Source organism: Kiloniella laminariae (assembly GCF_027214005.1).
In the GTDB taxonomy this organism is placed as follows: Bacteria; Pseudomonadota; Alphaproteobacteria; order Kiloniellales; family Kiloniellaceae; genus Kiloniella; species Kiloniella laminariae_A.
Genome location: NZ_JAPWGY010000012.1, coordinates 1 through 56,615, shown reverse-complemented (window position 1 = coordinate 56,615; position 56,615 = coordinate 1). Strand labels below are relative to the sequence as shown.

Below are 56,615 nucleotides of genomic sequence, written 5' to 3'. Positions count from 1 at the left end.
TCGTCAACCTGGTCAACCTTGTTCATGAAAACAACAAGCGCAGGAACACCAACCTGACGCGCAAGCAGAATGTGCTCGCGGGTCTGTGGCATCGGGCCATCTGCTGCGTTAACAACAAGAATAGCACCATCCATCTGCGCAGCACCAGTGATCATGTTCTTCACATAATCAGCGTGGCCCGGGCAATCAACGTGTGCATAGTGGCGACCGTCTGTCTCATACTCAACGTGAGCAGTAGAAATCGTGATACCACGCGCACGCTCTTCTGGAGCCTTGTCAATGTCTTCAAACTTGACACCGGTCTTGCCTGCTGCTTCAGCAAGTACTTTCGTAATTGCTGCTGTCAGCGTCGTCTTGCCGTGGTCAACGTGACCAATCGTGCCTACGTTACAATGCGGTTTCGTCCGCTCAAACTTTTCCTTAGCCATCTCGTCTAATTCCAGTTCTGGTGGACGACAGCGCGTCCTCAGGTCCAACATACATAAAAAGCCCGCACTCTGAGCATGCGAGCTTCGTGAAAAATTTGGAGCGGGTGGAGGGAATCGAACCCTCATAACTAGCTTGGAAGGCTAGGGCTTTACCACTAAGCTACACCCGCACATTACGCCTCACATGAACCGTTTTGTGCTGAAGGCGGATGGTGGTGGGGGTTGGATTCGAACCAACGTAGGCTTAGCCAGCGGATTTACAGTCCGCCCCCTTTAGCCACTCGGGCACCCCACCAATTTTATCCGCGCCGCTCTCCGATAACCTTTTGGAGACCTCAGCAACCGAGCAGTTCGGTGCGCGACGATGATGCGAAATATGTTCATTTCCAGAGCCATGTCAACTCCAAGTTCGATAAAAATATCATCATAGCTATTTTTTTATTCCCCGCTTGCTGTCATATAGTCCTTCAAAGAGAAACCCAGGAGCACTCGACTGTCATGGCAAAGCCCAAAAAACTGCGAAAAAAGTCCCCTACCAACCGTTCAGGCAAACGCGATAATGCCGGAGCAGGAAATTTATGGCTCTATGGCATTCATGCTGTTCTTGCGGCCCTCGGGAATCCGCAACGGCAGATAAAACGATTCGTTATCACCCATGAGACTCTGGCACGACTGGAATCGGAACTCTCTGATATAGAACGCCAAACTGAACGCAAAGTCACACCGGACGTGGCCGGAAATGCCGATCTTATCGAACTACTGCCACCCGGCGCCGTCCATCAGGGTGTCGCCTGCCTCGCCTCTGCACTGGAAGAGGTCTTCATTGAAGACGTTCTTTCTGAAATCGCCCAGGAAGAGATCGCTGATGGCAAACAGGGGAAGGAAGATTGGGAGTATATACATAAAGGGCGCACCGTCCTGCTGGTCCTTGACCAGGTGACCGACCCCCAAAATGTCGGCGCTATCTTGCGTTCAGCCGCAGCCTTTGGCGCGCGTGCCGTGATTACAACAGATCGCAACTCTGCCCAGCCCACAGGGGCACTGGCCAAAACCGCCTCGGGAGCACTCGAGGTAGTTCCTTATGTTGCCGTATCAAATCTGGTGCGCGCTCTGGAACAAATCAAAGAGGCAGGTTTCTGGTGTTATGGTCTGGCGGGGGAAGGTGAAAAGACTCTGGCCGAAGCCCTGCCTGAGAATGGCAAAATTGCCCTGATCATGGGGGCTGAAGGCACAGGCATGCGCCGCCTCACTCGCGAACATTGCGATATGCTGGTTAGCCTGCCCACCCAGGATGCCTTTGGCGTACTAAACGTATCGAGCGCAGCGGCAGTTGCACTCTATGAAACCGCGCGCGGAAAATAAATTCCGCCTCCCCTCCTCTGCTGCCTTGTCTCGCTTTACCGACAAGGCAGCAGACCAAAGCCGCGAGGACAGTAAACCCAAGCCTGGGTACAAGCCTGGAAATTCAGGACAGGGGAACCCCGTCACTTAAGGGGTTTGCCTTTCCACGCCTAATTGAGTTAGGATAAATAAAAGCCGGAATGGCTGCAAGAACAGGTGCAGCTCAAAAAAAACATACCGTCCCCAATAAGAATAACACCTAACAAAAAGTCCCAAAATGCCACCACCAAAACGCAATAAATATCTCTCAAGTTCACTCAGCACCCGTGACCTTATTGTGAAGGTTGCAGAGCAGCTTATCGCAACCCATGGGGTCGAAGGCCTCAAGTTAAAGGATGTCACCAAGGAAATTGGAATCCAGTTGCCGTCGCTCTACGCTCATTTTGCCGGACGAAGTGCTGTCCTGATCGAAATTGGCAAACGCATCTGCGAAGGGATTGTCGCTGACTTTGACAAGATAGAAAACTTGCCGCCGCGGGAGGCCCTGATAGAGCATACCCGCCTCATGGTCAGGCGCTATACCACCAACCGGGCGCATGTTCTGGTTTTGCTTGCAGACTTCGCCGCCCCGCAGGGGATTGATGCCCTCAATGCCAATGAAGCAATTCTCTATCCCTATTACGAACGATTGAGTGCGATGCTTGAACGGGGAAGACAGGACGGGCTTTTCAAAACCATTGCGCGTGAAGAATTCATCGCCAACCGCCTGGGCATCATCCTGGTCAACATTGCCTTTGCTTCTTTGAAAACCGGTGTCTTCACCAAAAAACAGGCTGTCAGGCTCGAAGAAAACGTCCTGGCCCAGATTGACTTCATGCTGACCGAAAGCTGAAATCCGGGCTGTGACAGACATCTGAACCGACAATAAAACAGGTCATTATCAGCAATAGTGGCCTGTTTTTTTTGCGGAGAAAACAGTCCTCGGCCTCAGCCGCTGCTCTCCGGAACAACCTGGCCAGAACTACCTTGCGGGAGCAATCTAGAAGGTAGGAGGAGTACAGGCCGAAACTATTTCCGCCTCAACTGTTCCAGGGTTACGCCAGCGGTGGGGAATTCTGCTGTCAAAATAGAACCCGTCCCCCACACGCAGGATCTTGCGTTGATCCCCGACTGTCAGCTCGATTTCCCCCCGAACCACGATTCCGGCTTCTTCTGATTCGTGGCGCAGAAGCGTTTCTCCGGTATCGGCCCCGGGCTTGAGCTTTTCGTACAGGATCTGCAATGCCTTATTGCTCAGATCACGTCCGATCTGGCGATAGGAGATATTCCCGCTGCCGATCTCGACCATTTCCTCTGCCCGGTAGAACACCTTTTCCCTTGGCGTCAGTTCCTCGGAAAAAAAGGCCGAAACCGAAATTGGAATTCCAGCGAGAACTTTTTTCAGCACACCAATCGAAGGGCTGCTCTTGTTCTGCTCGATTAAAGAGATCACCGCGTTCGAGACTCCAGCCCGTTTTGCCAGCTCCCGCTGTGACAGACCGTTCATCTGTCGCAAGGCCCGAAGGCGTAAACCGAGATCAAAATCGTCATCTTCAAGCATCGCACACCTGTTTGCTTATTATTATTAACATTATTAACACATAAACTGTATTTCAGGCATAAAAAAGGGGCTATTGCCTATTTTCTTAATCATGTATGATCTTTTCAAAGGCAAACAACAAAGTCTGCCATGAACAGAACTTGCGGCGCGACACGGAACAACAGGAGGCAGGCATGAATTGTCTACCTTTAAACAGCGGCTTTGATCGCTCACCAGACACTCTTGTGCGACGGATTGCAGTGGTCGAACTGGAGTCCCGTCCTGGTGCCGTTTGCAAACGAACCAAATCGACCAGATTTTTGATACAATCCAGAAAGTCCTTAAAGACCTGGATTAAGCTGCCGGAAATTATTCGTAAAACTTCCGTGTAGAAAAGCGGTGTGGTGAACCGGCAAAAGCGGCACCACATCATTGATGAAAAGAATGCCGCTCACCTCCCCATGCAGGGATCATGTGAACAAGAGTGGCCAAAGGCGACAGATAAGGAATAAAGACAATGTTGATTGGCGTACCCAAGGAGATCAAGAACCACGAGTACCGCGTCGGGCTTGTCCCGGGCTCCGTACGTGAACTGGTTCATAACGGTCATCAGGTTGTGGTTGAAACCAATGCTGGCAATGGTATCGGTTTTTATGACGCGGATTACGAAGCAGCTGGCGCGACAATCGCCGCGACTGCTGCTGAAATTTTTGCTTCTGCGGACATGATCGTCAAGGTCAAGGAACCACAGGAAAGTGAATACACCCAGTTGCGCCAGGGCCAGCTTCTCTTCACCTATCTGCACCTTGCACCGGATGCACCACAAACCCATGGTCTGGTCAAATCCGGCTGTGTTGCTGTGGCCTATGAAACCGTAACCGATGCCCGTGGCGGCCTGCCGCTGCTGCGCCCCATGTCCGAAGTTGCTGGTCGCATGTCTGTTCACGTCGGTGCCAGCTGCCTGCACAAAGCCCAAAACGGCTCTGGTGTCCTGCTGGGCGGCGTTCCCGGTGTTGCTCCGGGCAAGGTCGTGATCATCGGTGGTGGAGTTTCCGGAACCCACGCTGCTCGCATGGCTATGGGTCTCGAAGCAGATGTGACCGTTCTTGATCGCTCCCTCCCCCGGATTGATGAGCTCAACACCCTGTATGGCAACCGTCTCAACGCGATTTATTCAACGGTTGAATCGATTGAAAAATACGTCTCCGATGCGGATCTTGTGATCGGTGCCGTGCTTGTTCCCGGTGCTTCTGCACCAAAACTGGTTACCCGTGAACTGATCGGGAAAATGCGCCCCGGTTCTGTTCTTGTGGATATTGCGATTGATCAGGGCGGCTGCTTTGAAACCTCCCATGCCACAACCCATCAGGACCCGACTTACGAAGTTGACGGCATTATCCACTATTGTGTGGCCAACATGCCAGGTGCCGTTGCCCGTACCTCGACCATTGCCCTGAACAACGCCACCCTGCCTTTCACCCTGGCCCTGGCCAACAAGGGCTACAAAAAGGCTCTGGGCGACAACCCACACCTGCTCGAGGGCCTGAACGTTGCTTTCGGCAAGATTACCTGTGCACCCGTCGCCGAAGCACACGGTTTGGAATATGTTCCGGCCCGTCAGGCCCTCGGCCTTTAGGCTTCGCTGAAAGCCCATAGTAATCTGGCGTGTGAAGGATGCCGATTGGCAGCCTCACACGCCAGATTATATTTCTTCTGAGAGACGGTTATTCCAGATGCAGAAAAGGCAGCTCAATGAGCTGCCTTTATCCATTACAGTATCAATTACAGAAAGCTTATCCCGGCAACCAGACAGCGCGGCAAAAACAGATTTTCAGGCAAGACTGAACGAGAGATCACCACTCAGGAGATCGCCCAGTTCACCCGCATCCAGCAGGGGAATGGAATCTCCGTCATGATCAAGCAAATCCCCGGCTGTCAGGCGCAGTCTTTCCGGCTCGCCTGACTGGGACCTGCGCGCGGCGGTACTAAGGTCGATTCCCCCAACAGAGAAGAGCGGCTTGCCATCCAGATACGCAGAAGAAAATCCCATAACCTGCTTCCTTAATAATTGTCTTGTGATTACTGAAACATCATAACGGCAGGAAAAGATTTCGGGTTGTAGCATAGGGGGGACAAAGCTGAGGCATTCCTGTGGTGATTTTCTTTACTTTTTATTAACCGCATTTTCAGAGTGATGCCTGGCCTGGTCATTCAAGCCTTCGGTTATAAGGGCTGGGAAGTTTTCTGCTACCCACCTCCTCACCAAAAAAATACCCGTGATTATTATCCTGGGTTATTATGGGATTGTTACCGGGGATTGTTACCGGGGATTATTACCGGGGATTATTACCGGGGATTATTACCGGGGATTATTACCGGGGATTATTACCGGGGATCATAAATTGCCATGCCAACGCTGGTCCGACGACAGATTCTGATACAGCTTCGTCACAATCCACCAGTTTATTAATAGGAGAGAATGCCTGAAAGCTTTGAATATCTTCATTTTCTTTCAGACCCTTAGCCAAAAATCAAAAAAAATTCGATTTTTTCATTTTTCCTCTTGAGTAATTTCATCGAATCCCCTAAGTTCCGCCTCGTCGCCACGATGGCCGTCACGACGGACCAGAAAGACAGAAAAAAGTGGTCGATCTTATGTGCCTCTATAGCTCAACTGGTAGAGCACCTGATTTGTAATCAGGGGGTTCCGGGTTCAAGTCCTGGTGGAGGCACCACTTTTCTTCCTTATATTTCAATCCAATGCTGCTGCTCTGAAACAGATCATTGTCTTTGATTTCTGTAAGGCACCTCGAAACCGCTGTTCTTAGGTATCAGACGACTTGGGCTCGCACCGATCCGTCACAAAATCCGGCGTTACGCTCCTGATTATTGACGGTGATTTTCTTTAAACTCCTGTCCTGGAAATTTTCTAGATACAACGCCGCTGATATATCCTCCTTGAATTGATCAGGTCATTGCGATAGCCCTTATCTTGAAAATCAATCCTGGAGAACGACATGCCAGCCAAGAAGAATTCCCTGAAGCTCAACAATCTGCAGCTGCGCACCCTGGTGCTGGCCCAGGTGATTGCCCGGGACGAACGCCTTTCCACTGCTCACCCCTCTGGCGAGGTCACGCTTGAGCACCTGCCCCACGCCCATGGCGACCATGTCCATGTTGGCCCCTATGTGGTTTCTGCCAAGGAAGCCAGCGGCTTTGCCAACCCTGCTGTCTGGGTCGCTCTGGCCCGCAAGGGGCTGGTCAAGGATTCTGGCTATCCGGTCACCTTGACTCCAGAAGGTCTCGCCTATGACACTGGACTTGATGACAAGTTTGAGGCCTCTGACCACTAACCCCGGCTGTTTTTCTACAGCAATCATAGATAAAGGGCAGCGCTGGAATTCGTCGCTGCCCTTTATTGTTTCTGCAGGATCTGTTCGGCTTAACCCAGCCAGCCGTGGGGGTAACGGCTATTCCGGATTGGCAGCCGTGCCGCGGACATGGCTGCAGCTCAAACAAACGTGGAGTGTCAGATCAACAGGAACGCCATTGTTTTCGACTTCCTTGATATCCTCGGGATGATATTTCGACGCATCATTATCCAGATGCCAGCTTCCAGTACTGCCCAGATCTTCACGCGACAGCTCATAACGGACAACCCGTTCTGAAAAGCACTTGTTACACTTTTTCATAACATCCCTCCCTGTTGTGCTGACAAAATTATACGTCAGCAAATTCAGATTGGATAGTCAGGAAAAAATCGACAGATCGAGTTCCAGCATTTCTCCCATCCAGATCGCATGATCCCGATGGTCCTGCAGCGCCCTGCCGCTATCTGGATGAATAAACAGAGTTAACCCTTTGCGATTAAGGGAAAACCAGGTGACCACAGCTCCAAATTTTTCCGGTGGAACAGAGAGCTGACAGCTCCAGCGAGGATGCGGTCCGACCGGCTTTTCATGCATAAATCCCATACGCAGGCCAAAACGTGTCGCCGCAGCCAGACATAACTGCTTAGCCTGTTCTATTGTCGTCGCATCGTAATAAACATGCAGATGAAAATCAGCCAATTCAAGCCCGACAGCCTTGTCGAACTCAGAAATTTTTTGAGCCTGCACCGGTCTATGGTCTATCATTTCATTACACCCCTCTGACATCCACGATATCCTTGAACTGAAGATGGTGAAGCGGCTAATGCTTGTCCATATCAGATCCGTCACCAGACTGTTGCCCTCATAAAAACAATGACGCTTTTGCAACGGCCCCACGACAACAGGAAACTGTATTCCTGCGCGGCTTTAGGATATAACAATCGGCATCACTTTGTTTTTCGCGCTTTTTCTCAACGGTTTTGTCCGCTCCTGACTGCCCCTGATCTGGATTTCCATCATGACACCTGCTCTGTTCGATATTGCTCTGACAGCTTTTGTTACCCTTTTCGTGATTATTGATCCGCTAGGGCTGTTACCGATCTTTATCGGCCTTACCCAGGGCAGCAGTGCCGCCCACAAACGGCGCATGGCACTCAAGGGAACCTTGATAGGCGGCTGTATTCTGGTGTTCTTCGCGCTTTTCGGTGACCGTTTTCTTGACCTTCTCGGCGTCAGCCTCTCGGCCTTCAGGATCTCTGGCGGGATTATGCTGTTTATTATTGCCCTTGAAATGGTCTTCGACAAGCGTACCCAGCGGCGCGAACACAATGCCGGAGAACTCAAGGGAGCAAAAAAAACCCACGAGGATATTTCTGTTTTCCCTCTGGCTATTCCCCTGATTTCCGGCCCCGGGGCAATTGCATCGGTTATGCTTTTGATGAGTGCCAACAAAAATGACGTCCTGGCCCAGGGCGTTGTATTCGCTGTCCTCGCAGGGGTTCTCAGTCTCTGCCTGATCCTGTTCTTTCTTGCTGGCCGTCTGGAACAGTTTATCGGGGATACCATCACCCATGTTATTTCCCGGGTTCTGGGAATTGTCCTGGCAGCTCTTGCTGTCCAGTATATCCTCGACGGACTGAAAATCGGACTGCTCGGCTAATTCCAGAAGATCGCCCTGCCACCTGACCAGCCCAGAGTCACCAGAGGAAGATGGCATTTGTCCTATATTGCTGATAGTTCTTCGTAAATTAGAAACTTTTCTTTGCTACAAACAGCTCGGTAATCATCAAGATCGGGCTTCCTGCTTCCTGGCATAAACACCCCTCAATCAGGACAGTGTTCTTGCTGAAGAGCCCCTCAGCTAGACATTGAGAAAAGAGAAGAGGTTGTTCAAACCAACCTCATGAGGATTGATTTTGAAACAGAATGAAGCGTTTTTGCTGGAACAACAGGCTTTACTAGATGCCTTTCCTCTTCCGGTTTTCATTTCCGACAGCCAGCAGGTTTTTATCGCCGGCAACAAGGCATTTTATGCTTTTATTGATCCGCAGGTAGAGTGGAACCCGGACCCGGAGGAACTCCACAGCGAAAACTTTCACATCGACGAACTGCATGTACCTGACAAACACTATCATCCACTGGAAATTGAAACCCTGTTACAGTCAACCATCAGCCATTCCGGTTTTCCGGCACTTGATACACAGGTTCTGGAAACAGGTACGGCCAGAACGATTGAGTTATCGCTGCGCCGGGCAGATGGAGTTGACTGTCAGGTTCTGCTGTCCAAAACCCGGTTTCACAATCCGCTGGGTTTCGCCCGTCCTTGCATCCTTAACACAATCCAGGATATTTCTGAGCAATATCAGGCTCAGAATACGCTGCTGGATGCGATAGATTCGATTGCCGAAGCCTTTGTCATCTATGACAACGACGGCAAGCTGGTTATCTGCAATCAAAATTTCCGCGAAATGTATGGTTACAGCGAAGAGCAGGCACGGCCAGGCGTACACTTTCAGGAGCTTGGGCGGATTGATATCAGCAATGGCAATGTCGCCATTGGCGATGAGGCCGGTGAAGATTTTCTGGAACGAAAAGCTGCTTATCGACGGGAGCTAAAAGGATCCTTTACCGTCAAGCTCAGGGATGGGCGATGGATCCAGACCACAGACCGACGTGTCCCTGGCCTCGGCTTCGTTTCTGTCCAGAGTGATATCACAACCAGCAAGGAATCTGAATACGAGCTTCTCCGGGCCAAAGAAACTGCCGAGCTCGCCAGCCGGGCAAAATCCGAGTTCCTGGCCAATATGAGCCATGAACTCCGTACACCGCTCAATTCCATGATCGGTTTTTCCCATATTCTTATGGCCGAAATGTTTGGCAAACACACCAGTCCTAAATATACCGAATATGCCGAGGCCATTCATAGATCGAGTAACCTTTTGCTCGAGCTGCTCTCGGACATACTGGACCAGTCAAAAATCGAGCTGGGCAATGCCATTCTGGAACCTGAAGCCGTGCAGATCTCTCCCCTGCTCAATGACTGCCTGTCACTTCTGCGCGAAAGAAGTGACAGAGCCGGTATAGAACTCATTCTACAAAGCAATCCGGATCTACCGGAAATCTCGCTTGACCGCCTTAAAACCAAACAGACCATTCTCAATCTGCTCACCAATGCGATCAAATTTACGGATGCAGGGGGCGAAGTCATTGTATCAGCTGGCCTGGGTAATCAGGGCGGCTTGCAAATCAGGGTACAAGACAGTGGAATCGGCATCGCAGCCGAAAACCTTTCCCGCGTTCTTGAACCCTTTGCCCAGGTGGCCGAGAGCAAAACACGCAACCATGAAGGAAGCGGCCTTGGTCTTTCCATCGCCCGCTCTTTTGTCGAGCTACACGGGGGAGTCCTCTCGATAGAAAGTACTCTTGGTCAAGGCACCGTAGTGGTATTGGATTTCCCCAGCAGCCTGACCCTGGCTCACCCCGGTATAATGTCGCAGGCAGGTTAACAGCCGTCATCCTTGTTTCCGCCTTTCACGCTTTCCCCGGGAAGGTGATCAAGACTGCCCTGAAGGGTGTTTTGTCTGATCGTTAAAAACGGCTTCGACCAAACTATCTTTGCAGAACGGATGACGTCGTCATAAGTCAAGTATGACGACGTTCAGTGCAAATGGTTTTCTCGGACTGATGGCAGTATGCGCCATCTTACAAGGATTTGTTGGACAAGCCGGGATCTCTGTCGACACATGATATTTCAGGCTTCATGTGGCCTGAAAAACCCTGCGCCTACCGGGCAGGGTGTCTTGAACTTTCACGTTCCGGACCGACACATGCCTCTTATGACTGGGGGCCAGTTTCTGAACTGGCCCCTGTTTTTTATGCATATAAACCAAATAGAATAATCCTTATTCTATCGTATATAATTCGACACCATCTCTTGTTCTTTTTTGGTCGGGTAGTATCTTTTTTTAATTTTAAGCTGATAAAAAAGTGTTCCATGAATACCATGAACATTTTTCTTGTTTACAGGTCGCTTCCAAACAGGAGTTAAAAGCTCCAACAGCTTTTCTTCACCGACGCGGGCATGAAGATCCTCTATAAATTCAACATCTTGTTCATTTGGAAAAATAATTTGGAAAGCATCATCTTCAATCGAGAATATGCTGTAAGTACAATTATCTGCACCATCAATAATCTGAATATTTTTCATACCAATCACCGCAAGTTTCTATCAAAATTGTTAAGCGTCGCTGATAAAAAATAATCCCCGCAAAAGAGATTACATACCGGAAATAATGAAATTAAATATTATATTCCTATCCGCTTCAACCCCAAGGCAGCTTCTTGCATAAAGCGATCAATGATCGTGACAACAGGCTCAATTTCGTTGGCGAAACAGGCGCTTTGACCGTAATCCAGCATCCCCTGAGACGTATCCCCGGTGGCATAGGCTTCCCGTGCCCTTTTACCGGAAATCAGATCAGCGTAATCGGCATAGTCCTGTGAACCTGATTTTTCCAGGGCAGCAACAGCCTCAGCTGCTTCGTTGTGCAAAACCCGGTGATGGTTTTTAAAACTTGTCATGACCACCAGAGAGTCCAGTCCATCCCCTGAGACAATGCGCTGTTTATACGCCCGGTGGGCTCCGATTTCCTCAGAAACCAGCATCCGCGTTCCCATCAGAATACCTTCGCAGCCCATTGCCAAGGCCGCTGTCAACTGGCTGCCATGGCCAATACCGCCCCCGAGTATCACAGGGATCGAAAGTCTTTCCGGGCCAATGGCCCCCTGCACCATGGTCCCAACCATCATATAGCCGGGATGACCGCCGCCTTCCGCGCCAACCAGAATAACCGCATCGACCCCTGCTTTTTCTGCAGAAAGGGCAAAACGGATCGCGGGAGCTTTGTGGATCACTTTGATGCCAGCTTCTTTCATCAAGGGAACAATCGCCGCAGGGGAACCCCCTGCAGTTTCCACCACCGCGACCTTTTCTTCCCGGACCACGGAAACCAGAGGAATCAACCGATCATTCGCATCCGGTCGGGCAGAGATATACAGATTGACGCCAAAAGGTTTCCCACTGGTCAATTCACGGCATTTGCGGATTTCATCACGCAGCTGTTCGGGATCGGGAAAGGTCAGGGCCGAGATAAAGCCCATCGCCCCGGCATTGACCACTGCAGCGACATAGTTGGCATCCGCCAGATGCAGCAGACCACCGCACAGCACAGGGTATCTAATGCCAAGAAGATCGGTAAGCCGGGTTTTGAAAACAGTCTCACTCATCGATCATCAACCAGAGCCAAGATTTCATGTTTGATGACGCCCCTTAACGTCCTTTCCAGACCGGCGTACGTTTTTCCGCAAAAGCACTGATCCCCTCAATTGCGTCTTCAGAAGAAACCATGCGATGGTAGATCGGGCAATCGCAGTCCCCGCCCCCCTTAACCCGGTCCATGGCTTCACGCGCTGACATCCCATCGACATAGGCCAGGACTTCTTTCAAGGCCTCAAGGGCGAGCGGCGCCCCCTGTGCTATTTCCTGGGCCAGCTCCAGTGCGGTATTTTCCAGTTCGGCAACGGGGACAGCTTTGCTGACCAGTCCCCAGCGCAGGGCTTCCTCCGCTTCCATCAACCGTCCTGTGAACAAGAGATCCTTTGCCACATTGGGCGGAATCATCTTGGGCAGCTTTTGTACCGCCCCGCCATCCGCCAGAATACCGCGCTGCATTTCCGGCAGGGAGAAAAAGGCGTGATCGGCCATAACAACCATATCGCAGGCCAGAACAATTTCGAAGCCGCCCCCCACTGCGGCACCATTCACCGCGGCAATAACCGGCTTGGTCAGATCGTGAAATTCAGTGATACCGGCAAACCCGCCTGGCCCATGCCCCTGCTCAGGATCATTTTCCAGCTCGAGATTGATCCCGCCTTCTCCGGCCGTTTCCTTCAGATCCCAGCCGGCACAGAAAATACGTTCTCCCTGCCCGCGGATAACCCCGACAGAATAGGCAGGATTATCCTGTAACTCGCGCAAGGCTGTATAGATCGCCCGGCTCATGGCCCGATTGATCGCATTGGCAGGAGGACGATTGAGAATAATCTCCAGAACCCGGCCATGGGCCCTGGTTAAAACCAGCTCTTCACTCATTGCTCTTCCCCTGTCAGGCTACAGTTTCTTGATCTTGTATCATCAATTCACGATAGCGCCGCAAATGAAAGCGCGGATCGCCAAAGGTGCTGTTGATTGCAGTAATACGTTTATAATAGTGACCAATCGGCAGTTCGGTCATCATCCCCATTGCCCCATGAAACTGGATGCCTTCCTGTCCCACAGATCTTGCATCCAGCCCCACCTGATATTTCGCGGCACAGACCTTGCGCAGGAGTTCTGGGCCAAAAGGCTCACCGGCTTGTTGCCCCAGAGCACACACCACATCATAGACCAGCGACTGGCCAAGCTGGCATTTCATATAAACATCGACGAGACGATGTTGCAGAGCCTGGAATGACCCGAGCTTTTGACCGAACTGTTCTCTGGTGCGCAAGAAATCACCCGACTGTTCAGAGATCGCCCACATTACCCCGACAGCCTCGGCACAGAGCGCAACAGCCGCCTTGGCAATAACCCGCTGGAGAGGCAAAAAGCCCTGCCCTTCCCGCCCCAGGAGAGCTTCTTCCGGGACCTGCACCGCTTTAAAGTCCAGATCACTGGCAGAACCTCCATCCTGAGTACGATAATCACGGGATTGCAGTCCTGCGGCATCACGATCAATCAGAAACAGGCTTACACCTTCTCGCTCTCCCGCTTGTCCCGCAGTTCTTGCCGCGACAATGATCTTGTCTGCCACAACACTGTAGAACACAGTCGTTTTGGTGCCATCAAGCAGATAGCCTGAATCATTTTTTATGGCCCGCAGCCGGATTTGCGTCAGATCATACCCTCCCCCCTGTTCGGCAAAGGCCAATGCCAGTTTCAGCTCTCCAGATCCGACCTGGGGCAGAAGAGCTGATTTCTGTTGCTCACTCCCTGCCTCAGCAACAATCCCGCCGCCCAGCACGACTGTCGCCAGATAGGGGCTGGTCAGCAAATTGCGCCCCATTTCCTCCATCAGAATCATGGTCTCGACAGGGCTTCCCCCCAACCCGTCGTACTCCTCGGCGAAAGGCATGGCCAGCCATCCCAGCTCGGCAAAGTTTTGCCAATGACTTTCCAGGAAACCATGCGCTTGTTCAAGAACGCCGGCCCGTTTTTCAAAGGCGTACTGCTCCTCAAGAAAGCGCCGGGTGGAATTGCGGAACAGCTGCTGTTCTTCAGTAAAGGTAAAATCCATGACTAGAGCCCCAATACGGCTTTGGCGATGATGGTCTTCTGGATCTCGTTGGACCCGGCATAGATCGAGGTCTTGCGGAAGTTGTAATGAGCCATGGCGGCTTTCTCCGGGGTTATTCCTGCAATCTGCAGGACAGATCCGCTATCCTGCCCTCTCTGTCCGGCATAGCCCAATGCCTGGTGGGTCAATTCAAGAATATCCTGCTGGATCTCGGTACCGCGAATTTTCAGCATGGAAGCTTCCGCCCCCATCGCATCTGATCCGCCCGGCCCAAAGAGGAAGCGTTGCTCGGTCACCTCCAGTGCGCGCAGGGCAATCTCAACTCTGGCGACCTCGTTCATAAAATCCGGATCGTCTCTTAAACATCCTTCGCCAACAGAAAGAGCAGCAGCCAGTTTTTTCAATCGTCCCAGGCTTGCGAGTGAACGTCCAACCTCAGCTGTGCCGAACCGTTCCAGCCCAAGCAGATATTTGGCAATGGCCCACCCCTGGTTTTCCTCGCCGATCCGGTTTGCAAACGGCACCCGCACGTTATCAAAAAACACCTGGTTGACCTCATGCGTTCCTTCAAAGGTCATCAGGGGGGTAACGGAAATTCCAGGTGTTTTCATATCGATCATCAAAAAGGTGATCCCCTGCTGTTTCCGGCCAGAACTGTCCGTACGAAACAGGCCAAACATCCCATCAGCAATATGGGCTTCGCTGGTCCAGGTTTTCGAACCGTTGATGATATAGCTGTCCCCTTCTGCTACCGCCCGGCATTGCAGCGAAGCCAGATCTGATCCTGCATTTGGTTCGGAAAAGCCCTGACACCAGAGTTCGTCTCCCGAAAGTATACCTGGCAAGAATTTTTCCTGCTGCGCCTGCGTCCCGAATTCCAGTAAACAGGGAGCCAACATCACAACACCATAAGGGATGGGTCGTGGGGCATCAGAGAGTGCAATCTCCCGCTCAAACAGGTAATGCTGTTCATCGCTCCAGCCGGCACCGCCCTGATCTTTCGGCCAGGATGGGCAGCTCCACCCCTTTTTCCCCAGAATTTTATGCCAACGCACCATCATCTCACGGGGCAGGATCATCTCTTCCTGAGCAACTTTATGACGAATGTCATCTGGCAGGTTATCATTAATAAAATCGCATACTTCGGCGCGAAAAGCCTCAGCCTCAACGCTAAATTTCATATCCATTGATTACTCCCGTCGCTCCAGACGATGAAGACGATGCCTTGTCATACACCCCGGAATCATCTGGCGAAATCATCCGGCATGCTCAATCTGCAAGGAAACCACGAGGGAGATTAAATAATAATACCTTATTCGACAAAAATCATACAAATTACTAAACAGTCGTTCAACAGCGTTATGCTGCCATGATTGCCCTTCATTTAAGAAAACCGTTATTGCCCTTTCCCGGTTTCCCTCTCAACCTGAGAGACCGTTTTTCTTGTTTCGGAAAGACTTCATCCCCAGATGGCCGGGTTGCTCCACCATTTCCATGCTTTGTGCGGTTTTCGCCAGACCGTCCAGAAATAAAACGGAACATTCCACGAAGGCCACGATAGACTTTTGGGAGCAACCAGATCGCCAACAACAGGAACAGAGCAAGGAAAGCAGCGAAAATTGACGGTGACATAAAGGCCATAACCAGACCGCCAATCACCACGATATCTTCAACAACAGAAGCCACAATGTTGGTAACAGGCTCAGGGGATGTATTCAGAACTGCCCGACTGCCACTTTTGACCAGGTGGCTGACACTGGCAAGTCCTCCTCCCAAAAGGAAGGCAAGCGTCTGGGCTTCCCCACCTGCATCAGAGAACAACCCCGCTGCCAGCAAAGCCCCTGCAGGAATGCGAATGAAGGTATGCACCGCATCCCAGATGGAATCGACAGCCGGTATTTTATCGACAATGAATTCAATGAAATACAGAAAAACAGCAATCATGATCACGGCAGGATGCTGCACAAAAGCAAGATTTCCGGGTAAATCCATCTGCCCGCTGGCGCCGAGAATTCCCAAAAAAGCTAAAGTAGCATAGAGATTTATACCACTGGCCCAGGCAAGGGCTGAAGACAGAACCAGGATCTCGAACAGCGACAATATCATCTCCCCGATAAAAAGGAACCGCGTCTTTCAAAAGAAATTAACGAACTGTATTCATATTGGGGCTTATGATCTAAAAACAACATTCGTAAAAATACCAAGCTTGTAAACACAGCTAATCCTGTCCAGATTATAAGGCAGGTTTCGACAGCCGGATGATAAGTTCACCAGACAACTATGGAGGGATTATCGAGCGGAATATCCAGAAAATCTGGATCACATTCACAGAATAACCTTAAAATAGCTCTTTTCCATTCATACATTGGTTTTAAGAGCCGGTTATGGAAAATTCCGCAGCAATGAGTTGAAGCAGACATCCCGGTAAGATTTGGTGTAGAGTGAATTTAGACCACGCTGAGGGAGTTGAATGCGTTGGCAATAGAAGACCAAGATAACCTGAGTGCCACAGAACAGGCCGAATTATTGTCTCTGGTAGCCCGATCCAGAGACCGCGATGCTTTTGCCAGACTCTTCAGGCATTTTGCTCCCCGTCTGATATCCTATATGCGTAAACTCGGTACAGACGAAGAAAATACCGAAGGCCTGGTTCAGGATGTCATGTTTAGCCTCTGGCAGCAGGCCGGAAGCTATAACCCCGAAAAAAGTTATGTCTCAAGCTGGGTTTTCGCCATCGCGCGAAACCGCCGCATTGACCGCTTTCGTCGACAGAAACTTGCCTCATTTGATCAGAGCCAGGCAGAAAACCAGATTGACCTCGCTCCAGCTCAGGATCAGGAGATTGAACATCAGGAAGTCGAGGCCCTGTTACGTGAGTCCATCGAGAGTTTGCCCGAAGATCAGTCCCGACTGCTCCAGCTCGCTTTTTATGATGACCTCACCCATAAGGAAATTGCCTTGCTGGAAAACCTGCCTCTTGGAACGGTGAAGTCACGCCTGAGGCTTGCCATCAACAAACTGCGTCGCACGTTGGGTCGCAGTCTGTTCTAGTTTAGCAGAATCAGGGATTTTTCCCGAATAGATGTCAGAGCCCGTCAGAAAACCTTACTCAGCCCAGATTTTCCTGACAAATATCTTCCTGCCCCAATAGAACAAGACAATAGGCCAGAGCAGTCGAACTTCCTGCATAGAATTCTTCACCCATATCAGCCAGCGTACGGATGTCACCAGGGCAAAGCTGTTCCTGTTCACTCTCAAGCGCACCACTCAGAACAAGAACCAGCCCCGTCTGCCGCGTCATCTTTCCGGAAAAAGCCACTTTTCCGGAATCAACTTTCAACAGGAAAATACGGGCTGGCTGCAAAGGCAAAGCAACAGTAGAGCGCCCTTCTGTTTCATGGTCCTTCCACTCGAGGTCTTCAAGATTGTCAGACAGTATCTGGGATACCGGAGCAGGAAGCTGTTCTTTTCCTCCGGACCGTCCTCTTGGAAAAGGTGTAATCTCGGCAGAATCCTGTTCTGAGTCCAGCAGATCCATCATCCGCTCTTCCATCCCTTCAGGAAGATCGCCTAGAGGCAATCTTTCCAGCAGAGCGCCCCCAAGAGCCTGAAGGCGAACAATCTCTTCCCTACAATCAGAACAGAGAGACAAATGACTTGTGATAAAGAATTCCAGCCCGGGCTCGATACTCCCTGAGACATAGTCAATCAGGTTCTCACCGGAAGGATGAAACCGAGGAACTTCAACCGCCACCACATCTTCTTGTGTGGCAGATCCGGAGATGATGCCTGTCATGAGTTTATTCCCTTGTTATCCCGGTTCTTGTTACGGCTTGCTTTCGAGCCATTTTCTACCGGTAAAAGCTGGTTTTAATCTTAACTTTTTATACGTTACAAACCGGCTTTTGGATCACAAAAACGTGTCTGGGATTGAAAGACACGGCAAAATCGTTCAACAAATTCCCAGTTGACCAATATAACAGAGAAATTGATCTTGCACCATCCTGGACCAATATAGAACATGATACCACCCCGGCAGATGCCCCAGGCCGGTTTATCCTAACCGGCGAGACCTTTTAGTTCCCATGATCTTTTCCCCTTCTTCCTGCAGGATCTGCCTATTCCTTTTGTTTCCTCTGGCTCTTTCTGCCTGTGGGGGGAGCTATACTTGGGGTTGGCATGTTGTTGACCCCAGCACACCTCAGGGCTGGGATAACATCTCTTTCCTCGTCGGCGGGTTATTTGGGACTGTAAAAATCTCGGTCATTGCCATATTCCTGTCCATGTTGATCGGTCTGGCCATCAGCCTTCCCGGCCTGTCCAGCAACAAAGCCCTTCTGGCATTCAATCTGGGATATGTATCGATCTTCCGCTCCATCCCCGTGCTGGTCATGGTGCTCTGGATTTATTATGGATTGCCGGTAATCCTGGGGCTGGAAATGTCGGTTTTCATGGCCGGGATAGTTGCCCTTGCCCTTTGCGACAGCGCTTTCCAGGCTGAAATCTTTCGCGGAGGAATACAGTCGATCGAGATCGGGCAACACGAAGCTGCAGACAGTATGGGGCTGAGTTATTTTCAAAAGATGCGTCTGATTATTCTGCCCCAGGCCATCAGACGAATCATTCCTCCCCTTGGTAACCAGTTCGTCTATATGTTGAAGATGTCATCCCTGGTTTCCGTCATCGGTTACAGTGACCTCACCCGTCGGGCCAACGAACTTACCGTGAATGAATACCGTCCCCTTGAGATTTACAGCTTTCTTATTCTTGAATACCTGCTGCTGATCCTTCTCGTTGCCTATGCCATCCGCAAGGTGGAAAAACGTCTGCAAGCCAGCGAGGAAAAACAAAACCATCCGCCTCGAGAGGTGACATCATCAAAAGGGATGCCGGGCGCTGGCCTCGAAAAATGAAAACAGGAATTTGAAACAGGACAAAGCTTATCGGGTGCCTTCCGGACTATCTTGTGGACGGTTTTCCCTGAGTTTCTCCTGCTCTTCTTGCACCATATCGGTAATCACGGTCGAACTGGCTGGGGAAAAGAGCACCAAAGGTACACGGAGAGCCCGGACAATTGTTTGGCGGACAAACGTGCGATAGAGCGCAAAAAGAATCAGAATGACCTGGACTGCTGCCGTGGTGAGAAACAACCCGGAAGATCCGACCCTTCCCATCATGAATGACGCGATAACCGGGCCTGACATGGCCCCAATCCCGTAGACAATCATCAACCCGCCTGCAGCATTAACCCTCTGATCTTTTTCAAGGAAATCATTGGCATGAGCAACAGTGATCGGATTCAGGGCAAAAGCGGCACCGCCATAGATCGCAACAGAGACAAAAACCAGAATTCCGCCTAGTCCAGAACCGAAAATCACCCCGATACAGCCAAGGAAAATTCCGCTTGCGACCCCCATAATCATATAGCGTCGGTCAAAATGATCAGACATCCGCCCAAAGGGCCACTGCAGGACCAGTCCTCCAATGATCGCCACCCCCATAAACAGGGCAATATCATCTGTTCCCAGCCCGATCTCTGCTGCAAAAATCGGTCCCATGGAATAAAACGAGGCGTTGGTCATCCCCGCCGCGGCCGCACCGACAGTCCCTAAAGGAGAAAGGCGATAGAGGTCCTTCAGACCAAAGCTCAGCTTTTTGGGTAAGGGGGCAGGCTGTTCGGATCGGGTAAGGGCAACAGGCACAATCGCCAGTGAAAAGAGCGCAGAAATCAGGACAAAAAGCGAGACTTCGGTCGGTGCAGCCAGATTGAGAAGAAACTGTCCAGCAGCCAGACCCCCATAGTAGGTGATCATATAGAAAGCGAGGATCTGCCCCCTTATGGCGTTATCCGCTCGTTCGTTGATCCAGCTTTCCGTAACCATAAACAACCCTGAAATTGCGATTCCAGCCAGACACCTGAACAATGCCCAGGCAAAAGGATCAACAAAATAGGCATGCAGCAGCGGCAAGATCGACATTAACGCCGCAAGCGCGGCATAGGTCCGAATGTGTCCAACACTTGCAACCATCTTCCTGCAAAGGAAAACACCGCTCATAATACCAAAAAAATAGGCTGCCATGACCCAACCTGTGGTTTCGTTGGCAAAACCTTCCGCAGATGCCCGCACCCCGATCAAGGTTGAAAACAAACCGTTCCCCATAACAAGGATGGCCGTCGCCAGAAAAAGACTAACCAGCGAAGAAAGGGTGCTGAACATGAAACCTCCGGAAGATGCCCAGGGCAGGCAAAAGCATAGCAATAGACAAAGGGCCTTATACTGTCAGCCTGACAGCATCCCCTTGCAAATGTATGAAGATATAGCGCCGAATGCCAGACAATTCAGGGATAAATGAATGGCCCGGAAATATCTGAGCGGGAAATAAGCTTGAGAAAGTTCGGGTTAAGATAACCGGGGGGGGTGAAAAAATTATGAAAGGCCTTTGGGGGTACTATAACGGACCAGCAGTCGCGCAACACCTGGATTAAGCTCCAGCCCGACCTCATGACGGGAATTCCATTTGACTGTCCCGTAAAGAGAGCCGCACTGATCATGGCTCAGTTCGATAACACTTCCTACAGGGATCTTTGTGTCCAGTTTCAGGCGCGCCCCGCAGGATGAAAGATCAAGAACCTCACAATCATAACAGGTATCCAGAACTGTCAGAGATACTCTGGTATCTGGCAGTACCGCATGGCGGGGTCCCTGCCGACGATTAGTCAAACGTTTCAGAGAAACCTGAGAGAACTCTTGATACAAAACCTTACCCTCATTACCACAAACTCAACAGCAGTCTCGGAACAATATAGACTACATAAGCTTTCTATATTCTTTATCCTGAAACACGCCAACCGCTATTCGTTGTGAACAGGCCGATATAATATAGTCACGGACCAGAGAAGCCGTTACAGGCTTGGGCATATAACCAGAAATAGACTGCTTCTCCAGTTCCTCGGCGCCACCGGCATTGTCATACCCGCTCATCATCAAAAATGGTAGTTCCCGGGTCAGGGCATCGTTCGAATCGCGCAGGCGCTGCAAAAGATCAAGTCCGGTTTCTGGCACCATAAAATAGTCAGAAATAACCAGATCAGGGGGCTGGACACTAATGGATTCCATTGCTTCAGCAACTGTCTCATAGAGCAGAACTTCCCCGACACCAAGTGATCTAAGCATCAGCTTCATCATCGAGCGGACTGCCTTGCTATCGTCAACAACAACGATCCGTAGATTGGCCCAGTCATCCTTTGTCCAAGGCACCATTTTACCCCTAATTCTCTGGCTATATCCAAAGAGAAAACCTGATAGGATTCTCTTGACCCAACGGTTTCTCTTTGTATCTGTACACAGCCTTCACTTATGACTCCGGAGTGTTAAAAATCTCCTACTGACTGGGTTGTATTCGAGTAAAAATATCGGTTTCTTTGAGAGAAATCTCAATCAGAAAAACTCTAACCATCTGTTATAAAATAAAAATTAAAAAATTCACTCCAGCAAAATCACCCCTATTACGGGAAATAAATATAAAAATATTTTTACCAAAAAATCCGGTAGATAAAATTTAAATTAATTTTGAAATGAAAATCAGCGCCATATGCATATTTTGTTTAGGAATTTGTCGTAACCTCACCCCGTTTCCGATAGTCTCTTGGAAACAAGAATTTCAGGGAGTGGTAAATGAGCCTCAGGACTTACAAATATCAGATTCAGCCCGCACCCATGGCGCGCGTTGAATCCGGGGAAATAGAAGCCAAAAATCTTGACGATGCAAGGCGACAGCTTCGGGTGCAGTACATGCTGTCCCAACTGCCGAATGACACGTTACTGGAAGACCAGTCCGAAATTCAGGAAAATATGGCCCGCGAAAAATCTGCCAAAGCCCGGGAGATGTTAAGAGTCCTGTCCGAACATCATGTCTGGATGAAAGATTCCTCGAAAGGTGCACGGGCGAATCTGAATAACCTCAATCTGACAGACATGGTTATTCCAAAATCCCAATTGGAAAATGCTGATATGGCCGGTGCTGATTTCAGTGGCGCTGATCTGAGCGGTTCCAATCTGGTTAATGCCAATCTGGTCCGGGCCAGCCTTTACGGGACGAACCTTAAGGGCGCTGACCTGTCTGGAGCCGATCTCAGTGATGCCGACCTGCGTGGTGCCAACCTCACCAATGCCAATCTTGAAGGCGCTGATCTCTGGCGGGCAAACCTTATGGGGTGCGTCATTTCGCCTACTGCCCTGCACAAGGCTCTCTCCTGTAAGAAAGAATAAAACACGAGGCTGCAGCCGCAGCACTCGATAAACTGTGCTGTGGGAAATATGAGCGAAAACAAAAAAAACTCTGGGGAATTCGCCACCTCTGCACCGGAAGAAAGATCTGCATTTCAGGCCCTTAAACGGGGCCTGCGCAGAAAATGCCCTTGTTGTGGAACAGGAAATGTCTTTCGGAAGTATGTGACGGTTGAAGATGAATGTGCTGTTTGTGGAGAAGAACTCGGCCACATCAGGGCTGATGATATTCCCCCTTATTTCACCATCATGCTTGTCGGACATATTGTCGTTCCGGGCGTAATGTGGAGTGAACAGTCCTGGGCCCCCTCTCTCTGGGCTCATGTGGCAATCTGGCCTGCCCTGACCCTTGCCCTGACCCTTGCCTTTCTTCCCTTTATCAAGGGCGGTGTTCTTGGCGTGCTCTGGGCGCTGAAAATGTTCGAAGACGAAAAACGCTATCCAGTAACAAAGTGAAACCTGCCTCCCGGGACTCATTGTCATCGATCTTGTGAGCCTCTTTCCGGCTTTAAGCTGTATATTTAGCAATCCTTCCTGCCTGTCTTGATCAAATAACGGACCGGGAGACAGATGCTGCATTGATATTTTCTTTTCCCATCCCCTCAAGTTGTATATACAATGAAAGCAGACACGAGACTTCTTGGAGCAGGATATGTGGGATAGCCTTTGGATCAATTGTCACCTCTGTACCTTACAGGATGATGGTCTTGGTATTATCAAGGATGGTGCCATTGCCTGTCAGGGTGAAAAAATCATCTGGGTTGGCCCCTTCTCTGAGCTCAAAGCTTCCCCGGAAAAGCTGGCAAAAGAAATTTATGACCTCAACGGCAGTTGGATAACTCCCGGTCTGATCGATTGTCATACCCACATTGTTCACGGGGGTGACAGGATCGAAGAATTCAACCTGCGCCTTGAAGGAGCAAGCTACGAAGAAATCGCCCGTGCCGGTGGGGGAATTCGCTCAACGGTGAAAGCCACCCGCGAAGCCAGTGAAGCAGAGCTTCTTGCTGCCGCACTCAAACGAGCAACAGCCCTGCAGTCCGAAGGGGTAACGGTTATCGAGGTAAAATCCGGTTATGGCCTGAACTGGGAAAATGAATGCAAGCAGCTCAAAGTAGCCCGCGAGATTGAAAACCACCTGCCGATCAAGGTGCAAACCTCCTATCTCGCAGCCCATACCATTCCAGAAGAATTTCACGGCAATGGCGACGGGTATATCGATTCAGTAATCGAAAAACTGTCCGAGCTGAAAGAACTGGGTCTGGCAGATGCCATTGATGGCTTTTGTGAAGGCATTGCCTTTAATCCCGAACAGATTGAAAAACTATTCAAATCGGCACAAAAACTGGGCTTTAATCTGAAACTCCACGCGGATCAACTCAGTGATCTGGGGGGGGCTGGCCTTGCAGCCCGTTATGGTGCGCTTTCTGCCGATCACCTGGAATACAGTTCGGAACAATCGGTCAAGGCAATGGCCCAAGCCGGATCAGTCGCTGTTATTCTTCCCGGTGCTTTCTATTTCCTCAAGGAAACCCAGGTCCCTCCCATTGCTGCCTTCCGTGAGCATGGCGTGCCCATGGCCGTAGCAACAGATATGAACCCAGGCTCGTCACCCTGTTGTTCCCTGCTTATGTCCATGAACATGGCCTGTACCCTGTTTCGCATGACACCGACCGAGGCCTTGCGCGGGGTAACCCTCAACGCCGCAAAAGCCCTCGGGATCTCAGACACCCACGGCTCTCTTGAGGTTGGCAAATCTGCTGACCTCGCCATCTGGGATATTTCTTCTCCCGCCGCTCTTTCTTATTACATTGGCTACAATCCCCTGCAGCAACTGGTTCAGGCCGGGAAAACGATTGTTCAGTAAAAACGTTATCCAATATCTCAAGATTCGAAATAGTTCGTTCCTGATAGTCTTCTGAACAACTCACAAAACAAAGGCCCATCTGATCCGGACGGGCCTTTGTTCTTTCAGTACTACTATTTACAACGGCGCATAGCTTATCGCCAGAGCAAGGCCGGATGAAACAGCCAGAACTTTGGGAATACTCCAGTGTAATCTCAAAAGAAGGCCGCCTGAGACAACTGCCAGAGCAACAGCGTAAATATCCAGTGTCCCCAAATCTGGAATCCAGAGTTGAACAGGCCCCATCTTCTCAAGTGTTACCTCGGCAAAAAACACATGCAGGGCAAACCAGAGCGAAAGATTCAGGATAACTCCGACTACCGCGGCAATAATCGCCGAAAGAGCGCCTTTCAGGCGGGGCTGGCTGCCGATCCATTCGATGTAGGGTGCCCCGGCAAAGATCCAGAGGAAACAGGGCGCAAACGTTGCCCAGAGCGCAACCATCGCACCACTAAGACCAGCGAGCCATGACAGGGTTTCAGCCTGCTGGTACGCAGCCAGAAAACCGACAAACTCGGTTACCAGAATAAGTGGTCCCGGAGTGGTCTCCGCAAGGCCAAGTCCATCCATCATCTGACCCGCCGTAAGCCAGCCGTGGTTTTGCACCACGTCCTGCCCCATATAGGCCAGGACGGCATAAGCACCACCAAAGGTAACCACCGCCAGTTTCGAGAAAAACCAGCCTATCTGCCCCAGGATGTCGCCCTCGCCAAGATAGGAAGACAGCAAAACCAGAGGCAACAGCCAGATTGTCAGCCAAAGCACAACTGTCCGCAGTGTTGCCACAGGTTTTACATCAATCTGAACCAGGTCTTCCGGAAACCCCTGATCTTTCCGGCTGCGCCAGAAACCGTACAATCCTGCAAGAAAGACAATGAGGGGAAAAGGAAGTGCCAGGAAAAAAATTGCCACCAGAGACACCGCGGCAATAATCCAGTGCTGCGTTTTTTTCAGGGCCTTGCGAGATATCCTTAACAGGGCCTCAAGAACAATAATCAATACTGCCGCCTTGATACCGAAGAACAGGGCTTCGACAAAAGGTACACTGCCAAAAGCAGCATAGATTGCGGCCAGAGCCAGGACAACAAACGCCCCGGGCAAGACAAACAGCAACCCGGCAGCCAGCCCGCCAGCAACCCCATGCAACCGCCAGCCTGCGTAGGTCGCCAGTTGCATCGCTTCCGGCCCCGGCAGCAGCATGCAAAAACTCAGAGCGTTGAGGAACTGGGTTTCTGTCAGCCACTTTCTCTCGTCAACAATAACACGATGCATCAAGGCGATCTGTGCCGTAGGTCCGCCGAAAGAAAGGATTCCGATCTGGAACCAGATCCTGATCGCTGCCCATAGCGTAATCGGGTCATGAATGGTCTTATCGGCAGTAACAGTGCCGGAACTGCCGCGTCCCTTGTCAAGAGCATGATCAGTCATTCTCTTGCCTCCGCGTCACCGCTGCAGGCCAATCGTGCCCTTCGCCCGTAGCATCCCGGGCCCAGCGATAGAAGGCATCATAAAGTAACATTCCTGCCTCAAGCTGAGCGAGATCATCCCGATACATTCTGGAAAGTCCCAGAGAAGCGGCAAGTAATCCGGCAGCCTCGGGAGCAAGATCATGTCGATTGGTATCTGCTCCCCTTACGATCGTTGCCAGTTTTTTCAAAGCATCAATCTCAAGGCCAAACTCGGTAACCATCGTATCAAAGGTACAAAGCTCTCCCCGATGGCTCCAGAAGACATCTTCAACATCAAAGGGTGTAGCATCGAATTTCTCCGCCACACTTTCCACTTCGGATGGCATAACAAAAAGAAACTGGGCAGAGGGATCAACAAAGCGGCGGATCAGCCAGGGACAGGCAATCCGGTCGATCTTTGGCCGTAACCGGGTAACCCAGAGCGTATTTCCCCTGGCTGTGCGTGCCGGTATAGATTTCGCCGGAACAGTCGGCAATCCTGCAGCACTCCAGCCCAGGGTGCCTGTTTCCAGACTCTCCGCGTTCACCCCATGGTGACGCAGGAGCGCCGCAGCTCCCTGGCTCAACTTCAGGCCCTTCTGACAGATAACAACAACGGACTTCCCCATCAATCGGGGAAGCAGAGTTTCAATGTCCCGGAAACCATAACGGAAAGCCCCGGGAATAAAACGGGGATCATCTTCGAAATTCTCATCAATGCGGACATCAATGAGCAGCGGAGCATTTGCTGTACCAATAAGTCGGGAAAGTTGGGCAACTGTAATTTCGGTTGGTGACGACATCAGGCGTCCTCCCTTGTTTGTAAGAGATTGTTACGGACGCGAATCTTGGGCTGTCGCCTCACGGGGCGTTCGCAAGCCCCATGACTTTATAAAAGCCTGAAACTTCTATTCTGTCAATGCAAGGGGCTAATCACCTGCCAGGCGAACTTGAAACTCAGGCCCACTACCTGGGAATACTCAGCTTGTGAAGAACAAGTCAGTTCCCGCGCCGCGGTCTGGTGAAATGCGCCCCGACTGGTTTCTGCTTTTCCGTATTGTCTCGGGGCTTATTGTCCAAGGTCTGTTTGTGCCGGGCCTGCTTGCGATATCACCCGGAAACAATTCTCGTATCAAGTGCCCAGCGTGGTGCTGGTGGAACCTCAGCCCCATACCCAATTCGGGCAAGCATCTGCAAGGTTTCCCCCTTTTCAGCAAACAAGGCGTGTATTTTCTGATGGAGTTCCTTCATCTCGTCATATTCCTGCAAAGCCTGACTATGAGGCTGCATGCTTATCCCGTGAGTCGTTGCCGTCAGATTTGCCCGTACATAGTCCCTGCCCGCCGCGATCTGGCTCTTTCTGTTGTTATCTTCTGTAGCCAGGATAACAAAGGCGCCAGCAGTTTCATTCAGAGGCCTCATATAATCGAGGCTTTCGGCAAAAGCTCCACTTGCAGGATCAGCCAGGCTGTCGCGGGTTACATAACCTGCGCGGTTCGCGGCTTCCAAAAAGGCACCTCCAAGAGAGATCCCGTCGGGAGTTTCTTCAATCTCCGCTTTCCCGATGCGCATCAACGCAACACTCTCACCGTGTTTCTCCGGGGTTTTCACCTCCACCAGCGAAGCCTGCCAACCAATCTCCTTGAGGGTGCTGATACTCCTGGCATCACTCAGTACAGAAACACGGATACTTCCGTATCCAGAGCGAGCAATCGCATCTAGGCCGGATTGGGCAATTTCCCGGGTTTCATCAAAAACGGTGCGATTGGTCCTCCGGTTGAGTATGGCATGAAAAAGTGGATCCTTCTTTTGCGTCGCATCTGCCACAAGCCTGATGTGGGCAACGGCACGAGCATCAAGCTTCTGGTCATTGCTGCCTTCTGGAAAGACATCAATCTCCGCCCGATATCCGCTCTGGGCAGCAGCAATTTGTAAAATCTCCAGAAAACAACCCAGGCCAATCGTTATCTGCCGATTATAGGGGTCTGTTTCAGGCAAGAGGCGATCCAGTTGACAAAACAGTGTCGCTTCACTTTCTGATTTTAATTCCACCTGCCAGGGCTGACGGTTATGGGGATTAGGGGCCAGGATTGCATAGGATAATGCATTGCGGATCGGATCCGCATAGATACGCCCCGCATCTGTCCAGGGCAACCGCGCCCTTTTCGGGTCGCGTGTTGCAGACCACCCCCCGGCTCCGGCAGCCAGAATAACGCCCGTACCACCTATGATCTTCAGAAACTTGCGTCGACCTTGTTGCATGACCAGTTCATTTCTCTGAATATGTTGTTTGCCATTAAATCACAGAGCTCAAGTGCAAACACCCCGGAGTTCCCAATTAAGAACAGGCAGTTGAGTTATGTTGGAACGGCAGCAAATCGCCACGTCACGCCAGCTTCGCGCAACATTTCTTCCTGGGTTTTAATCATGCCCCAGCGTTCGGCAAAGTCCGGATCACTTTTGCTCTTTTCATCAACGATAATCTCGCGGATCCCGCTTTGAATAATCGCCCGGGAACAGTCCGGGCAGGGAAAGTGCGTGACATAGATACTTGCACCACTCAAGCGGACGCCGACACGGGCCGCATGAAAGATCGCGTTGCGTTCAGCATGCTCAGTCCAGTCATACTTCAGCGGACGCGCATGGCGTTCATCGGCATTGTCATCCACCAGGCGGGGAAAACCATTAAAACCATAGGGGCCAGGTGTATTATCCTCAAGTATGATCACCGCCCCGACCTGGGTCGAGCGATCCTTGGACCAGCTGGCGATTTCCCGAGCCAGTTTCAGATAACGGGCATCCCATTTTTCCGACATTTTCTACTTCCCCTTGCCCCCTGACAAAATAGCTCTTGTCGATTTGAATCATTGCCTGAATCATTACCTGATCCTTAATCACAGTGATGAAGCATAGCCAATCCCCCTTCCCAGTCCACCATAAAACCCGTTATTCCCCGAACGCGCACCACCAACACAGAAAAATTCATCATGACAAGCTGATCTTTGCCCTGTCATTTTCCCGTGACGGATGTTTTAGTATCTGAAGACAATCGCAGAGGACATGTTGATGACAACCGGGATGACAACAGACCAGATCTTTCTTTTTGCCCTGTTTGGCTGTGTATTTATCATGTTGATCTGGGGGAAGATCCGCTATGACCTTGTGGCATTCTCTGCCCTGGTTGTTGCCGTTGTCGCCGGATTTGTCACAGCCGACGAGGCCTTTTCCGGTTTTGGTCATCCCGCTGTGGTTATCATTGCCCTGGTGCTGATCGTCTCGCGCGGCCTGATGAATTCAGGGGCTGTAGAGCTGATCGCGGGTTTTGTCCTTTCTTCAAGTCGCCCCCTGCCCCTACATATCGGCATCATGTCTATTGTCGGCGCAACCCTCTCGGCAATAATTAACAATGTCGCAGCTCTCGCCCTGTTGATGACACTGGATATCCAGGCAGCAGAAAAGGCCAAACGCGCTGCCGCACTCAGCCTCATGCCCCTTTCCTTTGCCACCATTCTGGGCGGGATGATTACCCTGATTGGCACACCACCCAATATCGTCATTGCCCAGTACCGCGAGCGGGTGCTCGGGGAAAGCTATGGCATGTTTGATTTCACTCCGGTGGGACTCTCTGTTGCCATCGGCGGTATACTCTTTGTTGCCCTGATCGGCTGGCGCCTGATCCCACAGCGGGATCGCCCAGCGATTATTCACAGTGGTGATGATACGGGGCTCTATGTCGCAGAAGCAGAAATTCCAGAGAGCTCAGACACCGTCGGCAAACGTGTAACCGAACTTTATCCGCTGGCACGTGAGCATGACCTGACCATTCTCGGTCTTGTCAGAGCCAATCGTCGTTTGCCCGGTTTTGCCAGATATGAAGAGATCCAGAAGGATGACCACCTCGTTCTTGAAGGAGACCCCAAATCCATCGAAGCCTTTCTTGGCGCCGCGAAACTCAACTATGCCGGCAAAGACAAGCACGAAGTCGGCCTGACCAGTTCTTCCCTGACCCTGCTTGAAGCCATTGTACCAGACGGTGCCCGGGTTGCTGGACAGTCAAGTAATGAAATGCGTCTGCTCTCCCGCCACGGGGTGACCTTGCTCGGGGTTTCCCGACAAGGAAAACGCTTTCGTGACCGCGTCAGGAAACTGAAAATCAGAACCGGAGACGTGGTTCTTTTGCTCGGGCCAGAAGAACAGTTGGCCGAGGTCACAGCCTGGATGGGTGTCCTGCCTCTGGCCGACAAACAACATGCAGTCATCCAGCGCAGAAAAGCATCTATGGCCATTGGCCTTTTTATGGCCGCCATCGCCCTGTCCGTGGCAGGTCTGGTTTATCTGCCGATATCACTAGCCGGCTGTGTTATTGCCTTTGTCGGGCTGGGAATTATTTCCGGGCGAGAGGTCTATGAATCCGTTGAATGGAAAGTCATTGTCCTGCTGGCATCCCTGATTCCGCTTGGGATTGCCCTGGAAAATTCAGGCGGCACCCAGCTGATAGCAGAGCTGATTGTTGCCCAGACACAGGGCTGGCCTGCCTGGGCAATTCTGACAGTGCTGGTGGTCGTCACCATGACGCTGTCTGATCTGCTGAACAATGTCGCCACCGCCCTGATTGCCGCCCCTATCGGGGTGGATGTGGCCAACGCCATTGGCGCTGCCCCCGACCCGTTTCTCATGGGCGTCGCCGTTGCCGCCTCCTGCGCCTTCCTGACCCCGATTGGACACAAGAACAACACCATCATCATGGGGCCGGGTGGCTATCGTTTTGGGGACTACTGGCGCATGGGACTGCCATTAGAGTTACTGGTGATTGCTATTGCGATTCCAGCAATACTGTTCTTCTGGCCTTTGTAAGCAGATAATTATCCTCAGACTTCCGCTGGCCAGTAGCTTGCCAGCGGCGGGAAGCGTTTGACCAGCCCCTCACGACCAAGCTCTCGTAGCAACTGCATATTGCGCTGGGGGATTTCTTCCGGCTTGCTGTAACTTGCCAGTGCCCGGCTCATCTGACCTTCCCGGATCAGATGTAACATCGGGAAAGGCGAACGGTTGGTCCAGTTACTCAGGTCTTCTTGACCGACACCTTCAAAGCAATAGCGGGGGTGAAAACTCGCCAACTGGAAAACATCACTTAGCCCGCTCTGTTCTATCGCTTCTTCTGCAAGAGAGAGAAAATCAAGAAAATCATCGAAATCAGCTAGGCTCTGACTGAAAACCATCAGAGACGTTGAATATTCTTCTTCGCCTGCTTCGGCAATATTCGACAGCTCTTCAAGGAACCCCAGATATCCCTGCTCTTCGGTATCTGCCTTAACCACAACGTAATGAAGCCGCTCGGTCCGGACTTCGGGAGCAGCAAAAGGGCAGAGGTTCAGGCCAATGACCATCTGCTCCACCCACAAGCGGGTCAGTTCACCTGCGTTTTCAGCCTTATATTCAGGGTATGCCTGTGTCATGCATGGCGCTCCAAGGTATGAACCCATTCAGCGCAAAGCTGGTGCCGCGGAAAATAAATCCAAAGGAAAAAATAATGAACCAGATATCAGGTTCCAACGTCAAAGAGTAAACCTGTATCAAGATGATAAGTAACACCACTTAAAGAAACTAGAAACAAGAAACCCCGGAAACAAAAACCGATGCCCAAAACCGAAACTCTCCTGGCTCTTGTACCACTTGGATTACACATTCTGACATTTGGCTTGTCTGCCTTGTCCGGCTGGTCACTGGTGATCATCGTTTGGTTGCTTCGCCTTGAGACTCTTGTCGCAATCTCGTTATCTGTACACACCCTGATTGAAGACTGGCAGAAAGGGTACGATGTGGAGATCTTTCCCCTCACCTTCCTGATTATGGGTACCGTATCGTTCATCTGCAGCTGGTACCCCGTACCCGGCGCAGTAATCTGGATTATCTTTGTCTTGCACAGCCTGATTGTCGGTGCTCTTGCCTTCTTTGCCCTGACCTTCGAGATGCGGATGTTTTAAAAATTCAATAAAAAAGGCGACCCCGAAGGATCGCCTTTCCCAATTCAATCTGAAAACAGAACCTAGAACAGACCTTCGATCTGGCCCTGTTCGTTCAGATAGATGTTGTTCGCAGAAGGAACGCGCGGCAGACCAGGCATGGTCATGATCGCGCCTGTTACAACCACGATGAAACCGGCACCGGCAGACAGACGAACTTCACGCACAGGAACCGCATGACCTGTTGGTGCACCAAGCAAGGTCGGGTCAGTCGAGAAGCTGTACTGGGTTTTCGCCATACAGATCGGGAAGTGCCCAAAATCTTTCTGCAGTTCAGCAATCTGGTTGCGAACAGCAGCGTCAGCAATAATTTCACTGGCGCCATAGATTTCCTTGGCAATGGTTTCGATCTTGTTCCACAGCGGCATTTCATCCGGATAGAGTGGAGCAAAGTCAGCGACACCGGAATCAGCAAGCTCAACAACATGGTTGGCCAGAGCTTCTGTTCCAGCGGAACCGTTCGCCCAATGGCTTGCAACAATTGCTTTTGCCCCAAGAGCTTCACACGCTGCTGAAATCGCGGCGATTTCAGCATCTGTATCGGTGATGAACTGGTTGATAGCAACAACAGCAGGAACCCGGAATTTTTTCACGTTGGCAATGTGACGCGCCAGGTTTGCACAGCCTTTGGTCACAGCATCAACGTTTTCACCACCGAGATCGGCTTTGGCAACACCACCATGCATTTTCAACGCACGAACCGTTGCGACGATAACCACAGCAGAAGGCTTCAGGCCAGCTTTACGGCATTTGATGTCGAAGAACTTCTCGGCACCAAGATCCGCACCGAAGCCAGCTTCTGTGACAACATAGTCGGCCAGTTTCAGAGCCGTCTTTGTTGCGATGACAGAGTTACAACCATGCGCGATGTTCGCGAAAGGACCACCGTGGATAAACGCAGGATTGTTTTCCAGCGTCTGCACCAGGTTTGGAGAAATCGCGTCTTTCAGCAGAACAGCCATTGCGCCTGGACCTTTGAGGTCACGGGCATAAATCGGCTGTTTGTCACGTGTGTAGGCAACAATGATTTTGCCCAGACGTTCGGACAGGTCATTCAGGTCTGTGGACAGACAGAAGATCGCCATGATTTCAGAAGCAACAACAATGTCGAAACCGTCTTCACGTGGATAACCGTTGCTGACGCCACCCAGAGAGTTGGTGATAGCGCGCAGGGCACGATCGTTCATGTCAACAACACGTTTCCACTGTACACGTCGGGAATCGATACCCAGCTCGTTACCCCAGTAGATGTGGTTGTCGATCAGCGCTGACAGCAGGTTGTGCGCCACGCCGATAGCGTGGAAGTCACCGGTAAAGTGCAGGTTGATGTCTTCCATTGGAACAACCTGGGCATAACCGCCACCAGCTGCCCCGCCTTTAACGCCGAAACAAGGGCCGAGGGAAGGTTCACGCAGCGCGATAATGGCTTTTTTACCGATGCGGTTCAGACCATCACCAAGCCCGACAGTTGTCGTTGTTTTTCCTTCACCAGCAGGGGTCGGGTTAATCGCCGTCACCAGGATAAGCTTGCCATCCTTGTTGCCTTGGATCGAATTGATGAAATCGAAAGACAACTTTGCTTTGTTTGGACCATACTGAAGCAACTGGTCAGCTGGAATTCCGATTTTTGCTGCAACTTCGGTAATCGGTTGCATTTTTGCCTCGCGGGCAATTTCGATGTCGCTCTTGGGCATTAGCCTACGGCCTCCTGACGGTAATAGATTTCACGACGAAATCTAGATGACGTTTGACTGTTGAGATATCCTACAAGCGTCATTTCGTCATCCAGAAACACCTGATCCCCCCGTAAAGCACGTTCGTAATTAACTATCGCGAAATAGGCGTTTCAAATCAAAATCTTATTTTTTCATTATTGTTCATACACTTACCACATTTCATCAGACATCCCGAGTCGGATATCGTCGATTGATAGAGTTCGCAAGCAGCACCTTGAATCATTTCCATATTCTGGAACGACCGACCAGAAACAGAAAACAAAACAGGACTGCCTGTTTATTTTGCACGACAGCTATTCCACTTTGTTCTGAAATAGAAATTGACAGCCGAGCAGGCAGGGCGCAGCTTTTCCCACCGCATAAAAATTTGATGAAGAACCATCATGTTAGAGATCCGGCCGATTATGGCCACTGTCGGCATCCTGCTTTGTGGACTTGCAAGCTTGATGATTCTGCCAGCAACAATTGATTTTGTGAATAGTAATCCAGACTGGCAGGCATTCTTCGTATCTGCAGCTATCACCCTCTTCATCGGTGGCGTCCTCGCCCTCAGCAACCACGGCGAAGCTTTCTTTTCAATCAATCTTCGTCAGGCATTTCTTCTGACCCTGTCCAGCTGGTTAGTGATCCCGCTTTTTGCAGCGCTCCCTCTGGTCTGGCTCCATATCAGTTATACAGACGCATTCTTCGAAGCGATGTCTGCCATGACCACAACGGGCTCAACCGTTCTTACCGGGCTGGATGGCCTCCCTCCTGGCATTCTTTTCTGGCGCTCCATTCTTCAGTGGATCGGCGGCATTGGCATTCTGGTGATGGCCGTCTTTATCCTGCCCTTTATCCGCAGCGGAGGAATGCAGCTCTTTGCCCTCGAAAGTTCTGACAATTCCGGCAAGGTCGTCTCAAAGGCACACCAACTGACTGTATGGATCCTCTGCATTTACCTCTTTATGACTTTGGTCTGTGTAATACTGTTCCGCTGGTCAGGCATGAACCTTTTTGATGCCATAAACCACGCGATGACAACGGTATCTACAGGGGGATTTTCTACCCATGATGCCTCCTTCGGCTATTTCAAAAATCCGTCCTCACACTGGATCGCCAGTCTTTTCATGACCTTGGGGGCCTTGCCCTTCAGCCTCTACATCCGGTCCCTGACCAAAAACCACGCTGCACTTTATTACGACAGTCAGGTCAGAAGCTTTATTCTTTTGTTACTGGGCGTTTCACTTGTTTTGGCGCTCTGGCTGGAACAGGAACAGGGGATAAGCTTTATCACCGCCCTGCAGATGGTAACGTTCAATGTCGTATCCGTTGTCACCACAACCGGTTTTGCCAGTGATAACTATCTGGCCTGGGGCGCGCCAGCTGCGGGTATTTTCCTTGTGTTGACCTTTGTCGGTGGCTGTACAGGATCGACCAGTGGCGCGATCAAGATTTATCGTTTTCAGGTTCTCTGGTTGATCGTGCGCTCACATGTTTTCAGCATGATGTCTCCGCACCGGGTGCAGACAATTACCTACAACGACCGCGTCATCACAGAAGAAATCCAGCGATCTGTTCTGGCGTTTCTGGCGGTTTTCTTCACCACGATTTTCCTCGCCACCATTGTGCTGGGGGCAATGGGGCTTGATCCCCTGACCGCCTTTACCGCCAGCGTCACGGCAATCACCAACGTTGGTCCCGGTCTTGGGCCAATCATCGGCCCGGACGGAAATTTTGCCAGTCTGCCAGATGTCGCCAAGTGGACTCTATCTCTTGTCATGCTGATTGGGCGGCTGGAAGTCTTCACCGTTCTGGTGGTGATCATGCCCTCATTCTGGTGGTAAGGCCCAAAACAACGCTTTCAGCCGAGCCAATGGGCGAGAAAATCTTTTGCCCAGCGATCAACGGCAGGATCGTATTTCAGGAAACCCTGCTCGATTTCATCGCGACTTTGCGCCCCCGAAGCCTCGAGAGCTGCCGGAAAGGTATCAAGCCAGACCGTCGCGATTTCCCGGGTAACTTCCGGATGAAACTGAAGGCCAATCACCTTGTTTTCCAGAACGCCCTCTCCCCGGCAGACAAAAGCCTGACTTGGGAAAAGCTCTGACCCGGCAAGATTACAGGCTCCTCCGGGCAATTCAAAACCGTCTTCATGCCACTGGAACAGAAATTCCGGCAGTTCGCCCAGACAGTCATGGAAAAGACCAGGTTCGCTCTGCTCCAGAGTTTGTGACCGTTTTACCTGATAAAATCCTATTTCTTTCTTTGCCTGAGCGTGACGATAAACTTTTCCACCCAACGCCTTGGCCAGCAGTTGCCCACCAAGACAGATCCCCAGATAGGGTTTAGTGGAACGGACCCATCTTGCAATCCAGTCTGTTTCCAAATCCAGGTGCGGCAGAGGATCATTCGCACATTCCATCCCGCCATACACAATCGCGGCGCGGTAACTGTCAAAATCATCGGGGAGCAGATCGCCCTTTACCGGACAGCACCATTCAATATCGTGCCCCAGCGCAACCAGCGCTTTAGACACTCGGTCTTCGCGGGGCTGCCCCGCATGATCTACCAGCAATATCTTGTTGCGCATCCCGGCTCTCCTCAAAATACTTTCGGTATCTGAGGTCAAAGCAGCGGGAAACTCAAGAAGAAAGATCGTCGTTTCTGTAAAAGAAACAAATCGCCTTCTCCTGCCTCAGGACGCTATTCGGTAACCCATTTCGCCGTATTTAATCTAGAAGGCTTTAATTCTCGAGTTCAGCCTGTCGCGCCCGGACAAAGGCTGTCATATGAAACGCTGCATGGGCTGGATACAGCATAAAATCCTGCCCCACAGGGCAGGCCCGACGGGCAAGACACCCCTGTTCGATACAGTTTTCGCCAGCATCTGTCGAAAGATGCCGTGCACAGGCAAGATAGTCATATGGCTGATCTGCCTCAAAGGCTGATACAGGACAGGCTGTAAGACAGGGCTGATCAACGCAACTCAAACAAGGGCTCGCCCCCTGGTTCACCGCGGGAAGATCGGTTAATTTTTCCGGCAGGAGTATCGCAGCACGCAAGGCATGCCAGGTTCCCCATCGTGGACTGATAAACAACCCGATCGGGCTGGGATAAAGCTCCTCGGCTTTGGCGGCCCAGCGCTGGAATGGATAGTACGGCGGTCCGACCGACGGAAACAGTGCCTCTGCCCCCAAACCCGCGGCCAGTTTCCCAATAACCCGTTCTGTCCAGCGATCCATGGGATGAGCCAGACCATCGTGATATTCCGCCGACAATTGGAACTGTGGCCAGAAATCCCCCGACCCCGTATTCCCCACGACAACAACGCTTCCGCAAGCCTCCCCTGACGTCAGGTCAGGAACAGCATCTTGGGGTGCGGGATAAAAGCCGCCCCGCGCCAGGAAACCATGCTCAGCAAGCTGTTGCTGCAGCTCAGAATAGCTCGAAGTCATAACCGGTTTTCTGTCCATAACATCTGAAGGCAAGCGTTATAAATGATCAATGACCATATCGAACCCAGGGTTTGGGAGGACTGGGGTCCTGCGGCCATTCAACCACATGATCTTCCAGATCCGCGTCCTCAACTTCAGTTTCCGAAATAATACGATCCAGCGCCGAGACACCTGCAGTGTGAACCGTGTCAGGATCACCCGTAACCAGCGGGTGCCACCAGGGAAGATCCTCCCCCTCGTGCAGCAGCCGATAGGCACAGGTCGGCGGCATGAAATTCAGGGTTTCAATATTATCCGCGGTCACCTTGATACAATCAGGAACATACTTATGCCGGGTGGCATATTTGCTACAGCGACAATTCCCCAGATCCAGAAGCTTGCAGGAAACATCTGTGTCAACAATCTCCTGGGTATCGGCATCTTCCAGCTTCACCAGACAGCATTTGCCACAGCCATCACAGAGGCTTTCCCACTCTGATGCTGACATTTCTTCCAGTTTCTTCACCTGCCAAAAAGGCAAGTCCTTGTTCTTGTTACTCATCTTACAAACCAGACTTTATTATTGCATCAGAGCTGCAGCCCTCTTTCCGGGACCTGCTTTCACTTCAAAAAGGCACTAGCGAAACATCAAGGTTACCACAAGAATATTCACCAGAGCATTCTAGCAAAATCCAGGTGAAACCACTTGTCCTTCTGCGCCAAAATACCGGGCCGGTTTTTTCAATGCAGGGATTCCCGGCACATCGTCCTTTGGTAGGATCTTTCATACCGACATAATGCTGCCAACACTTCTGTCTTTAAGATCGAAAAAGGGATTCAAGCAAGCTTTCGAAAGCCCTGATGTAACCACGGCTCTCCCCCCCCATGGAAATTTCAAGCGCCGCCCGGTCAAAACCAGCAGAGAGGATGGTTGTAAGCTCCTCCAGAGGCAGGTCCGGCCGATTGGCATCCTGAGCGGCCCATTCCAATCCTTTAAGCAAGGAAGCACTGCCGGTTTCCCGATCAATTTGCGCCATGCCCTCTGGACCGATAACCGACAACCCCTCAAGCAGTAAAATCCGTGCCCGCCCTGGCTTTGTCATCGCAGTAAAATAAGCCTGGGCCCCCGCAACAAGGGCCTTGACCGGATCGGGTTCGCAAACAGAGTTTTCATTAATCGCCTGTGCAACATCCCGGGATTCCTGCATGACAACCGCCCGAAACAGTTCAGACTTATCTGTAAAATGATGATAGAGCGCCCCGCGGGTTACCGCTGCCTCCCTTACAATTTCCGGGGTTCCCGTATCACTATAGCCCTTTTCTGAAAAAAGCTTGCGGGCGGCTGAAATCAATCTGGTCCGGGTGTCTTCTGAACGGTCCCGATTGCTTCGGCGGAGTATTTTCTGATCTTGCATACATGCAGCCTGTATGTTAATTGATAATTTACATACACACTGTATGTCGAAAAACAAAGGAGAGCAACAATGCGCTGCAGCCAATATTATCCCGTTATCATGACCGATGATGTGGAAGGAACTGCCGAATTTTACCGCCAGCATTTCAAGTTCCAGAACAGTTTTGATTCAGACTGGTATGTACATCTGCAGTCCACAGAAGACGAAAAGGTAAACATCGCCATTCTGCAGGGTGATCACGAAACAGTGCCCCTAGAAGCCAGGGGTCGTATAAGTGGTCTGTTACTGAATTTCGAAGTTGAGGATGTTGACAGTATCTACCAGGAAGCGGAAAAAAACGGATTGCCGATCCTCCTCAAGCTCAAGGACGAGGCCTTTGGGCAACGCCACTTCATCACCCAGGACCCTAACGGGGTACTGATTGATGTCATCAAGCCAATCCCTCCCAGCCCGGAGTTTCTAGCTCAATATGCTCCAGAAGCCCTCCCGGCTTAACCCTCCCGGTTTAAATGGCACATCCTTATTTTCGACAGGGCGACAGTCAGGATAAAACCGTCGCCCTGTTTTCTATATATTTTGTCTCATTTGCCCCAAATCCGGGCTGGTCCCGCCTGTTCCGCACGATCAGATTAGCGACATATAATTACAATGGTACGATAACTCTGAGCCGGGACTAACCAGTGAAAAGCCTGCCCATGTTCTACCCGGGTATGGAAGAGAAGCAGCCGACGGATCAAGACTTGATCTATAGCACTCGCTGACTTAACCGAATACATTTAACCAATAAGTTAAATAATTCTTGACCCGCGCCTTAATGCATGAATAATAAACCAATTGGTTAAATTAAAATCATCCGCAGAATAATTCAGATTGTTGAGTCTGCAAAAAGAAGGACGACAATAATGAAGACGCGAAATGTGGTTACCAGAGAGCAATGGCTTGCCGAACGAAGGGAACTCCTGCAACAGGAGAAAAAATTCACCCGCGCCAGAGATGCCCTTACCAAAGCCAGACAGGAACTCCCCTGGGTCAAGATAGAGAAAGACTATCAATTCGACAGTGAAGACGGCATCATCACACTTGGGGATCTTTTTTCCATCCACAGCCAACTGATCATTTACCACTTCATGTATGGCCCAGACTGGAAGCAGGGGTGTAGCAGTTGCTCTTACTGGGCCGATAACTTTAATGGAATAGAACCTCACCTCAATGCCAGGGACATTGCTTTTGCCGTCGTCTCAAGCGCCCCGGTTAAAAAGCTCCTTGCTTTTCGAAAACGTCTGGGCTGGAATTTTGACTGGGTATCCTCTGGCAACAGCAGCTTCAATCAGGATTTCGGCGTCAGCTTTGGCCCAGATCACAAGCCCGATGACCTGGTTACCTATAACTATCGTGAAACCCAGTTTCCCGCAGAGGAAGCCCCGGGCATCAGCGTTTTTGTCAAGGCTGAAGAAGGGACGATCTACCACAGCTATTCGACCTATAGCCGGGGTCTGGATATGCTCAACGGCGCCTATAATTTTATGGATCTGACCCCAAAAGGACGGGATGAAAAGGGCAAGGGAAACCCCATGTTCTGGCTTCGCCTGAATGACAGCTACTCCTGATCAACTCAAGAAGCCTCACAGTGCCATCACAAACAACAGGGACCCTGCCCTTGAGGCAAGGTCCTTTTCAGGACAGTTTACCACAGACATCCCGGACACAATCACGCAACCAACGATCAGCCGGGCTCGCCTCGAGCCGGGGATGCCAGAGCATCGAAACCATGACCTCGGACAGCGAGAATGGCAGAGGGAAACTATAGAGATCCTTTCTCAGATTTCCTGTGTGACGTTCTGGAACTGTGGCAATCAAATCAGATTGCCGCACCAAAGACAGCGCTGTTGAAAAACCTGGGACAAAAGCAACAATGTTGCGTTCCACCCCCTGAGACTTCAAAGCCTTTTCTACCCTCCCCTTCCCGCCAGCATTCCTGGAAATACAGACGTGTCGCCCCGTGGCATAACCAGAGAGGGTAACCTGCCCCCGACTTAGTAAATGCCCGCAACGCACAACACCTACGAGGCGATCCCGGTACAAGGCACCGATACGAACTTCCGGGCTGGTCATCTCCCCGACAACACCAATTTCCAGATCAACTGTCCCGTCTCGAAGCTCGGTACTTTCCCTGTTCAGCTTATGAATAAACCTCAGTTGAACCTTAGGAGCCTCGGCAAAAACACGGGCGATGAGATCCGGCCCGAAGTTCTCGACAAAGCCTTCACTTACCCTGAGAACGAATGTTCGTTTCAACTGTTCAAGGTTGAGTTTCTCGACCGGACGCAAAACCGATTTCCCGTCCTGAACCAGATGCGCTACCCGTTCACGGAGCTCAAGCGCTCTGGGGGTCGGAACCAGTCCACGCCCTGCTCTGACCAACAGAGGATCGCCCGTGGTTTCCCGCAATCGGGCCAGCGCCCTGCTCATTGCCGAAGGGCTAAGGCGCAAACGTTGCGCCGCCTTGGCAACACTGCCTTCTGCAAGCAACACATCAAGGGTAACAAGCAGATTAAAATCTGGGGTCGACATACTCTCACCTGCCTCATATCCGGGAAAACAATCTAATCACTATATAGCGTCGCATGCATGAATAAACTGCAAATGATGCGCCTTCCGCCACATCAACCTGAGGAATATTTTACTGGAAACTCCATTTCAGGAGACGGCAGATAACGGAGCATAAATTGAAAAAAGCCCATTCAGACCACAGTAAAGCAATAACCGGTGTCAAAGAGGACAGGCCGATATCTTCACCACGCCTGACACTTGCTGGCCTTTCCCTCTCGATGCTCCTCTCCTCTCTCGGCGTCAGTATTGCGAATGTCGCCCTGCCGACGTTGGCCCAGATTTTCGCTGCATCTTTTCAGGAAGTCCAATGGGTGATCATCGCCTATCTTCTTGCCATTACCATCACAATTGTAACCGCAGGACGGATTGCTGATCTTTTTGGACATAAACGGGTTTTTCTGACCGGGATCTTTCTCTTTGCAGCAGCATCAGTCCTTTGTGGTCTGGCACCAGAGCTCTGGATATTGATCACAGCCCGGACAGTTCAGGGACTTGGGGCCGCGATAATGATGGCCCTTACAATGGTTTTTGTCCGCGAGACAGTATCAAAGGAACGGATGGGCAGCGCCATGGGGCTACTTGGAACCATGTCCGCGGTTGGTACTGCGCTTGGACCATCCCTTGGTGGGCTTATACTTTCCGGTCCCGGTTGGCAGTTCCTCTTTCTTGCTATGGCACCACTTGGCATCCTCAGCTTTGTCCTTACCTACTTCACCCTGCCCCGAGACAGGCAGGCAGGCGGGAAGGAACAACAGGGCTTTGACAGTCTGGGAACTGCCATACTTGGCCTGACGCTTGCTGCCTATGCTTTGGCAGTGACACTTGGAAACGGACAGTTTGGCCGCCTCAATCTGTGCCTGTTTTTAGCCGCCGTGTCGGGAACCGGATTTTTTGTGCTTGTTGAATCAAAAAGCAAGTCTCCCCTTATCCGGTTATCCCTGTTTCGAAAAACTGCATTGAGTTCAAGCCTGGGCCTGAATGTGATTGTTTCCACTGTGATGATGTCAACACTGGTGGTCGGCCCCTTTTATCTCTCGCGCACACTTGCTCTTGATGAAGCCCTCGTGGGCCTGGTTCTGTCTGCCGGCCCGGTAATCTCTGCCATAAGCGGTATCCCTGCCGGGCGCCTGGTCGATTATTATGGCGCCCCCTTTATGATCAGAGCCGGGCTCTTAACAATGATGGCAGGTTCATTGGCCCTATCGCTGTTGCCATCCCTGTTCGGGATGACTGGTTACATTATAGCCATCGCCGTCCTTACCCCCGGATATCAACTGTTTCAGGCATCCAACAACACAGTTGTCATGGGGACTGTCGAGCCAGATCAAAAAGGCGTGATTTCCGGTATGCTTAACCTGTCGCGCAACCTTGGCCTCATTACGGGTGCTTCTGCCATGGGGGCTGTCTTCGCACTGGCTTCAGCTTCAGAAAATATCACATCTGCAGATGCCCAATCCATCGCCACTGGTATGCAGATAACCTTTGCCACCGCAACATTACTGATCGCCATAGCATTTCTCGTCTCGATCATGGCTGATCACACCCCTTGGCATCGGCGGGTTTTGCCACAACAGGACAGTAGATAGATCAGACCATCGGAAAAGGCTCCGGGACAGCTAAGGATAACATCCTGTCCCGGAGCGTTCAGCTATCGGCAGTAAAGGCCCCTTTGGTCGAAGTGACCTGTTCCTGCAGCCAGGTGACAACCTTGGAAACAGCCAGACTTTGCCTTTCAACCCGGGGCAAGACAATCCAGTAGGCATCCTTGAGAATTTTTTCTTCCCCCTCGAAAGGGCGGATAAGCAAACCACTGGCCAGATCATCCTCGACCAGACGTCCCCGGGCCAATGCCACCCCCAGGCCCTGAACCGCTGCCCGCAAAACCAGGTCAGAGGAAACAAAACGGGCCCCGCTTCTGGTATCAATATCCCCCACCTTCATAGCTTCGCACCACTCCGCCCATCCCGCACGCGGGTCGCGATCATGCAAGAGGGGTAACTTTGCGAGCTCGGACAGACGGGTCGGGCGGCCAGACTTGAGCCAGTAGGATGTGTTCATCACAGGGAAAAGCGGTTCATCCATCAAGGGATGGCAGTCGTATCCTTCCCACGGCCCCTGCCCCATCCGAATGGCAAGATCTACGCCCTGTTCGGACAGATCCAGCGGTTTTTGTTCGGCAATAACCGACAGCTCGATCCAGGGGAAGGCCTCATGAAAAGAGTGTAATCGCGGCAAGAGCCATCGGGCAGCAAAAGAAGGCGTGGTCGAAACCATCACCGCATTTCCCCGGCGGTTCTCGCGGACCTGTTCAACCGACTGGGCCAGCGCCGTCATGTTCTCCAGCGCCGCACGACCGATCATCTCTCCCTGGGCCGTGAACTGTAATGCCCGGACTCCTTCTTCCTTGAGAAGCAGGGGAACGCCAATCCAGTTTTCCAGTTCATGTACATGTTTACTCACTGATGAATGAGTAATCTCGAGCTGTCTCGCCGCGGGGCGAATCCCCCCGGTTTCATAGACAACAGCAAAGGCGCGCAAGGCATTTAAGGGCAATTTGTTCATGGTCGTTCATATAGACCAAAACCCACGATCTTGAGAACAGTATTTTTTCACCAGCCCTGTTATTTTCCGGGGATGGTGGATCGTCAGGCAGCAGAGCGCCGAAAAATTACAGAAAATTCCTTTAAAATCAATTCACTGAATCAAATTCATGACTAAATAAGGCAAAGATCAGCAGATGGGTATGTTAGTCAAGGGACTCTGGCAGGAAGAAGACCAGATCATTCAATCGGGTGTATTTGTACGACCGGCCAGTATCTATGCACAAGAGATTCCGACAGAGGTTATCCAGGGGCTGATCCGGGAACCGGGACGCTATCATCTGATCGCCTCCGGCAGTTGCCAATGGTCACACCGGGCCGTGATCCTGCGTCATCTTATGAAGCTGCAAGACTATATCCCCCTTCACCTCGCCCACGGACCGCGTCTGGAAGGCTATGCCATAAATGGCGGGGCAGACTGGCAAATTCCGGGCTCACAAAAAATCCCGCTGTCTCGTGACGGGATCCGGATAAAGCATCTTCATCAGCTCTATAGCCATAGCGTACCCGATTATACAGGACGGGTAACTGTCCCTCTGCTTTGGGACAGCTGGCAGCAGAAAATCATCAGCAACGAATCAGCAATGATCATGCAGGCCTTTGATGCCACCTCAGCCTTTCTCATTCCTGCAGGAGTGGATTACAGCTTCTTTCCTGCCAAGCTTGAATCTGAGATGAAAGAACTGGACCAAAGGATCTATCATCGTCTGGGGAATGGCGTCTACCGGGCTGGATTTGCTCAAAGCCAGGAGGCTTATGACGTTGCGATTGATGATGTTTTTTCTGAACTGGATGAGCTGGAAAACCATCTCAGAGAAAACAGGTTTCTGTTTGGTGACATCATCACCGCTTCGGACTGGAAGCTCTTTACAACCCTGGTACGCTTTGATTCGGTCTATTACCATCTGCACCGCTGCACGAAACAGCGATTGATTGATTATCCGTCGCTCTGGTCCTACAGCAGGGAACTCTATTCCTGGCCAGTTATATTCAGCAGCGTTGATTTCAGCATGATCCGTGACGCCAGTTACAAAAACGACACAAGCCACAATCCTACAGGTATTATCCCCGTTGCCCCGGCTGCTGACTGGCTTGCCCCCCACAACAGGGAAAAACTGTCTTCTGCAATGATAATGACCCGGTCTGGCGAGAAAATCCCCCTGTCTCTATTATTCCGGATTTAAATTGCACGGATTTAATTCTGATTTGGCACAATGTGGCTCCTGCCAATTATTGGAAACGGCTCTTACATTCCCCCTCTTCCTGGAATAGGCTCCTTAACACTGTAACAATGCACGCCCCCTATTTCACCATGCGATCGATAACCCCACCCCGGGCTATTCACCGGATAGCCTTCAGACCAGCTGCCATCTTGTCTGATAAGGGAGAAACATCAATCAGACTGTGAAATATTGTCGCACCATCAATTTAAGCATGCCAAATCACATTAATAACATCAAATATATGTTAATAATGTTTCTTTATTTTTCAATTGATTAAATCAACATAAAATTTAAGTACTATTTTTTTGTGGAAAATATACTTGATAACAACATCCAATGTGTTAAATGATAATGGAATGCAACGTGCAAATTACCATATTTATGGTACAAACTGGCCTGCAGGAACGATTTTCCTTCAGGCGAAGTCTGGCGGCTTTATAAAAAGAGTTGCCAAAAAGGAACAAATGCTTAGATATCCCTTTGATGTTTCTTAATCGAAACCTTCGGGACTTATCCAGGTCAGTGCTGATACCGAATTATCCAGGACGCTGAAAATACCAGCTGTCCGGATCTGGATCAGAGTTTGTGACAAGACAGAAGCTTCAGTCCTGAAGCTATCGCAGAGAGTAAGCAGGAGCAGTTAATGGCTGTTGAACAATTGGCAATCGCAGAACCGGCACCAGGCGACGTTATGGATATCACAGACAAACCCTTACCCAAGTCGGTAACCGGCGAGACAGTTCTGTCTGTAAAACATCACACGGACTCACTATTTTCCTTCAAGATTACGCGGCCCGCGTCGTTCCGTTTCCGCACCGGCGAATTTGTCATGATCGGCCTGATGATTGATGGCAAGCCACTCTTGCGCGCCTACTCGATTGCCAGCCCCGCCTGGGATGAGACTCTTGAGCTTTATTCAATCAAGGTTCCGAACGGCCCGCTGACCTCTCGTCTGCAGAATATCAAACCTGGCGATATGGTCCTGCTGGGCAAAAAGCCAACAGGCACGCTGGTTCTCGATGCGCTTGTGCCAGGCAAACGTCTTTATCTGATGTCCACGGGCACCGGCATTGCTCCCTTTGCCAGCGTGATCCGCGACCCGGAAACCTACGACAAATTCGATGAAGTCGTGCTGATCCACTCCTGCCGTTACAAGGAAGAACTTGTCTATGGCGAAGAACTGGTTCAGGATCTCTACAACCACGAATTCCTCGGTGAACTGGTTTCCGAAAAACTCAAATACTATAATTCCGTGACCCGCGAAGACTTTATCCGCAAGGGGCGTATTCCCGAACTGTTCCGCTCAGGGAAGATCACCGAAGATCTGGGAACACCAGCCCTGAACCCTGAAACGGATCGCGTCATGATCTGTGGTTCAATGGAAATGCTGAAATCCTGTGCAGAACTTTGCGAAGAAGCAGGCTTGACCGAAGGTGCCAACAGTCACCCCGGCGAATATGTGATTGAAAAAGCCTTTGTCGGCTAAGCCCGAGCAAAAAACCCGGGCGACATTCTGAAAAAAACAAGAAAAGCGGCTCTCCAGGGCCGCTTTTCTTGTTTCCAGATGCACTGGATTGTTTTTTACCTTCGGGTCCCGTGCCTTCCCGCCCATCAAAGTGCTGTGCAATCTGTCCAAAATCGGATAAAAATCATTATCCTTATGTAATCAATCGAACAATTCGTCTGCAGTCAGTTTCACCCGATCTAATATGAGCGCCCGGACATATGAGTAAATTTATACATCTCGCCTATGGATTTGATGGCAAGGGCGGCGCAGAAGCGCTGGAAGGACAGGCGATATCGCAGCTGATCAGGGATGAACGGCTGGCCTGGGTCCATATGGATGCCAATCATCCCGATACAAAAAAATGGCTGGAAAGCGAAACTGACTACCTCGACCCCTTTATCATTGATGCACTGCTGGCTGAAGAAACCCGCCCGCGTATGACCCCGGTAAATGACGGCGTGCTGCTGATCCTGCGTGGCGTTAACCTCAATGAAAATGCCGATCCCGAAGATATGGTTTCCATCCGTCTCTGGGTCGACAAGCACCGGATCATCTCTGTAAGGAAGCGCAGTCTTAAAGCCGCCCGGGATATCGAGGCAAAACTCTTGCTTGGCAAAGGCCCAAAAGATTCCGGAGAATTTATCTGCATGCTGATCACCCAGCTGTTCAACCGGATGGAACCAGTGCTGTTAGCACTGGATGAAGCTACAGACGACACAGAAGAACAGGTCCTTGAATCCGGAGACAATTCGCTGAGAGAAAGAATTGTCAACATTCGCAAACAGGCGATTATTTTTCGCCGTTACATGTCCCCGCAACGCGATGCGATAGAGCAGCTGCGCATGTCTGATATCAGCTGGCTGAACGAAAGACACAAACGCAATCTGCAGGAAAGCTATAACCATGTGACCCGCTATGTCGAAGATCTCGACGCCATCCGGGAACGCTCACAGATCGTCAAGGACGAGCTTGCCAACATGCTGGCTGATCGTTTGAACCGGAACATGTACGTCTTGTCCGTTATCGCCGCAATTTTCCTGCCACTTGGTTTTCTTACCGGACTTCTTGGCATTAATATCGGGGGTATTCCAGGAACGGACAACGCCAATGCCTTCTGGATTTTCAGTGGCATTCTGGTCCTGACCGTGATCGCCCAGGTTATTATTTTCAAAAAATTCAAATGGTTTTGACAGCCGCCTGTGCTTGCAGCCACTCGTAAAGCTGCTGCACCTGCCGATCTCCTGCCCTGCCAGGTGTCATGATCAGATAGTTCCCTGCCGTTTCATCAATGCAGAAATCCAGCGGCGAGATCAAACGTCCGGAGCGCAAGGCATCAAGCACCATAGGGCGGTGGCCGATTGCCACCCCGGCGCCCCCCATCGCAGCTTCCAGCGCATGGCTCGAGGTTTGGAAAGAAAGCCAGCCTCTTGGCTGAAAATCCGAAGCCCCAGCTTGCTCCAGCCAGCGAGGCCAGTCACCATCCCGAGGTGAACTGGCCACCCGGATCAGAACATGCTCCCGGAGATCATTCACCTGCTTCACCGGTTTTTGCTGATGCAAAGCCGGCGACATTACCAACCGCGCCTCATCCGGCATCAGCAGGACTGCAGTATCCGGTTTGTGATCTCCAGAAAGCGGCCGGATCACCAGATCAACATCCCCGCGGTCAAGATCTGCCATCCGGGAACTTGTCAAAAGCCGAAGGTCAACCGCCGGGTATCTCTCTTGCAAATCAGCCAACCGCGGTATCAGCCAATATTGCGCAAAGGTTCCCAGCACGGCCAGGGTTACGTGATGATCACCCTGTTTCGCTTCACGCAGGACATCCCGGATCATGCCAAAGGCTGAGTGCAGCGGGGCAGCCAGGCGTTCTCCCTGTGCAGTAAGCTGGATACCGCTGCTCCCCGAGGCACGCTCGACAAGACGATATTGCAGATAGTTTTCAAGCTTCCTCAGCTGTTGTGTCACAGCGGGCTGGGTCACCAGCAGTTCTTCTGCTGCGGCAGAAACACTGCGCAGACGCGCTACAACTTCAAAGGCACGTAGCGCCGAAAGAGGATAAAGCTGATCAGAAATCATATATTAGATTTTCTTATATAGATGACAATATTTCGAATTTGATTACCCCAATTTTAAGGCGCCTATTCCACTAAACGCAAGCCACTTCATAAGCTAAGCTAAAACTGGAATACAATGGAACTCTGGATTCCCATCACCATCGCCGCAGCATTGTTTCAGAATGTCCGTACCGCCTTGCAAAAACATCTGCGCGCAAGGCTTGATACTACCGGAGCAACATATGTCCGGTTTCTTTATGCTGCGCCTTTTACATGGCTTTATCTGCTTTTGTTAAGTCACAGCGGTCTGGCAGATATTGGTAATGGTATTGGCGGCGGCATTGGCAGCGATGGTCAGGTTCAGAATGGCTTGATACCTGACGCAAATTTTCGCTTTTTATTCTTTTGCGTTGTTGGTGGCACAGCCCAGATCCTGGCCACGGCGCTCCTGGTTTGGCTCTTTGGCCAAAGAAACTTCGCTGTCGGTACCAGCCTGACAAAGACCGAGGCCGTTCAGGCCGCAATCTTTGGTATTGTAATTTTGGGTGATGCCTTAAGCTTTCAGGCTCTGTCCGGTATTCTTGTCAGCCTTGTCGGCGTCCTCGCCCTGAGCGGGAAAAGTGCCATCAACAATAAAGCTTCCAATAACATTACTCTCGCTGCGTTTTTACAAAACAAAACTGTTCTGCCCGGGGTCGCTGCCGGTGCCCTCTTTGCCCTCTCTTCTGTTGCCTATCGGGCAGCGTCTCTTGCGCTGGGGGGCGAAGGGTTTCTCTTGCAATCAGCCTATACGCTTGTCTGGGTCACGGGTTTCCAGACCTTGTCCATGGGGCTTTATATTCTGGTGCGCAAGCCTGAAATCCTCCGCCGTGTGCTGCAGCACTGGAAAGCGGCAATCTGGGTCGGCCTCACCGGGATGCTTGGCTCGGCAGGCTGGTTTGCCGCCATGACCCTGGAAAATGCCGCGCACGTTCGCACCCTGGGACAGATCGAACTGATCTTTACCCTGATGATCGGTTACCTCTTTTTTCAGGAGCGACTAAGCAGGAGAGAACTTGCCGGGGTCATCCTGGTATCCTGTGGCATTCTCATCCTGCTCTGGCCGTAATACCCAGCGGCGCGACCTAAAGATTGGTCAGATCCCGATCTCGAGATAAAGCGGCTGATGATCAGACCCCTGCGCTTCATCCCCAACCTTCAGTGAGCAAAGTGCGGGTACAAGGTCCTCTGTGACAAAACAATAGTCCAGCCGGTACAGCCTGCCGTCATAAAAACAGGTTCCGCCCGTGTCTTCTGCGCCACCTGTCGCAACCCAGGCATCAATGAGTCCCCCGGCAGGCAGGCTGCGCCCGACAAAGTGTTCCTTCGAGCCACAGATCCTGTCGTATTCGGTAAAACTCGGGTCCATATTGAAGTCACCCATGACAACTGCCCTGCCCGGCATCGGCATAAACTGGCCATTGCTGTACCAAAGCTCTGTATCCGGTCCGGCAGAAACAACACCTCCCTCATCTGGTGCCTGTTTGACAATCGCGAGTAAACGCTCGATCTGCAACAGACGTTCTTCGACCGAGGCATGGGCCAGATGCAGCGAATAGACACGCAAGGGACCGGAAGCTGTTTCAATTACCGCTTCGATCACACTGCGTTGAAGGCTGATTTGGTTTAACAACCTGATTTTAGGCAGCATATGATGACGGCTTGACAGAACAGGCGTCTTGCTCAGGATCATGTTCCCAAAGGTTGTCCGTCGATTGACCAGCCTGCCTGCCTCATCCCGGTAGGAAGCATCCGCATCCATTGCCGGTCCATAGGTCCAGTAGTGCTCCGGGAACAGAGCCGCCAGCTCCGCAACTTGATCCAGATTGCCCCCCCGTTCCATAAACTGGGTAACTTCCTGCAAGGCAATGACATCAGCATCCCCGATCTCTGTTGCAATCCGGGCAAGATCAACCCTGCCATCTTTGCCCACCCCATACTGAATATTATAGGTCACAAATCGCATAAAAACCGCCTGCTCGTTCTTGTAGTAAAATTGACTGAAGGATGACGTTATCCTGGACAAGACCTACAACAGAATTTGTCAGAAAAATTAACCTTAACCGTCAATCCGATGTCGCTTGAGTGCACGATGCCAAGGCTTGGATTTCGGCACCTTCCCTTGGCGCCCGAATGCCGGGGTTATTAAAGACATTCAAGCCGTCATCCGTTGTTTTTCAATCGGGAAAATCAGGGTAACAACCGTCCCCACATCAGGTGTACTTTCCAGCACAAAGTCAGCCCCGTGCATTTCTGTCAGTCGCTTGGAAAGAGGCAGTCCAAGCCCTGTCCCCTCATGTTTTCGGCTCAGGCTGGAATCCACCTGTCCAAAGGGCGCAAGAGCCTTGGGAATATCATCCTCCGACATACCGATACCATTATCACGGACCACAAGCTCAATGCCTCGCTCGCTCAGGCGTGACATGACGCTCACTGCCCCCCCGGCCGGGGTGAATTTCAGGGCATTGGATATCAGGTTGATAAGCACCTGCTTGATCCTGCGCTCGTCCCCCCTCAACACGGGCAGATCCTCGGCAAGATCCTGAGAAAACTCCAGCCCGGCCTGAACCGCCCGATCGGACAGCATATTGCTACAGCGCTGGACCACCGAATTCAGGTCCAGCAACTCATCGACAAGCTCGATCTTTCCTGCTTCAGCTTTTGACAGATCAAGTATGTCATTAATCAGGTCGAGAAGATGTGTCCCGGACTCATTCACATCGCGGGCATAGTCTTTATAGCGAGGGCTCCCCAAAGGACCGAACATCTCGTTCGCCAATATTTCTGAAAACCCGAGGATGGCGTTGAGGGGGGTGCGCAACTCGTGGCTCATCAAGGCCATAAACTCTGATTTTGTCCTGTTGGCCAGTTCGGCACTTTCCTTGAGAACTGTAAGCTCTTTTTCCACTTCCTTCTGGCTGGAGATGTCGTGCATCACGCAGACAAAATACTGGATCGTACCATCTTCGGCAAAAATAGGACTGAGATCAAACTGGTTCCAGAAGGTCTTTCCATCCCGACGATAATTCAGCATGTCAATACAGACATGATGATAGTCCTGCAGGGCTGATTCCAGTTGCTTGCGAACCTTGGGATCTGTCTCCCGGCCTTGCAGGAACCCCGCGTGCAGCTCTTTTGCTTCTGCCAGATTATACCCTGTCAGGCGGGTAAAGGCCGGATTGATGTAGACGACCGAACAGTTCGCTGTTGTAGCATCAGCAATGAGTACTCCCGCGTCCGTCGAACTGACAGCCGCCGCCAACCTGTGGTTCTCGCTACTCAGGTCAAGCAGTTCCTGTTCCCGAGCCTTGAAATCGCTGATATCAGTATAAACGGTAAAGAGATCGTTTTCTGGTGTTCTGTGGTCAATTACCTTGAGCCAGACATCTTCGGTAAGGCGGAATTCACGGTTTCTTTTCCCGCGTCGCTGCAACAATGTCTCAATATAGCGATCCTGCTGTTCCAAGCTCCGCGGGTCCTGTCCGGTATTTGCATAGGAGACGATTACTTCCTTATAGGTCATCCCCACCCTGATCGCCATGGGACGTCCCGGGAAAAATATTTCCTGGAAGCGACGGTTGAAGGCAACCAGCTTATCTTCCTCGTCATACAGGGTTACGGCTCCGGAAAAGCTTTCAAAAGCTCTGAAAAGCCTGGCATGCGCTGTTGCCATCTTCTGCTGGTCAAGGCGGCGTTCCGTAATATCACTTCCAGCCCCGCGATAGCCGATAAATTCGTCCTCTTCATCAAAAATCGGCACGCCACTTAATCTGATGATTCGAGGAGTCCCCGCAAGATCAGGTACCAGAAGTTCCAGGTCGCGAAAGGCTTGCCTGGTTTCAAGTGTTTTCAACAATCTGCCATCAGCAAGATCCTGCCCCTGAAGATCAATCAGGCTTTTCCCCAACAGGTTCCATTCCTGAAGCTGTGACACAAAAGAAAACCTCAATTCTGGCCCCATTTCCCAGAACCAGTCAGTTGCCGCGCCAGCAATATCCCTGAAACGGCGTTCACTATCTTTCAGGGCCGAAACCGCCCCTTCCCGACGTCTGGCTTCCACCACAATCGAGCGGCCACCAACAAAGAGAACGGTCATCATGATCAGACAGGCAAGGACGGCAAACCCGACAGAGGCAAAGTAACGGTCACGCCAGATCTGGCTTACAAAATCAGAAGGAACCCCGACAACGGCCGTAAGCCCAAAGCGGCTCAGCTCTCTGCCCAGCAGGATGCGCTCCACACCATCAAGGTCAGTCATCACCCGCGGGCGTTCGTTATAAAAATCGCCCGCTTTATACGGGGTCCTTCGGCCAACCAGATCATTGGAAAAATGATCATCCAGCCAGAGGCGCTGATCCGACGTCTGGATTGAGATCAGAGATCCCTTTGGCAGCCCCAGAATCGCCCACCAGTTGAGAAAATCATTTATCTTGAAACTTGAAACAATAAAATCGTTGTTAAACTGCAAACTTTCCATGCCAGGGCGAATAGCCGTAGCAAACCACTGTCCATCGTACTGATAGGGCAAACTGATCATTGCGCGCTCCCGGACAGAAACCCGCAAAATCATTTCATCCAGCTCTTTTTGGGCAGGCAGGGGAATAACAGGCCACCCGGGAAGAACAGCACCGGTCTTACCCAGGATTGTAATATACTGCCATTGGTCAAAAACGTCATCTTTGGGAATGGACAAAGGTGCAAGATGAAGGTTGTTGCTGCTTAACCCGGACCATTCAGCCTGGCCGAGTTTGCTCTCCACCCTTCCCAGAAACAGATCAAGTGGCAATGCCATCTTGTTAAGGGCGGTCTGGACCTGGGTATCAACTTCAGCCGCAACTTCATCATAGGTACTTTTAACCCAGAGACCGATTAACAAAGCAGAAAGTAAAAAGGCGAAAACATTCAGCTGGACAGCACGGTTCCGCAAGTTCCGAACGGAAAGTGTTCTTGCTGTCTCTTTCTTGATATCATCACGGGAAATATCATCATTCTTGATATTCCCTGGTTTCCTAGGCTGTTCCTTGCCTTCAGGTTGACCCGCGCCGCCCTTAAGCACAATATATTTCCCGTTCTTTTTTATATCGCCTGCCTGAAAGACAGGATTGCGAAATACGACATCCCCCCCGGAAAAGACCGGGCAACACGCTCCAAAACCACGATACATTAGCTCTACAGCCCAAGACTTATCAAATGGTTAAAAACTGTCGCATTGCCTTGACGAATTCATGACATATTTAACAATTGTTTGTCACAATTTCGTCAAAGGAAAAGTGAGCGTCGCAAATCGAACATGCACACCTCTTGCTTTGTCGCTATAACATAGGTGATATGTGTCAGCGGGAGGGTGCCCGATTTAGGCCGTGCACAAGAACTGACACTGAACAATTAACTTTGCATGAGAGAATACGACCATGTCTGAAGAAGATGATCTCGATCTGAGCACGCTGGATGACGACGAACTAGTACAGCAGATGCATGATGACCTTTATGATGGTCTGAAGGACGAAATCCTTGAAGGTGTCAACATTCTGCTCGGACGCGGCTGGACACCTTATGATGTCTTGACCAAAGCACTGGTTGAAGGCATGCGTATCGTCGGGGTCGATTTCCGTGATGGTATTCTCTTTGTACCGGAAGTTCTTCTTGCTGCCGGCGCCATGAAAGGCGGCATGGGCATTCTTCGTCCCCTGCTGGCTGAAACTGGCGCACCCAAGCTTGGCAAGATGGTCATCGGAACTGTCAAAGGTGACATTCACGACATCGGTAAAAACCTTGTCGGCATGATGATGGAAGGTGCCGGTTTCGAAGTGATCGATCTGGGGATCAACAACCCGGTCGAAAAATACCTCGAAGCCCTGGAAGAGCACAAACCAGACATTCTCGGCATGTCCGCCCTGCTCACCACAACCATGCCTTACATGAAGGTCGTGATTGATACCCTGAAAGAAAAAGGTATCCGTGACGATTACATCGTACTGGTTGGCGGCGCGCCCCTGAACGAAGCCTTCGGCGAAGCTATCGGCGCAGACCATTACTGTCGTGATGCTGCTGTCGCGGTTGAGATTGCAAAAGAAGCAATCAAACGCCGTCACAACGCGGCCTGATCCTTATATGTAGGGACAGGCCAGGATAAAATACCATGTCCCAGCAAGCCACAGACATAAAAGATAAGGGGGATAAAACTCTCCTTATCGCCTGTGGTGCTGTGGCACGGGAAATTGTTGCCCTGAACCGAATCAATGGCTGGGATCATCTGGAAATCACCTGTCTTCCGGCAATATGGCACAATACTCCCGACAAAATTCCAAACGGTGTCCGGGAAAAAATCCGCGAAAACAAAGATATCTATGGCAACATTATTGTCGTCTATGGTGATTGTGGTACAGGCGGCGAATTGGACCGGGTTCTTGAGGAAGAAGGCATCAAGCGCATTGATGGTGTCCACTGTTATGCATTCTTTACCGGACTCGAATCCTTTGACGAGATGCATGACAATGACATTACCTGCTTTTACCTCACCGACTATCTGACCCGCCACTTTGATACCCTGATCATGGACGGGATGGGCATCAGTAAACACCCCGAACTTTTACCGATGTATTTCGGCAATTATACCAAACTGGTCTATCTGGCACAGACCGAAGATCCAGAGCTGCAGAAAAAAGCCCGCGAAGCTGCGGATAAAATCGGCCTGGAATATCACTACCGTTTCACCGGATATGGTGAGCTCGGCACACTAATGGCCAACGCCAGCCAATAACCCACACAAATGACCTTGGAGTAAAATCACATGGCAAAACTAACCCTGGTTTACTGGCGGGACATCCCTGCCCAGGTCATCGTCAAGGCCGGACGGCAAAATGCCAAGGTCCAGCTTGAAGAACGCTTTGAAAAAGCCATCGATCGGGCCGCAATGAAAGCCAAGCTGCGCGACAGCGACTCCTATCTGGAACACTGGCGCCGGAGCGACCCTACTGACTGCGGCGATGACCTTGAAGCAGAAGCCAAAGCCATGGCAAGCAAGATCGAGCAGGATTATCCTGACAGCCGTCTTGACAGTCTCGTCGCTAACGGTGGATTGGAAGACGCCTGAGCTTAAGTAAGCAAAAAAAATAACGCGGATAGTGACAGAAATAATTGCCGCTTATTAAGGTCGAAGAGATGAGTACAGAATTCAACGCAGAAGTCGTCAAGAAACAGATCATTGATTTCATGACAGGTTTCACAATTGAAACCACCCCCGGTTCAGCCGCAAAAACCCCTGACTATCGGGAACATCTGCGTCCCGGGACCGAAATTGCTGTTACCTTCTTACCCGGTTCCGATTTTGCCGATACTGTTTCGACCTCCAAGCGTCTGAAAGCAGAAGGTTTTGTACCAATGCCGCACTTCGCTGCCCGGTCCATTCCCTCACTTGCCGATTTTGAAAACTATCTCATTACCCTTCAGGGCGAAGTCGGTATTGAACATGCTGTTGCCCTCGGCGGTGCCGTTGACAAGCCGCTGGGGCAATTTGAAAGTTCGATGCAGTTGCTCGAAACCGGGCTGTTTGACAAGCATGGCATCAAATCGATTGGCGTGGCTGGTCACCCGGAAGGAAGTCCTGATATTTCCACTGCCGGACTGAAAGAAGCCCTGAGCTGGAAGAACTCCTTCAAGGAACGTTCAGACGCCTACATCTACATTGCAACCCAGTTTTGCTTTGAAGCCGAGCCAATCATTGCCTGGGACAAGAAAATCCAGTCTGAAGGCAACAAGCTGCCGATTCATATCGGCGTTCCCGGCCTGGCAACCCTGAAAACCCTGCTGAACCACGCCAAAGCCTGTGGTGTTGGGGCCTCCATGCGTGTGCTGACCAAACAGGCCCGCAACATTGCCAAGCTGATGACCGTAAATGCACCTGATAAGCTGGTCATGGACCTTGCCCGTTATCATGCAGAAGATCCAAACTGCGGCATCCAGAAAGTTCACATGTACCCACTGGGCGGGATGAAAAAATCAGCCGCCTGGAGTTATGCTGTTACAGACGGTGACTTCACGCTGGATGCCAAAGGCAAGGGCTTCAAGGTCAACCGCGACATCGGCTAGACAAAATATCTTTTTGTCCGGGCTGTGATCTGTCGCGAATACGCGCCCTTCACAGCCCATCAGTGTCATTGTAATACTTCAGTCCTGATAAGATCAGGCAACTTTTATTATACCTGGGCCTGCCGCAGTTGCCCGCAAAACGGAGACCACACACGATGACCCGCACGATCGTCAGTTCCGCCACGAAAGAGTTTGCAATCGGTTTT

The 56,615-nt window shown here is 51.1% G+C and carries 56 protein-coding genes and 3 tRNA genes; 27 read left to right on the top strand and 32 right to left on the bottom strand.

Going from position 1 to position 56,615, the window contains the following annotated elements; translation table 11 throughout:
- From O4H49_RS19215 to O4H49_RS19205, 3 genes are all read right to left on the bottom strand, one after another.
- The coding region (locus O4H49_RS19215; protein ID WP_269425067.1) for a GTP-binding protein at positions 1-428 on the bottom strand (428 nt) is incomplete at its 3' end.
- Between the two features lie 96 nt (positions 429-524).
- Positions 525-598: transfer RNA gene (locus tag O4H49_RS19210), tRNA-Gly, on the bottom strand.
- Between the two features lie 40 nt (positions 599-638).
- A tRNA-Tyr gene (locus tag O4H49_RS19205) sits at positions 639-723 on the bottom strand.
- A 203-nt stretch (positions 724-926) separates the two neighbouring features.
- On the opposite strand from O4H49_RS19205, the gene rlmB reads away from it, so the two are divergent.
- Entirely contained in the window at positions 927-1,790 is an 864-nt protein-coding gene (rlmB, locus tag O4H49_RS19200) for a 23S rRNA (guanosine(2251)-2'-O)-methyltransferase RlmB (RefSeq protein ID WP_269425066.1), read from the top strand.
- 256 nt (positions 1,791-2,046) lie between these two features.
- On the top strand, positions 2,047-2,661 hold the full coding sequence (locus O4H49_RS19195) for a TetR/AcrR family transcriptional regulator (RefSeq protein ID WP_269425065.1): 615 nt from the start codon (positions 2,047-2,049) through the stop codon (positions 2,659-2,661).
- A gap of 147 nt (positions 2,662-2,808) precedes the next feature.
- Here the strand turns inward: O4H49_RS19195 and O4H49_RS19190 are convergent, their stop codons facing one another.
- Complete coding sequence (locus O4H49_RS19190; protein WP_269425064.1) at positions 2,809-3,369, bottom strand: cupin domain-containing protein; 561 nt, start codon at positions 3,367-3,369, stop codon at positions 2,809-2,811.
- 496 nt (positions 3,370-3,865) lie between these two features.
- Between O4H49_RS19190 and ald the strand changes: the two genes are divergently transcribed.
- The gene (gene ald / locus O4H49_RS19185) at positions 3,866-4,984 is read left to right on the top strand and encodes an alanine dehydrogenase (RefSeq protein ID WP_269425063.1); all 1,119 of its coding nucleotides are present in this window, start codon (positions 3,866-3,868) and stop codon (positions 4,982-4,984) included.
- 195 nt (positions 4,985-5,179) lie between these two features.
- Here the strand turns inward: ald and O4H49_RS19180 are convergent, their stop codons facing one another.
- Complete coding sequence (locus tag O4H49_RS19180) at positions 5,180-5,398, bottom strand: hypothetical protein (protein WP_269425062.1); 219 nt, start codon at positions 5,396-5,398, stop codon at positions 5,180-5,182.
- A 248-nt stretch (positions 5,399-5,646) separates the two neighbouring features.
- Between O4H49_RS19180 and O4H49_RS19175 the strand changes: the two genes are divergently transcribed.
- The 3 genes from O4H49_RS19175 to O4H49_RS19165 all read left to right on the top strand — a co-directional run bounded on the left by O4H49_RS19175 (position 5,647) and on the right by O4H49_RS19165 (position 6,701).
- Positions 5,647-5,835, top strand: a complete 189-nt coding sequence (locus tag O4H49_RS19175; protein WP_269425061.1) for a hypothetical protein — start codon at positions 5,647-5,649, stop codon at positions 5,833-5,835.
- A gap of 172 nt (positions 5,836-6,007) precedes the next feature.
- Positions 6,008-6,083 (top strand) — tRNA-Thr (locus O4H49_RS19170).
- A 282-nt stretch (positions 6,084-6,365) separates the two neighbouring features.
- On the top strand, positions 6,366-6,701 hold the full coding sequence (locus O4H49_RS19165) for a hypothetical protein (protein ID WP_269425060.1): 336 nt from the start codon (positions 6,366-6,368) through the stop codon (positions 6,699-6,701).
- A gap of 117 nt (positions 6,702-6,818) precedes the next feature.
- Here O4H49_RS19165 and O4H49_RS19160 read toward each other — a convergent pair whose 3' ends face one another.
- Together O4H49_RS19160 and O4H49_RS19155 are read right to left on the bottom strand one after the other, a co-directional pair.
- Entirely contained in the window at positions 6,819-7,040 is a 222-nt protein-coding gene (locus O4H49_RS19160; RefSeq protein WP_269425059.1) for a hypothetical protein, read from the bottom strand.
- Positions 7,041-7,097: 57 nt separating this feature from the next.
- Entirely contained in the window at positions 7,098-7,484 is a 387-nt protein-coding gene (locus O4H49_RS19155) for a DOPA 4,5-dioxygenase family protein (protein ID WP_269425058.1), read from the bottom strand.
- 253 nt (positions 7,485-7,737) lie between these two features.
- Between O4H49_RS19155 and O4H49_RS19150 the strand changes: the two genes are divergently transcribed.
- Together O4H49_RS19150 and O4H49_RS19145 are read left to right on the top strand one after the other, a co-directional pair.
- Positions 7,738-8,379, top strand: a complete 642-nt coding sequence (locus O4H49_RS19150; RefSeq protein WP_269425057.1) for a MarC family protein — start codon at positions 7,738-7,740, stop codon at positions 8,377-8,379.
- Positions 8,380-8,635: 256 nt separating this feature from the next.
- Complete coding sequence (locus O4H49_RS19145; RefSeq protein WP_269425056.1) at positions 8,636-10,225, top strand: PAS domain-containing sensor histidine kinase; 1,590 nt, start codon at positions 8,636-8,638, stop codon at positions 10,223-10,225.
- Positions 10,226-10,626: 401 nt separating this feature from the next.
- On the opposite strand, the gene O4H49_RS19140 is transcribed toward O4H49_RS19145, so the two are convergent.
- The 6 genes from O4H49_RS19140 to O4H49_RS19115 all read right to left on the bottom strand — a co-directional run bounded on the left by O4H49_RS19140 (position 10,627) and on the right by O4H49_RS19115 (position 16,159).
- On the bottom strand, positions 10,627-10,926 hold the full coding sequence (locus tag O4H49_RS19140; protein ID WP_269425055.1) for a hypothetical protein: 300 nt from the start codon (positions 10,924-10,926) through the stop codon (positions 10,627-10,629).
- 98 nt (positions 10,927-11,024) lie between these two features.
- Complete coding sequence (locus O4H49_RS19135; RefSeq protein ID WP_269425054.1) at positions 11,025-12,005, bottom strand: NAD(P)H-dependent flavin oxidoreductase; 981 nt, start codon at positions 12,003-12,005, stop codon at positions 11,025-11,027.
- Positions 12,006-12,048: 43 nt separating this feature from the next.
- Entirely contained in the window at positions 12,049-12,870 is an 822-nt protein-coding gene (locus tag O4H49_RS19130) for an enoyl-CoA hydratase-related protein (protein WP_269425053.1), read from the bottom strand.
- A 13-nt stretch (positions 12,871-12,883) separates the two neighbouring features.
- The gene (locus tag O4H49_RS19125; RefSeq protein ID WP_269425052.1) at positions 12,884-14,053 is read right to left on the bottom strand and encodes an acyl-CoA dehydrogenase family protein; all 1,170 of its coding nucleotides are present in this window, start codon (positions 14,051-14,053) and stop codon (positions 12,884-12,886) included.
- Between the two features lie 2 nt (positions 14,054-14,055).
- The gene (locus tag O4H49_RS19120; RefSeq protein WP_269425051.1) at positions 14,056-15,240 is read right to left on the bottom strand and encodes an acyl-CoA dehydrogenase family protein; all 1,185 of its coding nucleotides are present in this window, start codon (positions 15,238-15,240) and stop codon (positions 14,056-14,058) included.
- 193 nt (positions 15,241-15,433) lie between these two features.
- On the bottom strand, positions 15,434-16,159 hold the full coding sequence (locus O4H49_RS19115; protein WP_269425050.1) for a DUF4126 domain-containing protein: 726 nt from the start codon (positions 16,157-16,159) through the stop codon (positions 15,434-15,436).
- 369 nt (positions 16,160-16,528) lie between these two features.
- On the opposite strand from O4H49_RS19115, the gene O4H49_RS19110 reads away from it, so the two are divergent.
- A complete protein-coding gene (locus tag O4H49_RS19110) occupies positions 16,529-17,104 on the top strand; it encodes a sigma-70 family RNA polymerase sigma factor (RefSeq protein ID WP_269425049.1) in 576 nt (191 codons plus the stop codon).
- Positions 17,105-17,162: 58 nt separating this feature from the next.
- On the opposite strand, the gene O4H49_RS19105 is transcribed toward O4H49_RS19110, so the two are convergent.
- Positions 17,163-17,849 (bottom strand): hypothetical protein, encoded by a 687-nt coding sequence (locus tag O4H49_RS19105; RefSeq protein WP_269425048.1) that lies wholly within the window; start codon positions 17,847-17,849, stop codon positions 17,163-17,165.
- A 331-nt stretch (positions 17,850-18,180) separates the two neighbouring features.
- Between O4H49_RS19105 and O4H49_RS19100 the strand changes: the two genes are divergently transcribed.
- Positions 18,181-18,966: an amino acid ABC transporter permease gene (locus O4H49_RS19100; RefSeq protein ID WP_269425047.1), complete on the top strand. Its 786-nt coding sequence runs from the start codon at positions 18,181-18,183 to the stop codon at positions 18,964-18,966.
- A gap of 27 nt (positions 18,967-18,993) precedes the next feature.
- Here the strand turns inward: O4H49_RS19100 and O4H49_RS19095 are convergent, their stop codons facing one another.
- The 3 genes from O4H49_RS19095 to O4H49_RS19085 all read right to left on the bottom strand — a co-directional run bounded on the left by O4H49_RS19095 (position 18,994) and on the right by O4H49_RS19085 (position 21,315).
- Positions 18,994-20,271 carry an MFS transporter gene (locus tag O4H49_RS19095; RefSeq protein ID WP_269425046.1) on the bottom strand — a complete coding sequence of 426 codons (1,278 nt, stop codon included), beginning with the start codon at positions 20,269-20,271 and terminating at the stop codon, positions 18,994-18,996.
- 210 nt (positions 20,272-20,481) lie between these two features.
- The gene (locus O4H49_RS19090) at positions 20,482-20,811 is read right to left on the bottom strand and encodes a PilZ domain-containing protein (protein ID WP_269425045.1); all 330 of its coding nucleotides are present in this window, start codon (positions 20,809-20,811) and stop codon (positions 20,482-20,484) included.
- Between the two features lie 51 nt (positions 20,812-20,862).
- A complete protein-coding gene (locus O4H49_RS19085) occupies positions 20,863-21,315 on the bottom strand; it encodes a response regulator (protein WP_269425044.1) in 453 nt (150 codons plus the stop codon).
- Positions 21,316-21,729: 414 nt separating this feature from the next.
- Here O4H49_RS19085 and O4H49_RS19080 point away from each other — a divergent pair, with 414 nt between their 5' ends.
- The 3 genes from O4H49_RS19080 to hutI all read left to right on the top strand — a co-directional run bounded on the left by O4H49_RS19080 (position 21,730) and on the right by hutI (position 24,208).
- Positions 21,730-22,323, top strand: coding sequence for a pentapeptide repeat-containing protein (locus O4H49_RS19080; RefSeq protein ID WP_269425043.1), 594 nt, complete (start codon positions 21,730-21,732; stop codon positions 22,321-22,323).
- Between the two features lie 48 nt (positions 22,324-22,371).
- On the top strand, positions 22,372-22,797 hold the full coding sequence (locus tag O4H49_RS19075; RefSeq protein ID WP_269425042.1) for a DUF983 domain-containing protein: 426 nt from the start codon (positions 22,372-22,374) through the stop codon (positions 22,795-22,797).
- A 184-nt stretch (positions 22,798-22,981) separates the two neighbouring features.
- Positions 22,982-24,208 carry an imidazolonepropionase gene (gene hutI, locus O4H49_RS19070; protein ID WP_269425041.1) on the top strand — a complete coding sequence of 409 codons (1,227 nt, stop codon included), beginning with the start codon at positions 22,982-22,984 and terminating at the stop codon, positions 24,206-24,208.
- Positions 24,209-24,325: 117 nt separating this feature from the next.
- On the opposite strand, the gene chrA is transcribed toward hutI, so the two are convergent.
- The 4 genes from chrA to O4H49_RS19050 form a co-directional block, all read right to left on the bottom strand.
- Positions 24,326-25,675 (bottom strand): chromate efflux transporter, encoded by a 1,350-nt coding sequence (gene chrA / locus O4H49_RS19065; protein ID WP_269425040.1) that lies wholly within the window; start codon positions 25,673-25,675, stop codon positions 24,326-24,328.
- On the bottom strand, positions 25,668-26,498 hold the full coding sequence (locus tag O4H49_RS19060; RefSeq protein ID WP_269425039.1) for a sulfurtransferase/chromate resistance protein: 831 nt from the start codon (positions 26,496-26,498) through the stop codon (positions 25,668-25,670). Before O4H49_RS19060 ends, chrA begins: the two co-directional genes overlap by 8 nt.
- 307 nt (positions 26,499-26,805) lie before the next feature.
- Complete coding sequence (locus O4H49_RS19055; RefSeq protein ID WP_269425038.1) at positions 26,806-27,957, bottom strand: Acg family FMN-binding oxidoreductase; 1,152 nt, start codon at positions 27,955-27,957, stop codon at positions 26,806-26,808.
- Between the two features lie 95 nt (positions 27,958-28,052).
- Positions 28,053-28,511 carry a deoxycytidylate deaminase gene (locus O4H49_RS19050; protein ID WP_269425037.1) on the bottom strand — a complete coding sequence of 153 codons (459 nt, stop codon included), beginning with the start codon at positions 28,509-28,511 and terminating at the stop codon, positions 28,053-28,055.
- A gap of 250 nt (positions 28,512-28,761) precedes the next feature.
- Here O4H49_RS19050 and O4H49_RS19045 point away from each other — a divergent pair, with 250 nt between their 5' ends.
- Positions 28,762-30,549, top strand: a complete 1,788-nt coding sequence (locus tag O4H49_RS19045; RefSeq protein ID WP_269425036.1) for an SLC13 family permease — start codon at positions 28,762-28,764, stop codon at positions 30,547-30,549.
- A 14-nt stretch (positions 30,550-30,563) separates the two neighbouring features.
- On the opposite strand, the gene O4H49_RS19040 is transcribed toward O4H49_RS19045, so the two are convergent.
- Entirely contained in the window at positions 30,564-31,151 is a 588-nt protein-coding gene (locus tag O4H49_RS19040; RefSeq protein ID WP_269425035.1) for a DUF1415 domain-containing protein, read from the bottom strand.
- Between the two features lie 180 nt (positions 31,152-31,331).
- On the opposite strand from O4H49_RS19040, the gene O4H49_RS19035 reads away from it, so the two are divergent.
- Entirely contained in the window at positions 31,332-31,679 is a 348-nt protein-coding gene (locus O4H49_RS19035) for a hypothetical protein (protein ID WP_269425034.1), read from the top strand.
- A 62-nt stretch (positions 31,680-31,741) separates the two neighbouring features.
- Here the strand turns inward: O4H49_RS19035 and O4H49_RS19030 are convergent, their stop codons facing one another.
- Positions 31,742-33,412: a formate--tetrahydrofolate ligase gene (locus tag O4H49_RS19030; protein ID WP_269425033.1), complete on the bottom strand. Its 1,671-nt coding sequence runs from the start codon at positions 33,410-33,412 to the stop codon at positions 31,742-31,744.
- A 425-nt stretch (positions 33,413-33,837) separates the two neighbouring features.
- On the opposite strand from O4H49_RS19030, the gene O4H49_RS19025 reads away from it, so the two are divergent.
- Positions 33,838-35,280: a TrkH family potassium uptake protein gene (locus O4H49_RS19025; RefSeq protein WP_269425032.1), complete on the top strand. Its 1,443-nt coding sequence runs from the start codon at positions 33,838-33,840 to the stop codon at positions 35,278-35,280.
- Between the two features lie 17 nt (positions 35,281-35,297).
- Here O4H49_RS19025 and O4H49_RS19020 read toward each other — a convergent pair whose 3' ends face one another.
- The 4 genes from O4H49_RS19020 to O4H49_RS19005 all read right to left on the bottom strand — a co-directional run bounded on the left by O4H49_RS19020 (position 35,298) and on the right by O4H49_RS19005 (position 38,285).
- A complete protein-coding gene (locus tag O4H49_RS19020; protein ID WP_269425031.1) occupies positions 35,298-36,026 on the bottom strand; it encodes a glutamine amidotransferase-related protein in 729 nt (242 codons plus the stop codon).
- Positions 36,027-36,180: 154 nt separating this feature from the next.
- On the bottom strand, positions 36,181-36,891 hold the full coding sequence (locus O4H49_RS19015) for a ferredoxin (RefSeq protein ID WP_269425030.1): 711 nt from the start codon (positions 36,889-36,891) through the stop codon (positions 36,181-36,183).
- 46 nt (positions 36,892-36,937) lie between these two features.
- Complete coding sequence (locus tag O4H49_RS19010; RefSeq protein ID WP_269425029.1) at positions 36,938-37,432, bottom strand: YcgN family cysteine cluster protein; 495 nt, start codon at positions 37,430-37,432, stop codon at positions 36,938-36,940.
- Positions 37,433-37,688: 256 nt separating this feature from the next.
- Positions 37,689-38,285: a TetR/AcrR family transcriptional regulator gene (locus O4H49_RS19005; RefSeq protein ID WP_269425028.1), complete on the bottom strand. Its 597-nt coding sequence runs from the start codon at positions 38,283-38,285 to the stop codon at positions 37,689-37,691.
- 69 nt (positions 38,286-38,354) lie between these two features.
- Between O4H49_RS19005 and O4H49_RS19000 the strand changes: the two genes are divergently transcribed.
- The gene (locus tag O4H49_RS19000) at positions 38,355-38,780 is read left to right on the top strand and encodes a VOC family protein (RefSeq protein WP_269425027.1); all 426 of its coding nucleotides are present in this window, start codon (positions 38,355-38,357) and stop codon (positions 38,778-38,780) included.
- A 407-nt stretch (positions 38,781-39,187) separates the two neighbouring features.
- The gene (locus O4H49_RS18995) at positions 39,188-39,892 is read left to right on the top strand and encodes a DUF899 domain-containing protein (RefSeq protein ID WP_269425026.1); all 705 of its coding nucleotides are present in this window, start codon (positions 39,188-39,190) and stop codon (positions 39,890-39,892) included.
- 67 nt (positions 39,893-39,959) lie between these two features.
- Here O4H49_RS18995 and O4H49_RS18990 read toward each other — a convergent pair whose 3' ends face one another.
- On the bottom strand, positions 39,960-40,856 hold the full coding sequence (locus O4H49_RS18990) for a LysR family transcriptional regulator (protein ID WP_269425025.1): 897 nt from the start codon (positions 40,854-40,856) through the stop codon (positions 39,960-39,962).
- Between the two features lie 155 nt (positions 40,857-41,011).
- Between O4H49_RS18990 and O4H49_RS18985 the strand changes: the two genes are divergently transcribed.
- Complete coding sequence (locus O4H49_RS18985; protein WP_269425024.1) at positions 41,012-42,481, top strand: MFS transporter; 1,470 nt, start codon at positions 41,012-41,014, stop codon at positions 42,479-42,481.
- Between the two features lie 58 nt (positions 42,482-42,539).
- On the opposite strand, the gene O4H49_RS18980 is transcribed toward O4H49_RS18985, so the two are convergent.
- On the bottom strand, positions 42,540-43,457 hold the full coding sequence (locus tag O4H49_RS18980; protein ID WP_269425023.1) for a LysR substrate-binding domain-containing protein: 918 nt from the start codon (positions 43,455-43,457) through the stop codon (positions 42,540-42,542).
- Between the two features lie 175 nt (positions 43,458-43,632).
- Between O4H49_RS18980 and O4H49_RS18975 the strand changes: the two genes are divergently transcribed.
- From O4H49_RS18975 to O4H49_RS18965, 3 genes are all read left to right on the top strand, one after another.
- The gene (locus tag O4H49_RS18975) at positions 43,633-44,679 is read left to right on the top strand and encodes a glutathione S-transferase C-terminal domain-containing protein (RefSeq protein ID WP_269425022.1); all 1,047 of its coding nucleotides are present in this window, start codon (positions 43,633-43,635) and stop codon (positions 44,677-44,679) included.
- Between the two features lie 730 nt (positions 44,680-45,409).
- Positions 45,410-46,204, top strand: a complete 795-nt coding sequence (locus tag O4H49_RS18970; protein WP_419715243.1) for a ferredoxin--NADP reductase — start codon at positions 45,410-45,412, stop codon at positions 46,202-46,204.
- Between the two features lie 239 nt (positions 46,205-46,443).
- On the top strand, positions 46,444-47,415 hold the full coding sequence (locus O4H49_RS18965; protein ID WP_269425020.1) for a zinc transporter ZntB: 972 nt from the start codon (positions 46,444-46,446) through the stop codon (positions 47,413-47,415).
- Here O4H49_RS18965 and O4H49_RS18960 read toward each other — a convergent pair.
- The gene (locus O4H49_RS18960) at positions 47,402-48,304 is read right to left on the bottom strand and encodes a LysR substrate-binding domain-containing protein (RefSeq protein WP_269425019.1); all 903 of its coding nucleotides are present in this window, start codon (positions 48,302-48,304) and stop codon (positions 47,402-47,404) included. The genes O4H49_RS18965 and O4H49_RS18960 overlap by 14 nt on opposite strands.
- Before the next feature lie 114 nt (positions 48,305-48,418).
- On the opposite strand from O4H49_RS18960, the gene O4H49_RS18955 reads away from it, so the two are divergent.
- On the top strand, positions 48,419-49,390 hold the full coding sequence (locus O4H49_RS18955) for a DMT family transporter (protein WP_269425018.1): 972 nt from the start codon (positions 48,419-48,421) through the stop codon (positions 49,388-49,390).
- 27 nt (positions 49,391-49,417) lie between these two features.
- Here the strand turns inward: O4H49_RS18955 and O4H49_RS18950 are convergent, their stop codons facing one another.
- Together O4H49_RS18950 and O4H49_RS18945 are read right to left on the bottom strand one after the other, a co-directional pair.
- A complete protein-coding gene (locus tag O4H49_RS18950) occupies positions 49,418-50,287 on the bottom strand; it encodes an endonuclease/exonuclease/phosphatase family protein (protein WP_269425017.1) in 870 nt (289 codons plus the stop codon).
- A 189-nt stretch (positions 50,288-50,476) separates the two neighbouring features.
- Entirely contained in the window at positions 50,477-53,377 is a 2,901-nt protein-coding gene (locus O4H49_RS18945) for an ATP-binding protein (RefSeq protein ID WP_269425016.1), read from the bottom strand.
- Between the two features lie 355 nt (positions 53,378-53,732).
- On the opposite strand from O4H49_RS18945, the gene O4H49_RS18940 reads away from it, so the two are divergent.
- The 4 genes from O4H49_RS18940 to O4H49_RS18925 all read left to right on the top strand — a co-directional run bounded on the left by O4H49_RS18940 (position 53,733) and on the right by O4H49_RS18925 (position 56,409).
- A complete protein-coding gene (locus O4H49_RS18940) occupies positions 53,733-54,425 on the top strand; it encodes a corrinoid protein (RefSeq protein WP_269425015.1) in 693 nt (230 codons plus the stop codon).
- A gap of 35 nt (positions 54,426-54,460) precedes the next feature.
- Positions 54,461-55,081, top strand: a complete 621-nt coding sequence (locus tag O4H49_RS18935; protein WP_269425014.1) for a DUF1638 domain-containing protein — start codon at positions 54,461-54,463, stop codon at positions 55,079-55,081.
- 30 nt (positions 55,082-55,111) lie between these two features.
- Positions 55,112-55,414 (top strand): virulence factor, encoded by a 303-nt coding sequence (locus O4H49_RS18930; RefSeq protein ID WP_269425013.1) that lies wholly within the window; start codon positions 55,112-55,114, stop codon positions 55,412-55,414.
- A 68-nt stretch (positions 55,415-55,482) separates the two neighbouring features.
- Positions 55,483-56,409: a methylenetetrahydrofolate reductase gene (locus O4H49_RS18925; protein WP_269425012.1), complete on the top strand. Its 927-nt coding sequence runs from the start codon at positions 55,483-55,485 to the stop codon at positions 56,407-56,409.
- Positions 56,410-56,615 lie beyond the last annotated feature (206 nt).

Excerpts from the sequence above, each read along its gene's own strand:
- rlmB (WP_269425066.1), top strand. The coding sequence starts at position 927 with ATGGCAAAGCCCAAAAAACTGCGAAAAAAGTCCCCTACCAACCGTTCA.
- O4H49_RS19195 (WP_269425065.1), top strand. The coding sequence starts at position 2,047 with ATGCCACCACCAAAACGCAATAAATATCTCTCAAGTTCACTCAGCACC.
- O4H49_RS19190 (WP_269425064.1), bottom strand. The coding sequence starts at position 3,369 with ATGCTTGAAGATGACGATTTTGATCTCGGTTTACGCCTTCGGGCCTTG.
- ald (WP_269425063.1), top strand. The coding sequence starts at position 3,866 with ATGTTGATTGGCGTACCCAAGGAGATCAAGAACCACGAGTACCGCGTC.
- O4H49_RS19180 (WP_269425062.1), bottom strand. The coding sequence starts at position 5,398 with ATGGGATTTTCTTCTGCGTATCTGGATGGCAAGCCGCTCTTCTCTGTT.
- O4H49_RS19175 (WP_269425061.1), top strand. The coding sequence starts at position 5,647 with ATGGGATTGTTACCGGGGATTGTTACCGGGGATTATTACCGGGGATTA.
- O4H49_RS19165 (WP_269425060.1), top strand. The coding sequence starts at position 6,366 with ATGCCAGCCAAGAAGAATTCCCTGAAGCTCAACAATCTGCAGCTGCGC.
- O4H49_RS19160 (WP_269425059.1), bottom strand. The coding sequence starts at position 7,040 with ATGAAAAAGTGTAACAAGTGCTTTTCAGAACGGGTTGTCCGTTATGAG.
- O4H49_RS19155 (WP_269425058.1), bottom strand. The coding sequence starts at position 7,484 with ATGATAGACCATAGACCGGTGCAGGCTCAAAAAATTTCTGAGTTCGAC.
- O4H49_RS19150 (WP_269425057.1), top strand. The coding sequence starts at position 7,738 with ATGACACCTGCTCTGTTCGATATTGCTCTGACAGCTTTTGTTACCCTT.
- O4H49_RS19140 (WP_269425055.1), bottom strand. The coding sequence starts at position 10,926 with ATGAAAAATATTCAGATTATTGATGGTGCAGATAATTGTACTTACAGC.
- O4H49_RS19135 (WP_269425054.1), bottom strand. The coding sequence starts at position 12,005 with ATGAGTGAGACTGTTTTCAAAACCCGGCTTACCGATCTTCTTGGCATT.
- O4H49_RS19130 (WP_269425053.1), bottom strand. The coding sequence starts at position 12,870 with ATGAGTGAAGAGCTGGTTTTAACCAGGGCCCATGGCCGGGTTCTGGAG.
- O4H49_RS19125 (WP_269425052.1), bottom strand. The coding sequence starts at position 14,053 with ATGGATTTTACCTTTACTGAAGAACAGCAGCTGTTCCGCAATTCCACC.
- O4H49_RS19120 (WP_269425051.1), bottom strand. The coding sequence starts at position 15,240 with ATGGATATGAAATTTAGCGTTGAGGCTGAGGCTTTTCGCGCCGAAGTA.
- O4H49_RS19115 (WP_269425050.1), bottom strand. The coding sequence starts at position 16,159 with ATGATATTGTCGCTGTTCGAGATCCTGGTTCTGTCTTCAGCCCTTGCC.
- O4H49_RS19105 (WP_269425048.1), bottom strand. The coding sequence starts at position 17,849 with ATGACAGGCATCATCTCCGGATCTGCCACACAAGAAGATGTGGTGGCG.
- O4H49_RS19095 (WP_269425046.1), bottom strand. The coding sequence starts at position 20,271 with ATGTTCAGCACCCTTTCTTCGCTGGTTAGTCTTTTTCTGGCGACGGCC.
- O4H49_RS19085 (WP_269425044.1), bottom strand. The coding sequence starts at position 21,315 with ATGGTGCCTTGGACAAAGGATGACTGGGCCAATCTACGGATCGTTGTT.
- O4H49_RS19080 (WP_269425043.1), top strand. The coding sequence starts at position 21,730 with ATGAGCCTCAGGACTTACAAATATCAGATTCAGCCCGCACCCATGGCG.
- O4H49_RS19075 (WP_269425042.1), top strand. The coding sequence starts at position 22,372 with ATGAGCGAAAACAAAAAAAACTCTGGGGAATTCGCCACCTCTGCACCG.
- chrA (WP_269425040.1), bottom strand. The coding sequence starts at position 25,675 with ATGACTGATCATGCTCTTGACAAGGGACGCGGCAGTTCCGGCACTGTT.
- O4H49_RS19060 (WP_269425039.1), bottom strand. The coding sequence starts at position 26,498 with ATGTCGTCACCAACCGAAATTACAGTTGCCCAACTTTCCCGACTTATT.
- O4H49_RS19055 (WP_269425038.1), bottom strand. The coding sequence starts at position 27,957 with ATGCAACAAGGTCGACGCAAGTTTCTGAAGATCATAGGTGGTACGGGC.
- O4H49_RS19050 (WP_269425037.1), bottom strand. The coding sequence starts at position 28,511 with ATGTCGGAAAAATGGGATGCCCGTTATCTGAAACTGGCTCGGGAAATC.
- O4H49_RS19045 (WP_269425036.1), top strand. The coding sequence starts at position 28,762 with ATGACAACCGGGATGACAACAGACCAGATCTTTCTTTTTGCCCTGTTT.
- O4H49_RS19040 (WP_269425035.1), bottom strand. The coding sequence starts at position 31,151 with ATGACACAGGCATACCCTGAATATAAGGCTGAAAACGCAGGTGAACTG.
- O4H49_RS19035 (WP_269425034.1), top strand. The coding sequence starts at position 31,332 with ATGCCCAAAACCGAAACTCTCCTGGCTCTTGTACCACTTGGATTACAC.
- O4H49_RS19030 (WP_269425033.1), bottom strand. The coding sequence starts at position 33,412 with ATGCCCAAGAGCGACATCGAAATTGCCCGCGAGGCAAAAATGCAACCG.
- O4H49_RS19025 (WP_269425032.1), top strand. The coding sequence starts at position 33,838 with ATGTTAGAGATCCGGCCGATTATGGCCACTGTCGGCATCCTGCTTTGT.
- O4H49_RS19020 (WP_269425031.1), bottom strand. The coding sequence starts at position 36,026 with ATGCGCAACAAGATATTGCTGGTAGATCATGCGGGGCAGCCCCGCGAA.
- O4H49_RS19015 (WP_269425030.1), bottom strand. The coding sequence starts at position 36,891 with ATGACTTCGAGCTATTCTGAGCTGCAGCAACAGCTTGCTGAGCATGGT.
- O4H49_RS19010 (WP_269425029.1), bottom strand. The coding sequence starts at position 37,432 with ATGAGTAACAAGAACAAGGACTTGCCTTTTTGGCAGGTGAAGAAACTG.
- O4H49_RS19005 (WP_269425028.1), bottom strand. The coding sequence starts at position 38,285 with ATGCAAGATCAGAAAATACTCCGCCGAAGCAATCGGGACCGTTCAGAA.
- O4H49_RS19000 (WP_269425027.1), top strand. The coding sequence starts at position 38,355 with ATGCGCTGCAGCCAATATTATCCCGTTATCATGACCGATGATGTGGAA.
- O4H49_RS18995 (WP_269425026.1), top strand. The coding sequence starts at position 39,188 with ATGAAGACGCGAAATGTGGTTACCAGAGAGCAATGGCTTGCCGAACGA.
- O4H49_RS18990 (WP_269425025.1), bottom strand. The coding sequence starts at position 40,856 with ATGTCGACCCCAGATTTTAATCTGCTTGTTACCCTTGATGTGTTGCTT.
- O4H49_RS18980 (WP_269425023.1), bottom strand. The coding sequence starts at position 43,457 with ATGAACAAATTGCCCTTAAATGCCTTGCGCGCCTTTGCTGTTGTCTAT.
- O4H49_RS18975 (WP_269425022.1), top strand. The coding sequence starts at position 43,633 with ATGGGTATGTTAGTCAAGGGACTCTGGCAGGAAGAAGACCAGATCATT.
- O4H49_RS18970 (WP_419715243.1), top strand. The coding sequence starts at position 45,410 with ATGGATATCACAGACAAACCCTTACCCAAGTCGGTAACCGGCGAGACA.
- O4H49_RS18965 (WP_269425020.1), top strand. The coding sequence starts at position 46,444 with ATGAGTAAATTTATACATCTCGCCTATGGATTTGATGGCAAGGGCGGC.
- O4H49_RS18960 (WP_269425019.1), bottom strand. The coding sequence starts at position 48,304 with ATGATTTCTGATCAGCTTTATCCTCTTTCGGCGCTACGTGCCTTTGAA.
- O4H49_RS18955 (WP_269425018.1), top strand. The coding sequence starts at position 48,419 with ATGGAACTCTGGATTCCCATCACCATCGCCGCAGCATTGTTTCAGAAT.
- O4H49_RS18950 (WP_269425017.1), bottom strand. The coding sequence starts at position 50,287 with ATGCGATTTGTGACCTATAATATTCAGTATGGGGTGGGCAAAGATGGC.
- O4H49_RS18940 (WP_269425015.1), top strand. The coding sequence starts at position 53,733 with ATGTCTGAAGAAGATGATCTCGATCTGAGCACGCTGGATGACGACGAA.
- O4H49_RS18935 (WP_269425014.1), top strand. The coding sequence starts at position 54,461 with ATGTCCCAGCAAGCCACAGACATAAAAGATAAGGGGGATAAAACTCTC.
- O4H49_RS18930 (WP_269425013.1), top strand. The coding sequence starts at position 55,112 with ATGGCAAAACTAACCCTGGTTTACTGGCGGGACATCCCTGCCCAGGTC.
- O4H49_RS18925 (WP_269425012.1), top strand. The coding sequence starts at position 55,483 with ATGAGTACAGAATTCAACGCAGAAGTCGTCAAGAAACAGATCATTGAT.